Origin of the sequence: Herbinix hemicellulosilytica, assembly GCF_002904165.1 — a bacterium.
GTDB classification, from domain to species: Bacteria; Bacillota; Clostridia; order Lachnospirales; family Lachnospiraceae; genus Mobilitalea; species Mobilitalea hemicellulosilytica.
Window position 1 is genome coordinate 173,015 of the sequence record NZ_CVTD020000008.1, and the last position, 57,671, is coordinate 230,685.

Genomic DNA, 57,671 nt, shown 5'->3' on the forward strand with positions numbered 1-57,671 from the left:
CTTTACCGCATCCGGCGGGGCGAGAATGCAGGAAGGGATTTTCTCTCTTATGCAGATGGCCAAAGTAAGCGGTGCCGCATCAAGGCACAGCGAAGCGGGATTATTGTATATTACGGTACTTACTGATCCCACAACCGGCGGTGTTACCGCCAGTTTTGCCATGCTGGGGGATATTATACTGGCGGAACCGGGAGCCCTAATCGGTTTTGCGGGACCGAGAGTTATCGAGCAGACCATAGGGCAGAAGCTTCCCGAAGGTTTTCAGAGGTCGGAATTTTTACTTGAACACGGTTTTGTGGATATGATAGTGACAAGAGATAAGATGAGAGAAACTTTGGGAGCACTGCTAAAACTTCACTATAAAGAAAATCCCCGTTATTTTGCAAATCCGGCAGATAAACCGAGTAATATCATAGAAGAAAATACGGAAAATACTAATGATAATTCGGAAACTGACAAACCGTAGAATAATTTACAGATAAACCGGAAAATTTTATCCGGCAATAATAAGAATAATAAAATAAGTATAGAAATCTCAGGTATAATTGATAATGATGCCTGCGCACATGAATAATACAGAATTAAGACATGCAAATAGTTAGGAGGGGCGCAATGGAATTAACACCTTGGGAGAAAGTAAAATTGGCACGGATGCCGCTTCGGCCTACCGGACTTGATTATATCGAAAGGATATTTGACGGTTTCATTGAATTGCACGGTGACAGATTTTACGGTGAAGACCGGGCAATTGTAGGTGGAATAGCCTTTTTTAATGACATTCCGGTTACGGTTATAGCCCAGCAAAAAGGCCGAAATACAAAAGAGAATATAGCAAGAAATTTCTCCATGCCTCATCCCGAAGGATACAGAAAAGCCCTTCGCTTAATGAAGCAGGCAGAAAAATTCGGTCGCCCCATAATCTGCTTTATTGATACTCCCGGTGCCTTCTGCGGTATCGGTGCCGAAGAAAGGGGGCAGGGAGAAGCTATCGCTACCAATTTGGCTCAGATGATGATGCTTAATACCCCGATTATATCTGTAGTTATTTCCGAAGGAGGAAGCGGCGGTGCTTTGGCTATCGGAGTGGCCGATAGGGTATATATGCTGGAACATGCTATTTATTCAATTCTTTCTCCGGAAGGGTTTGCCAGCATATTATATAAAGACGCTTCCAAAGCCGAAACAGCCGCAAAGGATATGAAACTGACGGCACAGGACTTATACCGGTTCGGAATAATTGACGGGATTATACCCGAACCTCCGGGAGGGGCCCATAACGACTATGACTTTGTGGCAAATAAGGTAAAGGAAGTCATTAAAAAGGATATTGATGAACTTATGACTTTGTCTTGCGACGAAATGAGGGAAAGACGTTATAAGAAATTCAGGAACATATGATTCATAATAATATTATATATAAACGGTAATTAGAAAAAAATAATACTACAAATTATTAATTTAAATATAAATAAGGCAAGCCGAAACAGTATAAGCAGTTTGGTTTTGCCTTCAGTTTCGGTTTGTCTTAGTTATTGTAAAAATTCCTCCGTAAGGACATTTTAAATCCTGGGTCTTTACAGGTCTGACAAATTGAAATTCGTCAATCAGGCTTCCCAGTTTTTCTCCTTTTGATTTAATTAAAGCCACCACATGGGGTAGCCGACACTATCGACAGCTAGCAAGTCAATTTTTTCCTGTCTTCTTTTTTAATCACTTTTTATCCCCTTTCTGTTAATTAATTCCAAAATTGATTTTTGGGCTTGAATCTTTCCGTAGATTTTAATTGATTTTACGGTTGCTTCAAATAATTCAGGACTTATATCTTTATCAATAAGCAAAATCCCCATAACCATTATGTGAAGCTTTTTATTCGATTTCATTGCGTCTGAGAGTGCAGCCTTTCTTAATCTGTAAATGCCGATTCCGCCTTGTACCTGGCTTTCAGGTTCAAATGAATTTGCTTTGGTCTGTAGGTATAATCTTTCGATATCAGATTTGTGCATCTCAAGTTGGTTGCGTATAGCTGTTCTGATAAAATCACTTCTGTTTGTATAAATCATGTTTTCAACAAGCAAATCTATCTGTGCCAATTCCATTATTCCGATATTTATAGTAGCTTTTTCGGTTCTGTTATTGTCCATATATACCATCCTTTTTACTAATATTAAATTTTAATAAAAATACTCCAAAAACTATGCTAATATACTCTGATTGGAGTATATATAGAGTATAATTTAAATTACAATAATTGTCAATGAGAATTTACATTTAATGGAATCTACCTGAAGTTTAAAGTGAATTTCAAATAAGTTTTGATTTATATAAAAACCTCCTATGTTATCAGAATGAGAGTTATAAATCTCAAAGATAACATAGGAGGTTTTTACCTTATATATGTTATACATGATTAAGTTAAGTAGCAAAATATTTAATGAAAGTTCAAGCGCTTTTATAAATTGTGATTATCTTTAAACTCTTTGGGGGAAAGTCCTGTCACCTTTTTGAACAGGGTGGAAAAATATGAAAAGTTATCAAATCCTACAGCTTCTGCTATATCACTGATACTTTTATCACTTGTAAGAAGCAGTTCTTTTGCTCTTTCAATCCGATATTCATTTATATAGTTTTTAAGGGAGATACCAGTTTTCTTTTTATATACTTTTGCCAAGTATTCGGGAGTTAAGTAAAATTCGGCAGCAATTTGATTTCTGCCTATATCTTCATGATAATGTTCATGTATATATTGGTTTATTTTAGATATTAAGTTGGAGGATTTTTTTATTTCTTTTTCGTATTCAAATGTCTTCTCTAATAAATAGTTAACCCACCGAATCATATCGACGGTTGATTCTAAAGCCCTGTCCGATAATTTAATATAATAATCTTCATGAAACAGTTTCGTAGCCTGAATACCCTTTTGCATAAGGTCGGCAAAGACCACCTGTGTAATTTCCTGTTTTATAAGATAAAGCGAATATGTGTGCAGACGATTATTGAGGCTCAGTTCATTAAAAGTTTGCTTAAGGTAGTTTAGTATCAGGCTTTTGTTCATTTCTGTTACATAGCTTGCCAATTTGCTTATGTCAAGTATCTGAATCTCGTTTTTATCCGGTATTTTAATTTCATTCTCAAAAACGACGCAATTATTGACACCTATGTTATAGTACATTAACTGTTCAAGCTTTTGCCTGAATTGTGGAATCTCTGAAATTTTGCATTGGTTGCTTATGCAGCAGGTTATTACGGAAGAAAATTTGTCTTTGTAAGTATTGATCAGTTTATTGCATTTAAACTTCAGAGATTCACAATCGTTATCTTCGGATATTACAAAATAATGGACATAGTTATCGGTGGCATGAAATTTAACAACACTGTCATTTTCGCTTTTTCCGGAAATAATTTCAGAAATAGCATTCTCAATTACAAAATCAAATACACTTTTTTGATATTTTTCAATATCCTCTTCAATATTGCTTAGTTTTATATAGATAATCGTATATAAATGTTCGGTATTTATGCTTAAATGCCTTTCTTTAAGATCATTTATAATTTCGGTTTTGTCCTTATAATTACCTTCCAATAGCTGTTTCCAGAAATCTAATTTTACAAAACGCTGATTTTTTTCCAGCCATTTTCCGTATTCGCTGCTTCTTTGAAGATTTCTTTTTTCAGTTATTTTATTTACTATTTTCTGAAGGTTTAATTTCATTATATCCATGTTAAAAGGTTTAGTAAGATAAGCCGAAGCATTATACTGAATGGCATCGGCAGCATATGAAAAACTTTCGTGACAGGTTAAAAATAAAAACTCACAATCAAAATTTTTCTCTCTTACCCATTTTAACAAATCAAGGCCTGATTCCTGAGGCATCTCAATGTCGCTGATTATAATATCTATATTGTTTTGTGCAATTAATCTTTTTGCACCGGATACATTATAGGCGGTAAATACACCATCAATTCCCATATCGGACCATACTATATTATTTTTTATTACGTCTACAGTTGCAAAATCGTCATCTACTATTAATACATTCATCTATATATCATCCAATCTGACTTATAAATTATTCAATAAACTTGTTTTTGGTTTTTCTGGGAACATAAATTTTATTCAGACAACCGAACGGATTCAGGTTTTCAATTTTTATAAGTCCTTCTTTTTCGTACATTATTTCCATCATGCGTTTCATGCTCCATAATCCAACTCTGTTTCCTGTATCGTCGGGTTTTTTATTATTGTTCATATAATCAATTACTTCTTTAGGATAACCTTTCCCGTCATCTTCAATTTCTATTAACAGCATGTCCTCATTCTGGTATGTTTGCTTACTGACTTTAATCAAAATAGTTAAAGTATTGTCCAGTGATACGGCATGTTTAAATTCATTTTCGATAAAAGTGTGTATAATCATTTGCGGTATTTTCCATTCTTCCAACTCTTTGGGAAGGTCAATAAGGTAGAATACACTTCCCGGATATTTCAGTTCCTGCATCTCGAAGTAATTCTTTACATGATTTATTTCTTCCTTGACCGTTACAGTCCGAAGGCCTGCCCTAAACATATATCGGATATTTTTGGACAGAGAATTTATATATGTGTTGATATCTTCAAATTTTCCCTGACTGCTAAGGCTTGAAATTGTCGTTAAGGCATTTAAAAAGAAATGTGGCCTTATCTGTAGTTTAATACTTTTAAGTTCCATATCCTGAAGTTCAATTTTCTTTTCGTAACTTTGGATTTTTAAATTAACGATTTCATCTACCATTTGATTCGTAACTTCCTGCAGCATTTGAAATTCTCTTCTTCTGAAGTTGCCGCTTATACGGGTTTCATATTCCCCGTTTTTTATCCTTTCTATATCGTTTACAATATGCTGCATAGGTAATGCAATTTCTTTTTTTGTAAATTTTAATACATAAACCATAAACAGCATAGTAAGGCAGACTGCAGCAGCTACTATTATCATACCTATATTGGTTTGCTTAAGAATACTGCTTTTTTTGGCAATACTGTATATATATAGCTGACCGGGTACTATTTCTTTTTTTGCCTGATAATAGTTATCAGAGGATATACCGTTTATATTCTGACCGGGTGAAATTTCACCGGTTACAGAGCCCCAGACTCTTCCTATGATACCGTCTTTATTTACAAGAACAATAGAGTGATTGCCGTTTCCTTCTGCGGCATGATCGGCCAAAAAATTATTGATACTGACATATATGGCTATAGCCCGGCTGTCGGAAAGCAGCATCTTATATAAATACGTTTCATTATCCTTTTCAAGGAAATTCCATTCAAAGCTGTTGATTTCCTTTGTTTTAACAACATCACCGGTAAACTTTCGCAGGCTGTTCTTTTTGTTAAAATTAAATCCGGATTTAATGGCATCAAGGCATATATCGTAATTTGCATCATATATGACCAGTAAGTCAACATTTTCTTTTCCCTGCAGCAATTCCTGCATATAGTTATATAACGAAATCGATGCCAGTATACGCTCGTTGCTGTTGCTGCTTTTTATCTTTGCAAGATCAACATTTCTTGATGTTATATTCTTAAGCAATCCGTCCATTTCATTTATGCTGTTATAAGCTTCATTACTGTAAATGGCAAGAAAAGATTCTGATGAATCTTTAATTTCATTTTCCAGGATCTTGTATGATGAGAACAGAAAAATTCCCAATATGGTAAACAGCAAAACAGTTAAAATTATTAATAATCTGAATATGTCGTTTATAAAAGATTTTTTTTTCATCTGCCATCTGCTCCGAATTATAATATTTATCAATAGAGTATACCATAGTTCGACAATTCTTTCATGTATTATTATATTTTATAAAAAAAATAATATATCTTATAATTGAAAAAATAAACCTTAAATTTAAAAGATTGTAATATGCTTCGATGGTATGATGGTGTTACAAAGGAGGGAATAAATATATGAAAATATGGAAAAAAGGTTTGATTATTGCGTTATCACTAATTATGGTAATCGGATTGGCGGGATGTGGCAAATCTACTACCGGTGAAAAGGATAAGGATGGTTCTAAATCCGGAGAAAACAAAAGCTATGACAAGGTAGTATATGCATATGCAACATTTAATAATATCCCTACTTCCGAAGTACTGGACACGGTAGAAGAGGAAATAAACAAAATTACCAGGGAGAAAATCAATGTTGAGGTTGAATTATTACCTATAGCAATCTTTGATTATTCTTCCAGCGTAAGCCTTGCTCTGCAGGGTGGAGAACAGATTGATTTATTTCAATCTTTAGGTGATTTTAACAACAGTGTTTCCAGTGATATGGCATACGATATTACGGATATGATTGATGTTTATGCAAAAGAAACCAAAGAAATTTTAGGAGAGGATATACTGGCTGCATGTGTAAAAGACGGAAGACTGTATGGTATTCCTACTTACAAGCCTTATGCCTTGACTCCTATGGTGGTTTATAAACAGGAAATTGCGGACGAGCTGGGCATAGACATGAGCCAGGTAAAGAGTGTATTTGATCTGACCGATGTATTAAGGAAAGTAAAAGAGGCTTATCCTGATATGACACCTCTTGTGCCCGTACAAACAGGAACATCCGGAGTTAATATGACTATTCCGGAAGTTGATTATTTAACTGACGACTATTTCAGTCCTAAGGGTGTACTTATGGGCGATAGTATGACAGTTGTTGATTACTACGGTACAGAGGAGTTTGCGGAAATTTGCAGATTGGTAAGGACCTGGTACAATGAAGGCCTTATTTTGAAAGATGCAGCTACAACAACAAGTACATCCACAGAACTTATGTCTTCAGATAACAGCTTTTGCTATATAGCATCATACAGCTATCCGCCTGAGGATACCGCGGCATCTATCTCTGCCCAGGTAGGAAATATTCCTTTGGGAGCTGTTCAGATAGGAGAAGCTTATCTGGATACAACATCTATTAATGCTCTGACCTGGATGGTATCTTCAACATCCAAAGTACCTGAAGCAGCATTAAAATTCTTAAACCTGACATTTACCGATCCTGACGTTATTAACCTGATCATATACGGTATTGAGGGCAGAGATTACGTTATGGATGAAGAAGGATATGTATCTTATCCCGAAGGTCAGGATGCTTCAAGCGTTCCCTATACTGCACAGTTAAGTTGCGGAACTTTGGGTAACTTTTTCCTTATGCATCCGATGAAAGGAACAAAGAAAGAATCTCTTATCTGGGAAGAAGAACAGAACAAGCTGGCAAAGAAATCTCCGGCAATGGGCTTTACTTTTGACTCCAGTGAGGTTAAGACTGAATATACGGCTGTAAGCAACGTAATTCAGCAATATCTGCCGGGATTATTATGCGGCAGTGTCGACCCTGAAGTGGTTATTCCTGAATTCAGAAGTAAGTTGTCGGATGCAGGTCTTGATGCAATTATAGCAGCAAAACAAAAACAACTTGACGAATGGCTGAAGAATAAGTAATTGGAGACAGATAGATATGAAGAAAGTTGTAAGCAAAAAAAACAGGGGACTGACCAAAAGTGGTCCCCTACTTTTAATAGCATTACCGGGCATTGTATATCTCATTATTAACAATTATATACCGATGTTTGGAGTATTTTTGGCCTTTAAGGATTACAGCTATGTAAAAGGTATTTTTGGCAGTGACTGGAACGGTTTTGATAACTTTAAATATCTGTTCAGACAGGATGCTTTATTGATTGTAAGAAATACTATACTTTATAATCTGGCTTTTATAGTGATCGGAACTGTCTGTGCAATTTTGGTTGCAATACTAATGTGCGAACTGGGTGAAAGATTCAGGGTAAAGATATTCCAGTCGTCACTGCTTTTGCCTAATCTGCTTTCATGGGTTGTAATCGGGTTTATAGGATATGCATTTCTTAATGCCGACACAGGATTTATCAATAAAACAATTATAAGGCTTTTTGGGGGTAATGAAGTTGCCTGGTATACCACTCCAAAACCATGGCCATTTATATTGTTGTTGGTTTACCTGTGGAAAAACGTCGGCTACAGCAGCATTATATACATGGCTAGCATTGCCGGTATAGACAAAAGCATTTTTGAAGCGGCTAAAATTGACGGGGCAAAAAAGATAGAGCAAATAAGATATATAACAATTCCTATGCTTAAGCCCACTGTAGTCATTCTTACACTGATGGCAGTAGGAAGAATATTTTATTCAGACTTCGGCCTTTTCTATCAGGTACCGATGAACTCAGGTGCTTTGTATGATGTGACCCAAACCATAGATACTTATGTATATCACGGTTTGATGGAACTTAAAGACATAGGAATGGCTGCTGCAGCGGCTCTTTACCAGTCGGTAGTTGGATTTGTCTTGGTCGTTACAGCCAATGCCGTGGTAAGAAAAATCGACAGAGAAAATGCATTGTTTTAGTTTAGGAGGAAATTATGTTTAAACAGACAGACGAAAAACGATTCAGGATATTCTCCACGGTGTTTTTATGCTTACTTACCATTATTGCACTACTTCCAATAATTTTGATAGTTATTGCATCGTTTACTGATGAAAAATCTTTATTATCTTACGGATATTCATATTTTCCCAAAGCGTGGAGCTTTAATGCATATATTTATTTGATTAATCAAAGCAAATTGATTTTAAGGGCTTATGGAGTAACGGTTTTTGTAACGGCGGTAGGAACGGTAACAAGTGTATTGGTTACAACCATGCTGGCTTATCCGATGTCGCGAAAAAACTTTAAATACAGAAATCTGCTTTCATTCTTTGTTTTCTTTACCATGTTATTTAACGGTGGTATCGTATCCAGTTATATGATGTGGACCAATATATTTAAAATCAAAAACACCATTTGGGCATTAATAATACCTAATTACCTGGTTACAGGATTTAATGTATTCTTGGTAAGAAACTATTACTCAAACAATGTACCTGATGCCATAATTGAATCTGCCCAGATTGACGGCGCCACCGAGATGCGGATATTTTGGAAGATTATTATACCCTTATCCGTACCTACCATAGCCACAATAAGCCTCTTTACCGCCTTATGCTATTGGAATGACTGGCTGAACGGCTTGTATTATATTACTAAGTCTGAATTGTTTGGTATTCAAAATCTTCTTATTAAGATAATGAATAACGTGCAATTTTTAAAATCAGGTTCATCAAATTATCTTGGAGTAGGCAATATGAATTTGCCGGGCACTTCTGTCAGAATGGCGATGGCTGTTATCGGAATTTTGCCTATTGTGATAATATACCCGTTTGTTCAAAAATATTTTATTAAAGGTGTAATAGTAGGGGCTGTTAAAGGATAAAAAGCATTATAGGGGTTATATGAAAAAATCAAATATTGTTCATACAGACAGAAATAATCATACGTATAAATTATAAAGAATCCTTGGGACAGGTTCTTAACATGACCAGTAAGTATCTTTTGTTCGGATCAACTTTGCGAAATATCAGTGCAATAATATTACCGGATATTTTAGCACCACTATAAAATGATACTACGGGTGCTGTTAAGAGACCTGTCCTTTATAAAAGCAGCCTTACAACTAAAGTAATGAATTTATATTTTATATTAAGATCAATATCAAATGTTTGTAAATATTGATAGTCTTAGCAATAAAATGCCGCAAAGACTATGAATAAGACGGCAGATAATTTAAGAATACATATTTAGCAGTTGTTGGATGAACAGAAATATTCAAGGTATAGTCTGATAAAAATTTGGAGGGTATATATGAAGCTGGATGCTGAACATATCATGACACTGCATGTGGAGTGCAAAGACAGCCTGGAAGTTAAAAACGACGGGAGAGGTTATTTGAGAGTTATTCCTATAGTAGGCGGAAGTGTAGAAGGCAAAATAAACGGTGAAGTAGTCTGTGGCGGTGCGGACTGGAATACCTCATATGAATCAGGTATTGCCCATGTATGTGCAAAATATCTTATTAAAACAACTGACGGAGAGTATATAGATATACAAAATGAGGGCATAATTAAATTTGATTTGGAATCAAAAATTAAAACCACTCCCAGATTTAAGGCAGATATGAACGGGAAGTATAATTGGCTTAATTATGGTGTATATGTTGCCTCTTTAGATGCGGGAGAAAAAGTGGGGCAGGTAGTAATTACGGTTTACAAATTAGATTAGATTTAAAAACAGGGCGGTGAAAATATGAAATGGAAAATGGCCTGGAGTTACCAGCCCATAAACCACAATACGTGTATAGGTACAATCACAAATACAACATTAAGAGGGTTTTTTAAAAATAATTTAAATGGGAATAAGCTCAGAATAAGATTTTCAAATCCGTATTCTCCGGAATCTTTGATATTTGACCATGTAACAATAGGAAAAAGAATAAGCGGTGATATAGAAGGTTTCCATACTGTTAGATATAAGGGAAATGAACTTATAAAAATAGAACCGGGAGATGTTTTTACAAGTGATGAAATTGATATGGATATAAAGCCTGGTGAAGATATAGTTTTGTCCATATATATTAAGGATACAGCAAATATTTACTGTGTTTGTTCCACATGGTCGGCAAAAAGCTGGAACACAAAATACGGTATAGGCAAGGATTATACCCTGGACAAGTCTTTCCCCGAAACTGATAATTACGATATATATCCCGTACTTCAATATGATGTAAACAGGGCAAATCATATTTTCGGCATAAGTGCTATTGAGGTTTTGACAGACGATAATGTAAAAACCATGGCTCTCTTTGGGGATTCCATAACCCACATGTCTTACTACAGCGACGTTCTGACCGATAAAATTATAGAAAAATATCCAGGAAAAATTACAATAGTAAACCGAGGTATTGGGGGAAACAGGCTCCTTCATGATTATACCCGCTTGGCGGAGATACCAAGCGGCGGCACTATATTTGGCGGCCCCGGTATAGAGAGGTTTGAAAGAGATATATACAGGTGGGATGTACCGGATTATGTAGTGGTTTTAATTGGAATTAATGATTTTACCCATCCTTATTTCTTTAACCGTAATGATGAAATTATTACTTTGGAAGAATACAAGAAGGGACTGCTAAGACTAATTGACCTGGCTCATTCAAAAGGAAGCAAAATATATATAGGCACCGTGATACCATTCAAGAAAGACAAACTTGAATGGTTTGACGAGGTAGAAAGCCTGCGAAATGAAGCCAACGAGTGGATAAGAAAGCAAAAGGAAGCAGACGGGTATATAGATTTTGACCTGGCTGTAAGAGATGCCGATGATCCTGAAAAAATTGATGATACTTGCCATATTGGTGACGGAATACATCCCAACGAAGAAGGCGGAAAAAGAATGGCTTATGCCGTACCGCTCGAATTATTATTAAAGGAGGATTAATATGACTGTAAGAGAGGTTATAGATAAAATTATAGAAAAAACGGGAGCATGCCCTTTGCCTTTTGATAAAACCTGTGATCTTTTGATAACTGGAAATTACGATACAGAGGTTACGAAAATTGTAACAACTTTTATGGCTACCGTGGAGGTAATAAAAAAGGCAATTGAAATAGGAGCCAATATGATTATTACTCATGAACCGACATGGTTTACCGGCATTGATAAGACCGATTGGCTTCAAAACGATCCGGTATATATAAAGAAAAAGGAGCTTATAGACAAGCATAATATAGCCATATGGAGATTTCATGACCATATGCATATGGGAACAGAAGACGGAATATACAGGGGCTTTAACATGGAATTTGGATGGGAAAAGTACAGAATCAATAATCCCGATTCCATGAAGCATTTTGGAGTATGCTACCAGCTTCCCGAAACAACCTTGGAAGAACTTTGCAACTTTTTTAAAGAAAAACTGGATATGAAAGTTGTTCAGATTATAGGCGACCCGAAAATGAAAGTTGAAAGGGTAAGCGTTCTTGTTGGTGGCGGAAGTCTTGGGCTTGGAAGGGAAGAAATGCCCATGCAACTTATGAATGAAAACAACCTGGATCTTTTGATTTGCGGAGAAATTACCGAATGGACCACTTGCGCATATGTAAGGGATGCTGCCGAACTCGGTTTTAACAAAGGTATGCTTATTTTAGGCCATGAAAGAACCGAAGAGCCGGGAATGAAACATCTTGTATCCTGGCTTAAGGACATAGTAGGCGATACGGAAGTGCATTTTATAGATTCAAAGGAACCTTTTCAGTATTTATAAATGATTATTAATATGGAATAAATTTAATGTTCCATAATTTTATTGCCGTATCTTTGATTGTCCACTATAATTAAATTATATTTTAATATAGTGGAGGTAATTATGCCTAGTATACGGGATGTGGCCAAAGAGGCCGGAGTAGGTGTCGGAACGGTTTCAAGAGCTCTAAGCGGAAAAGGTTATGTGGCGCCGGAAACTAAGAAAAAAATTTTAGAGATAGCAAAAAAACTTGATTATAATCCCAATGAAATAGCTAAGAATTTAGCCAGTAAACGAACAGGAATAATCGGAATAGTCGTACCTGATATCGAGAATCCTTTTTGGGGAAAATTTCTTAAATATACTGAAATAGAATTATATAATAACGGGTTTAAGGCTTTGATATGCAATACAATCGGTGTAAGCAACAGGGAACAGGATTTTATTGATTTAATGAAACGAAAAGTAATAGACGGACTAATAGTTGCAGCCCATTCACTAAACAATGAAGCATATCAGGGCCTTAAGCGACCGGTTATCAGTTTTGAAAGAGATATGGGGCCTAATATCCCTCAAGTCTGCTCCAATCACAAACAAGGAGGCAGACTTGCTGCAGAAAAACTTTTAAAAGCCGGATGTAAGCAGGTTATTCAGCTGGGCGGTACCTATAATGGTTTTACTCCTGCAGATGAACGGCATTATGAATTTAAAAGAGTTATGGAAGCAGCAGGAGCCAGTGTAACAACAATAGGCATGACATGGGATATGGTCAGTTATGAACATTACCGCAGGACTATGGAAAATTATATGGAGTTATTCAGCAAAGTAGACGGTATATTTACGGCTGATATCGGGGCTTATTTTTGCCTGGCTTTTGCTAAAAAGAAAGGAATAAGGGTTCCTGAAGACTTAAAAATCATCGGATTTGACGGACTTGAAATAACAAGGATGTCAGACCCTCAAATAACAACTATAGTACAGGATATCCCTGCTATGGCACGAATTTGTGTGGAGTGTATGAGAGACATGCTTAATGGGCAAAAAGTAGAATCGAAATATATGGTAGATGTTAAGGTCCAGGAAGGTGGAACGGTTTAATGCGTTCTATAAATCTGAAATATTAATATATTAGTAACAGAGCAAAATAGTAATATAATTTGTTTAAAACATATAAAATTTATACACTTTTTTGTAATTGACAAAATGGATGGAAAATTATATATTTTAAATGGAAACGTTTCCACATACATATGATAAATTTTTCTGTTATCTAACATTGATATTTTGATTAATGAAGGTTTATAAACAAGACTGAGATAAAGCGGCACTTATAGACGGATGCTGCTTTTACGTTATTAACCAATAAGTCAGCGGATTATTCTCCTATGATTGCCAAATTGGTAAGGGGATAATTCCAATCTTAGTATTTTATTTATTTGAACAAGGATATATAATAGAAGGTGTAGTTTTAGGCCGTGTAAAAGGTTAATTAAATTGTGGAACAGATTAAAAAGAGTAAATAATGAATGGGGGTAGTATCTATGGCTATTTTCCAGGTAGATGTATATTCAAAATCATTAGCGAAAAGTACTTGTTTTCATATGGTAATACCTAATGATGTTCCTCCAATGATGATTGAGGGTAATGAAAACTATAACAGGAAGATGAAAACATTGTTCTTACTCCACGGTTATTCGGGGGCGAGTAAGGATTGGTTACTCGGAAGTTCCGTTCAGGAGCTGGCTATTAAGTATAATATGGCTGTAGTTATGCCATCAGGTGACAACAGCTTTTATTTGGACGGAAAAGGAACAGGAAGAGCCTATGGAACATATGTAGGGCAAGAATTGGTCGATTATGTCAGAAAGACATTTAATTTGGCCATGAACAGAGAGGATACCTTTATAGGCGGTCTTTCTATGGGAGGATTTGGAGCTATCCGTACTGGCTTATATTATCATGAAACCTTCGGTAAAATTGTGGGTCTTTCTTCGGCGTTAATTATCCATAATGTGAAGAACAAAAAAGAAGGTTTTAAGGACCCCATAGCAGATTATGATTATTACACTTTGGTATTCGGAAACCTGGATAAATTGGAAAACAGCGTAAATAATCCCGAATACCTGATTAAGAAGCTAAAAGAAGAAAACAAGCAAATACCTAAAATATATATGGCTTGCGGAACTGAGGATTTTCTGATTGAGGAAAACAGGGCATTTTTCAAATTTTTAAAGGATGAAAATATTGATGTAGAATATGTTGAAAGTCCCGGAGCTCATAACTGGGATTTCTGGAATGCTTATCTTGAGCCTTCCATCAAGTGGTTGTTGAGTAATTAGACCGCTCTTAATTTTCTACATGCCAATGTTTTAAACAGTAAAGTTAAGGACATTATATACTAAGGAACATAAATCAGGAGGGCTTATACATGAATTTTAAAGACAATGAAACCGGCAGGCTAAACAGGGTTATTGACCTGGAATCAATACTTGAAAATTTATCCGGTATATATAATATCGATGACACAGAAAATATACCGAAAGGTGATATGCCCGGAGATAAAATAAAAATAGGCGAAAGTCATATAAAAAAGGCTCAGATAATTCTCCCGAGGCTTCTTAAAATGCTTGTTCCCATTTTAAACGAGAATCCCAATAAAAGAGCGGTTGTTGCGGTTTGCGGAGGCTCCGGGGTAGGTAAATCGGAAATAGCATCTTTACTGTCTTACTATCTGAATAAATTGAATATAGGAAGCTACACCTTATCCGGTGACAACTATCCCCACAGAATACCCAAATATAATGATGCGGAAAGGCTTCGCGTATTCAGGCAGTGGGGGCTAAAAGGGCTTATAGCCGGAGGAGAATACATTGGCGACAGACCGCAGATTCTTATGGAACTGCAAAAGGAAAACCAGGATTCCAATCCCGAACTTGTAAATAAATATCCGTGGTTAGCCATATATCAGAGGTCCGGAAGAAGCGGTCTTAAGAATTATCTTGGAACATCGAATGAAATTAATTTTGATGAAATTTCTGGTATTATTTCCCAATTTAAAAACGGTGCTGATTCAATATATTTAAGAAGAATGGGCAGGGAAGAATCCGAGTTATGGTATGAAGCAGTCGATTTCATGGATAAAAATGTAATAATAATTGAGTGGACTCACAGCAACAATGACAATCTGCTCGGAGTTGATATTCCTATTCTACTAAACAGTACTCCTCAGGAAACTCTTGAACACAGAAGGGCAAGAAACAGGGACGGAGCGGTTGACAGCCCGTTTACTATGATGGTACTTGAAATTGAGCAAAAATTGCTGATATCACAGGCTGCAAAAGCTAAGCTTATTGTGTCAAAAAGCGGGGACATATTGTCTTATGAGGAGTTTATCAATGTAATGGTAAAACAGCAGTAAAATGAAATTCGAATAAAGCCTGCCTGATATGCTAAGTTTAGGTAGACTGTATCGGCAGGCTATATTAACAGGCAGGATACGGCTATAAAAAATACTGCCTGTTGGCATAACGATATAAAAAGTATATGACTAATTTACGTTTGATAAATTTTATACAATATAGTAAAAAGGAACGGGAATAACTATGACTAAGCAAGGATTATTACAAAATGCCGGTCCCATGTTCAATGCTTATCCTGACAGCATAGGAGGAACATTGAATGATTGTGTAGAACTTCTTAAGCTGCCGGAGTTTGAAAATGCATTTAGGGCATTTTATATTTTGCCAAGCCTTTTCAATACAGATCTTGACAGGGGTTTTTCGGTAATTGATTATGAGTTGAATGAGGCATATGCCTCCAATGAAGATTTAAAAAATTTAAAACAGTTGAATATAGAGCTTAAGCTGGATTTCATTTTAAACCATTGTTCTGTACTTTCAAAACAGTTTCAGGATATTATAAAAAACGGGGAAAAATCAAAATACACGGATTTCTTCATCAACTGGAACAAGTTTTGGGACGGGTACGGAGAAATGACAGAAGAAGGATATATCCGCCCTTATGACGAATATATCAAAAATATGTTTTTCAGAAAACCCGGACTTCCGATTTTGATGGTAAGGATGCCTGACGGCAGGGAAGTACCCTATTGGAACACTTTTTATCAGGAAGTAAAATATAATAAAATCACAAGTTATGAACTCATAAAAAACCTGAATATCCAGTATGTAACTGCTGAAAGAATAGCAAATCTGGTAAACAGTGCCCTGGATGAAGGAAAGAAACCGATTGAAATTGATTTTACAGGCTTTGAAAAATACAAAGATGAGGTAATAGATTTACTTGAAGCAAACAGGCATTATCTAGGCCAGATGGACCTTAATATAAAGTCGCCACTGGTATGGGAGTTCTATGATGATACCTTAAAAAAATTAAAAGAGTACGGAGCGTCGATAATTAGGCTTGATGCATTTGCATATGCTCCAAAAGAACCGGGAGAAAAGAACTTTTTAAATGAACCGGGAACATGGGAGCTGCTTGAACGGGTAAGAGAATTGGCTGATAAATATCAATTAACGCTTTTACCTGAGATACATTCAAGATACGAAGAAAAAGTTCATGAAAAATTAGCCGAAAAAGGTTATCTTACTTATGATTTCTTTTTGCCGGGATTAATTATTGATGCATTGGAGCGGCACAATAATAAGTATTTAGTTAAATGGTTTTATGATATTATTGAAAAGAATATAAAAACCGTAAATATGCTGGGGTGTCATGACGGAATTCCCCTGCTGGACTTAAAGGGCCTGATTCCTGATGATGAAATTGACCAATTAATCAGTACGATTGTATCAAGAGGCGGAATGGTAAAAGACCTGCACGGTAAGAAAAATATATATTATCAGGTTAATTCTACGTATTTCAGCGCCCTTGGAGAAGACGAAAGAAAACTTCTTTTGGCCAGAGCCATTCAAATTTTCACTCCCGGTATACCCCAGGTATGGTATCTTGATTTATTTGCAGGAAGAAATGACTATGAGGCGGTTAAAACGGCAGGACCGGGAGGGCATAAGGAAATTAACCGTACCAATTTGACTATGGATCAGGTAAAAGACGGTCTTAAGACAGATGTTGTAAGACAGCAGTTAGAATTACTAAGATTCAGAAATACTTTTCCTGCATTTGGCTTTAATGCCAAATTGCAAGTTATAGAATCAGAACCGCATATATTGAAACTCAGGTGGGAAAAAGACTCCTGCAGTGCAACACTCACAGCCAATTTGAAGGATTATTCCTTTGAAATATCGGGTGTAGATGAAAATAATAATATTATAAATTTTAATTCAAATAACAATAATTGGTAGGTTGTTATTACGAAATGAAAACACATAGTGAAGATACGTTGTAATTTATACGCGTAGCACACTATGTGTTTTTTTAAGCATTTATCCGTTTTTGGGGTTGTCTTTATTCATACCATACGGCCGATTTCATATTGCTATCAACTACGGTAAAAAACTAATAATTACAGAATATAAAGTTTGAAAAACAGCATATTTAAATTTATTTTTATATTAAACCGAAATTAAATTGATAATGGCATTAGATATAATTATTTCATATTAACATACTTTAAAATTTACCTTTATATGTGAATAATAATAGACATTGATTATTGTATAGCACAGAATTAAAATAATTTTAAGTTTATAATTTCTATAATAAATAGAGTAGGATTAGGCAGATGCTAGGGATATTAGTGGTATATATAATAAAGGAGGAATATGTGTGAAATTCTCAAACGGTTGCTGGCTGAACAAACAAGGCACGGAGGTATTTTCGCCTGCGGAAGTATATTTTATTAATAACGAAGAACGAAAGCCTATAAAAACCACGGGGGAGTTTACCTGCAAAGAAATAAGAATATGTGCTCCCACCCATAAAATCAGGCACAGGGGAGACACCCTGGGGGGTGTAAATCTGACAATCCGCATTTCTTCACCATATCCGGAGATTCTTCGTATCAGGACAGATCATTACCTCGGGGTCAAGGATAAAACTCCGAAATTTGAACTGAATATTGAAGATAACAGTAGTCTTACGGTTGACAACAAAAAAGATTTCCTGGTGATAAAAAGCGGCAGCCTAAAGGTTAAAATAAACAAGGCAGACTGGAAGATGGAGTTTTTCAGGGGCGATAAAAAAATAACCGAAAGCGGATGGAAGGACCTGGCTTATATAAAAACCGACTGGAAAGGGCTGGCTTATGATGACGGTGGATTTGATAATACTTACATGAGGGAAAGACTTTCTTTGTCGGTGGGGGAACTGGTCTACGGTTTCGGGGAGAGGTTTACGCCGTTTGTTAAGAACGGCCAATCGATTGATATATGGAACGAAGACGGCGGTACATCAACCGAACAGGCTTATAAAAACGTTCCTTTTTATATATCAAGTAAAGGTTATGGGGTTTTTGTAAACCATCCGGAAAGAGTATCTTTTGAAGTGGGTTCTGAGATGGTAAAGAAAGTCCAGTTTTCAGTGCCCGGAGAGTCCCTGGACTATTTCATTATAAACGGACCGTCCATGAAAGAAGTCCTGGCAAGATATACTGACCTTACGGGTAAACCGGCCCTGCCTCCTGCGTGGACTTTCGGACTTTGGCTGTCAACTTCGTTTACTACCAATTATGACGAAGAAACGGTTACCGGTTTTGTGGACGGCATGTTTGAAAGAGGCATTCCTTTTAACGTTTTCCACTTTGACTGTTTCTGGATGAAGGAATTTCATTGGTCTGACTTAACCTGGGACAGCGACGTTTTTCCCGATCCTGCTGGTATGATAAGACGCCTTAAAGAAAAGGGGCTTAAAATATGCGTCTGGATTAACAGCTACATAGGCCAGGAATCGGCTTTATTTGCCGAAGGAGTAGAGAAGGGTTACTTTATTAAAAGACCGAACGGTGACGTATGGCAATGGGATATGTGGCAGCCCGGTATGGCTATAGTTGACTTTACCAATCCGGAAGCCTGCAGATGGTTTGCTTCCAAGCTGGAACAATTGCTGGATATGGGAGTAGATTGCTTTAAGACCGATTTCGGCGAAAGGATTCCGACAGATGTGGTATATTATGACGGATCAGATCCGCTAAAGATGCACAATTATTATAGCTACCTTTACAATAAAGTTGTCTTTGAGCTTTTGGAACGGAAGAAGGGAAAAGGAGAAGCCGTATTGTTTGCAAGAAGTGCCACTGCAGGAGGTCATAAGTTCCCTGTTCACTGGGGAGGAGACTGCTGGTCCGATTATGAATCAATGGCGGAAAGCCTGCGGGGCGGCCTGTCTTTGGCTATGTCAGGTTTCGGCTTCTGGAGTCATGATATAGGCGGCTTTGAGAGTACATCCACACCGGATGTATATAAGCGCTGGGCAGCATTCGGGCTTTTGTCTACCCACTCCCGCCTTCACGGAAGCTGGTCTTATAGGGTTCCCTGGGCCTATGACGAAGAAGCGGTGGATGTAGTCCGTTTCTTTACCAGGTTAAAATGTTCCCTTATGCCTTATCTGTTTAAGCAGGCTATTGATACTTCAAAAACCGGAATTCCGGTTATGAGAAGCATGGTTATGGAATTTGAAGACGACCCGACCTGTGCCTATCTTGACAGGCAGTATATGTTAGGGGATGCATTACTGGTTGCACCGATTTTTAACGAAGAAGGAACAGCCCTCTATTACCTGCCCGAGGGCAGATGGACGGATTATCTGACCGGAGAGATCAAGATGGGAGGCAGATGGGTTAAAGAACACCATGGATATTTGAGCATACCTCTGCTTGTAAGGGAAGGAAGCATTATTGCGGTTGGCTCTAATTTCAATAATGCTGTTTATGATTATTCCGACGGAGTTATACTTAAAGTTTATGAGTTAAAGGATAATGTGCCTGCACATACCGAAGTTTATACAGATAAGGGCTATCCGACCGTAAAAGCCGAAATAATAAGAAAATCAGATAAAATTTTAATAAACGTAGAATCCAACAAAAAATATACCGTACGGCTGATAAATGTAAAAGGTATAGTTTCTGTTGATAACGGACTTTTTGAAGAAGACGGCAATGATACCGTAATAATTCCAAAGGGAGCAGGGCAGATAGTATGCTCATTCTAACCGTTTATTTTCCTGTCAGGCCATATTGTTGTATAAGATATTACAAAAGATTTATAAATAATATAGTTTAAAACATTTTATAGAATCCCTGAGGTTATTATAATATTGGTACAGGAATTAACTATAATTTTTATTATGGAGAAAGGTAAGGTATATGAGGAGAGTAGACGAAAGAAAAATCAATGATATTTTATCAAAACTGACCCTTGAAGAAAAAATTGCCATGATTCACGGGGACGGTCTTTTTGAAACCAAAGGAGTACCAAGACTTGATATTCCTCCTTTAAGGACTTCTGACGGTCCTATGGGAGTACGGAAGGAATTTGCAAGAGACTGTTGGATAAATATCTGTTCAACCGACGATTATGTATCTTATCTTCCCAGTAACAGCGCCCTGGCTTCCACATGGAACAGGGAACTTGCCTATAAAACGGGACAAGTTCTGGGGGCTGAGGCCAGAGGCAGGGGAAAAGATGTTATTCTGGCACCGGGAATTAATATAAAAAGAAGCCCTTTATGCGGAAGAAATTTCGAATACATGAGTGAAGACCCCAGACTGGTGGAAGAAATGGTGGTTCCTTTAATACAGGGAATTCAGGAAAATGACGTTGCTGCCTGCGTAAAACATTTTGCGGCCAATAATCAGGAAACCAACCGCCTGTCGGTGGATACTTATATGGATGAAAGAACCTTAAGAGAAATATATCTTCCCGGATTTAAAGCAGCCATATTTAAAGGAGAAAGCTATACCATCATGGGAGCTTACAACCGCTTATACGGGGAGTTCTGTTCTCACAGCAAATATCTTCTTACTAAAATTCTCAGGGAAGAATGGGGTTATGACGGAGCGGTAATATCCGACTGGGGTGCCGTCCATGATACAAAAGAAGCGGCAGAATCGGATCTGGATGTAGAAATGTCGATCGGGCCGGACTTTGATAACTACTATATGGCAAATCCTTTGCTTGAAGCGGTAAGAAACGGTGAAATCAAAGAAGAATATATTGATAAAAAGGTACGCAATATTTTAAGGACTATGTTCAGGCTTAAGATGTTGGGAGAAGAAAGAAAAGACCGCAAAGCAGGAACTTATAATGCGCCAGAACACCGGGAAATGATTCTTAAATGTGCCGAAGAGTCGATAATTCTACTTAAAAATGAGGAAAATATTTTGCCTCTTGATAAATCTAAGGTAAAAACCCTTGCCGTTATAGGGCAGAATGCGGAGCGTTTGCATGCCGGCGGCGGCGGAAGTGCTGAAATTAAAGCCCTGTATGAAATTTCACCTTTACTGGGTTTAAAAATGCATCTGGGAGGAAATGCGGAAATTAAGTATGCCAAGGGTTATTATGTTCCACCAAAAGAAGAAAAGAAGTTAAACTGGCAGCAGGACAGCCTTGATATAAACAAGGAAGATGAAGCCTTAAGGTCGGGACATAACGACGAAGAAACTGTAAGACTGCAGGAAGAGCTGCTTAAAGAAGCCGTCGAACTGGCAAAAGAAAACGAAAATGTAATAATATTTGCAGGTCTTGACCATGAATATGATGTGGAAGGAAAAGACCGGGATGATTTGAAACTGCCTTACGGACAGGACAGGCTTATTAAGGAAGTACTTAAGGTAAACCCTAACGCAATTGTGGTTGTCATAGCCGGATCTCCGGTGGAAATGAGAACCTGGGCGGACGATGCCAAGACAATCCTTTGGAGTTATTATGCCGGAATGGAAGGCGGAAGAGCCTTGGCTAAGGTTATATTCGGCGATGTTAATCCTTCCGGGAAGCTTGCCGAGTCATTTCCCAGAAAACTTACAGACTGCCCTGCCCACAGCTTGGGTGAATTCGGGGATTACGAAAAGATTACCTATAACGAGGGTGTATTTGTCGGATACAGATATTATGACACCCATAATATCGATGTGGAATTTCCGTTTGGACACGGCCTGTCGTACACTACATTTGAGTACAGTAACTTAAAGGTCAGTGTGGATGAAACAGGTAGTGATGATGTAACCGTTAAAATCCAACTGGATGTTAAAAATACCGGAAAAGTTGCCGGAGCCGAAACAGTCCAGGTTTATGTGGCAGACCCCGTATCTAAAGTGGAAAGACCCGTACACGAATTAAAGGGATTTGAAAAAGTTCATCTTAAACCCATGGAAATTAAGACAGTTACAATATGCCTTCATAAGGATTCTTTTGGCTTTTATGATGTAAACGAACATTGCTTTGTTGCAGAACCTGGAGAGTTTGAGATTCAGGTCGGCGCATCTTCAAGGGATATAAGGATGAAAGAAAAAATAAGCCTTTCAAGAAAGTATATGTATTCATAATTAATTACTCAGGATTTATTTATAATTAACTAACAAAGAAATAAATTCCAACCAGAAAGTAAAGAAGATACTTATACTTAACATATACACCGCCCAGGTTGGCGAACATCTGACGGTAAATTTATCGGTTGATGTTTGTAAATCTCGGCGGTGTTTTATTATGTCTTACACAATTTTGAACCGGTACCTGTTACCAAACTCTTTCTTGAATAATTAAATAGTGTTATAATATTCACAGCAGGGAACAATATAAGCAGTATAAATATTCACCAAAGTTTCTTAGGTCGGTAATAACACCGAACAGGAGGATTTTATGGCTATAAACAAAGCCATGAAAATGGCATTAAAAGCCTTATCCTATACCGATTTGGATATAAAAAAGAATTATAAATTCCATCGGCAACTTAAAACTGCCACTCATCCATTTTTAAAAACCCGGTATAAGATATGGGATCATAAAATTGAAAAAGATAATCATGAAATTCCTGTGAGGCTGTTTTTTCCGAAAAAATACCGGGAAGGTAAGCCAAAACGTATATTGATTTTTTTTCACGGAGGAGGATGGGTGACAGGAAATATAGACAGTTACAGTAATGTCTGTGCCAATATGGCAGATCAAACCGGGGCGGTCGTGGTTTCGGTCGATTATCGTCTGGCACCGGAACACCGCTTCCCAAGCGGACTTGAAGATTGCTATACGGCTACCCGGGAAATTTTTAAAAATGCAGATTATTTTAGTACGGATAAAGAAAATATTATACTAATCGGAGACAGTGCCGGTGGAAATCTGGCTGCGGCGGTATCGCTTCTTGCAAGAGACAGGGGAGAATTTAAGATATCAAAGCAAATTCTTATATATCCTGCAACCCATAACGACCACAGCGACGAAACAGGTTTCCCTTCCATACGGAAGTTCGGCAGGGATTATCTGCTTACTTCCAAAAGAATCAGGGATTACATGGATTTGTATATAAGTTCCGAAAATGATTTGAAAAATCCGTATCTGGCCCCGCTTTTGGCAGAGGATTTATCAAACCAGCCAGATACTTTAATTATAACGGCTGAATATGATCCTTTGCGGGATGAAGGGGAGGCTTACGGGGAAAAACTGCGTAAACACGGAAATAAAGTTTATATATACCGTATGAAAAACGCACTTCACGGATTTATATCTCTTCCGAAACATTTTGTCCATGTAAAGAGAACTTATGAGATTATCAATAAATTTCTGGACAACGAATTATTTATTCAATAAATTACAGATAAAATAATTTTCATATTATTTATTAAAAGGGGAAGTTTTGATATGACCGCAAAAAAGCCTGTAGAGTGGTCAAAACTTGATAATGCAGCTAAAATATTTCCTCCTACAAGTAACGAAAAAGATACTAAGGTATTTCGTTTTGTCTGCGAGCTTAAGGGTGAAATAGATCCTGATATTCTTCAGGAAGCTTTAGATAAGACCATGCCTCTTTTTCCTTTCTATAAAACTGTCTTAAGGAGAGGCTTTTTTTGGTATTATTTTGAAAATACGGATCTAACGCCAAAGGTTTCGGAGGAATACAAACTTCCATGCAGCAGGCTTTATTATCCGAACAGAAGGAATTTGCTTTTTGAGGTTACTTATTATAAAAACAGAATTAATCTGGAAGTGTTTCATGCTCTTACGGACGGAACCGGGGCACTGGCATTTTTAAAAACCTTGCTTTATTTTTATATTACCGTCCGTTATAAAGATGATTTTAAAAAAGGGCTTCCGGTTTTGGATTACGATGCGTCTCTTACGCAAAAGATGGACGACAGTTTTCTAAAGCATTATACCAGCAATCGCATACCTAAAAAAGTAAAAATCACCAAAGCATACCGGATACAGGGAAGAAGGTACATGGATAACCGGATTAAGGTTATCGAAGGTGTAATGCCTGTTAAGGATGTCCTAAATCTAGCCCATAAATACGACACTACTCTTACGGTATATCTTACGGCCCTTTTTATCAAAGCTATTTATGAAGAAATGCCTGCAAGAAGCAGAAAATATCCTGTTATACTGTCTGTTCCGGTAAACTTGCGGACATATTTTCCGTCTGTTACGGCCAGGAATTTTTTTGCCACTATCAATGTCAGTTACAATTTCAGTACCTTAGGTGACAGTTTAGATGATATAATAAATGAGGTAAAAGAATGCTTTAAGCGGGAACTTACACAGGAAAAACTGCAGGAACATATGAACAAGCTGTCGGCTCTTGAACACAATGCCTTTATGAGAATGGTTCCTTTGGCGATTAAAGATATAGTACTTAAGTTTGCGAATTGGCTTAATGACAGGCAGATTACAGCGACTCTATCAAATATCGGTAAAATAACCGTAAGCCCGCAGCTTGCACCGTATATTAAGATGTTTAACTGCTTTACCAGTGCTAAAAGGCCTCAGATAGCCTTGTGTTCATTTGGAGATAATCTGGTAATCAGTTTTTCATCTCCTTTTAGTGGAACGGACATCCAGAAGAATTTTTTCAGGTTTCTTACCCTTGAAAATGTGCCTGTTGTCATTTCCACAAATATAAGGGAGTTATAAAGTCCGAGTTTGGAGGAAAGTTATGCAGTACTGCAACCATTGCAAGGTAAAGGTAAAAGGTGCCCACAGCATCTGTCCCTTATGCTCAGGTATATTGGAAGGAAAGGGAGATTATAAGGAAGATGTGTTTCCCTTTATACCTACCATATATCAGGAGTTTAACCTTTTTATAAGAGTCCTGGTATTGATATCAATTATAGCGGTTGTAGCAAGTTTTTCCGTTAATATAATATTTACCAAAGAATCCCGATGGTCGCTGTTAGTAGCGGCGGGAATTGCGTGCATGTGGATTAGCCTTTTCTTTATAATCAGGAAGAAAAACAATATAGGTAAGACAATTTTATGGCAGGTAGGTATAATCAGCATACTGTCGGTCATATGGGATAAGTCCATGGGTTTTATAGGGTGGTCCATTGACTATGTAATACCTGCTGTTTGCGTCCTGGCTATGATAGTAATGGCTATCGGGGCAAAGATACTTAAAATCGGTGTCAGGGACTTAATAGTTTATCTTTTAATTGACGCCGTATTCGGCTTTATTCCGCTTATCTTTATAATATTTGGCTGGCTTAAGGTTATATATCCTTCCGTTATCTGCGTAGCGGCAAGTATAATTTCGCTTTCTGCCCTGATTTTATTTGAAGGGGATAACATGAAAAACGAGTTAAAAAAAAGAATGCATATTTAATAGGATATATTGGCTTAGTTCAAGTAGGATACGAAAGCTGATATTATAAATAAAGAATAAGGATGGTATGTTGATATGAGTACATTTGCTTTAAAAATTATTGCTGTTGTAACTATGCTTATTGATCATGCGGCTGTTGTTTTTATTCCAAGTAACACAATGCTGTACCTAATATGCAGAATAATAGGGCGGCTGGCTTTCCCTATATTTGCTTTTTTGCTGGTAGAAGGTTTCTTCCATACGAGAAATGTAAAAAAATATCTGGCAAGACTAGGGGTATTTGCCTTAATTTCAGAAGTTCCCTTTGATCTGGCATTTTATAATAAATATATGCATTGGGATCATCAAAATATATTCTTTACTTTGTTTCTGGGATTAATGGCAATATATCTGATTAATTTTGTAGAAAAGAAATATGTTGCCAAACCGGTATTTGTGAATATAGCAAATGCTTTAATAACAGTAGTCTTTTGTTTTACTGCAGCTTTAATAAAAGCGGATTACAGAGCAATAGGTATTCTGCTTATAGTGGCATTTTACCTGTTTAGGGGAAACAAACCCCTGCTTATTATATCCATGATTATTATAAGCGGAAGTTTGATACAGGCTTTCTATACTCTTTCTTTAATACCAATTTTCTTATATAACGGAAAAAAGGGCAGAAACATAAAATATTTCTTTTATGTATTCTACCCCGCTCATTTGCTTATATTGTATTTAATAAAACTCATAGTTTAAATATCATCGCTGTAATTATCTTTTTCGGGCATATAGTCATACTGGTCGTGGTCATGTCGAATATCTTCTTTAGTGTTGTCGGGTTTTTCCGGGAAATACATTCGGTTATCCAATTCGGCCACACTCTGAAAGGATGGGAAACGATAGTAGGTGGGTTTTTTGCTCGGCTCAAAAAGCATCTGCAATCCTCCTCACTTTTAAAACACGGTTGACTTAATGCTATTGTTTGTAATAAATAAGATTATATACAAGGAAATTCATTGAATAAAATAAAAAAGAGGGCAGGTCCGAAATTAAGATATGATTGCATTAAAGATTGAGGAAGTAAAACCTTTTATGGCAAAACTTCTTACAAACACCTTATTTGACGATTTTATTTTGAAAGAAATGGAAGTTCAGACCTTTACCAGTTTTCATATTTCCGGTAAATTTTATGAAAGTTTTTTTTCAAAAGAGGAGTTGGAGGAAAGGGGTAACAGTAATGTATTATGGAAAGATACAAGGGCTATCGCTTTTTCAATAATTCGCGGAAGCAAAACCCCTCTTTCCATGAAAATAGTTTTCCAGCTTCCTGAAAATTTATCCGAAGATTTGATAAACAGCCTGGGAGGAAAAATCCGTTCGGAAGACGTAGGCGGCTTATTTATCAATATCCGTTTTGAAAAAAATGAGCTTAATATTATAACCGGAACAGCCATTAAGACTTTCACCATGGATAAGACTCTGGACAGGGAATGGGATGACTGGGTAAAAAAATTTTTAAGTGAGCAAGGTATCTGTTTTTTGGAGCAATGATATATAAAAACTATTGTTAGCACTCTCGAATAGAGAGTGCTAAAAATTTCTTGACATTTTAAATTTTGCATATTAATATAACTGATATAGACCAACAATAGGAAAGGGGATATGTATGAGTACAGAAAGAGGCAGCTTGTCTATCAGTTCCGAAAATATATTTCCTATTATAAAAAAATGGCTATATTCGGATCGGGATATTTTTGTTCGTGAACTTGTATCTAACGGAGCTGATGCTATTACAAAACTTAAAAAACTTGAATTAGTTGGAGAAGCGGAAATTCCGGAAGGTACTCAATATAAAATTACGGTAACGGTAAACCCCGAAGAGAAATCGATTTGTTTTTCAGATAACGGAATAGGTATGACCGCAGATGAAGTCAGGGAATATATCAATCAGATTGCATATTCGGGGGCAAGAAAATTTATTGAAAAATACAAGGACAAGGCCAGCGAAGACCAAATTATCGGACATTTCGGACTTGGCTTTTATTCTGCATTTATGGTGGCCGATAAGGTTACGATTAATACCTTATCCTGGCAAAAGGATGCTGCTCCGGTTTACTGGGAATCCGAGGGCGGTCTTGAATATGAAATGAGAGAAGGCACCAGAACCGAGCGAGGTACGGATGTTACCCTTTATCTTAACGAAGACAGCTATGAATTTTGCAATGAATACAGAGTCAGGGAAGTTTTAAATAAATATTGTTCTTTCATGCCTGTTGAAATATATTTGAAAAATGCCAACGAACAGGAAAAAAAGGATTCCGACAAATCAAAGGATGAAAAGAAAGAGGACAAGGAGTTAAAGCCGATAAATAATACCAATCCTCTTTGGACAAAACATCCCAATGACTGTACTGAAGAGGAATACAAGGAGTTTTACAGGGAAGTATTTTACGACTTTAAAGAACCTCTTTTCTGGATTCATCTTAACATGGACTACCCGTTTAATTTGAAGGGTATATTATATTTCCCCAAGATAAATACGGAATATGATTCAATAGAGGGAGTCATAAAGTTATACAACAACCAGGTATTTGTCGCTGATAATATTAAGGAAGTTATACCCGAATTTTTGATGCTTCTTAAAGGAGTATTGGATTGTCCGGATTTACCTCTTAACGTATCCAGAAGTGCCCTGCAAAATGACGGTTTTGTAAAGAAGATTTCAGATTATATTTCCAAGAAGGTAGCAGATAAACTTTCAGGCATGTATAAGGTGGAAAGGGAAAATTACGAGAAGTTCTGGGACGATATCAGCCCCTTCATCAAGTTCGGATGCCTTAAAGATGAAAAATTCTTTGATAGAATGAAAGACTTCATTTTGTTTAAAAATCTTGAGGGCAAATATATTACCCTGGAAGATTATATTGAAAAATCAAAACCGAAAGCAGACGATGCGGACAATAAAGACGATAAAGCGGCAGATGAAAAAGCAAATAAAGATGATATGGCAACTGCTGATAAAAAAGATTCGTCCGGAGCCGATACCGGGGATGAAGCAAAGAAAGACAGTGACAACAAGAAAGAGGATAAGGCAGATAAAAAAGACAAAGCCAAAGATGATGAAAAGGTTATCGTATATTATGTGACGGATGAAAAGCAGCAGAGTCAGTATATCAATATGTTCAAAGAAGCAGGACAGGAAGCGGTAATTCTTCGCCATAATATAGATCAGCCGTTTATTACCCATATGGAATACAGAAATCAGAAAATAAAATTCCAGCGGATTGATGCAGGCCTTTCCGACAGCTTCCGTGATGAAGTGGAAAAGAAGGACGAAAAGATATTAAAGAAGAATACCGAGGCTATGACCAAGCTGTTCCGCAAGATTTTAGGCAAGGATAAGCTGGAAGTCAAAGTGGAAAAACTTAAAAATGACAAGATATCCTCAGTTATTACAATGTCGGAGGAAAACCGCAGATTCCAGGACATGATGAGAATGTACAATATAGGAGGCAATGACAAGAATCTGTTTGACGACGGCGAAACCCTTATTCTTAATGCCAACCATAAACTTGTTCAGTACATTATTAATAACGAAGATTCGGAACATACTCCTATGATATGCGAACAGCTGTATGATCTGGCCTACCTAAGTCACAGGCCGTTAGAACCTGAGGCTATGACAAAGTTCATTCAAAGAAGCAATGAAATAATGATGCTGCTTGCAAAATGTTAAATTAATTTAAAAGTTATTATATTAAATCAAGCACCTAAACTCTTGTAATAAAAGTTGTTTGGGTGCTTTTTGTTTTGGTTTTTTAATAATTATAATGTTATATTCGAAATTAAAGGTTTTGTGGCATAAATAAATCTTTGAATAATCGGAACATTTGTAAAAAATAATATAAATCGAAAATACCTCTTGAATTATTAAACCATATACTATATCATATAGTAATAAATACTACATTTGGAAGATAGAAGAAAATAAGATATGGTTGAAGATATTTTATTATGTGATATTATGGTTTGGTAATTTATGAATGGAGGAAAAGTATGAAATATAAAATTTTAGTAGACGCCGGTACTGATTTACCGAAATCCTTTATAGAAGATCCGAGTTATAAAATAATACCCGTAACTTTAACGGTTGGTGATAAAGTATTTGCAGACGGTGTTAATTTTGATCAAAAAGAATTTCTTAAGGCGATGAAAGAAAGTGAAACAAGTCCCAAATCCGCATGCCCTTCCCCGGAAGATTTTATGAAAGAATTTAACCACGAAGGCGATACCTATGTAGTTACCGTATCGTCCGGTTTAAGCGGATCATATAATAGTGCCGTACTGGCAAAAAACTTATACCTTGAGGAGAATCCCGATAAGAATATTGAAGTAATTGATTCACGAAGTGCTTCAGTAGGTCAGGCATTAATTGCCATGAAGATAAAGGAACTGATACAACAAGGGCATTTATTTAATGATATTGTGGAAAAGGTTAAGGTATTTCGCTCGGAAATGAAGACCAAATTTGTCCTTGAAAACCTTGATAATTTGCGAAAGAGCGGAAGACTAAGCAACCTTAAAGCTCTTATTGCCAATGCATTAAATATAAAACCTATTATGGGAGGAACTCCGGAAGGGAACATTTGCAAGCTGGATCAGGCAAGAGGTATTACCAAGGCCTTAAAAACCATGGCGGAAATAATTGAAAAAGATGTAATCAGACCTCAGGAAAGAATTCTGGCAATTGCCCACTGCAATTGCATCGAGAGAGCCCTCTTTGTTAAAGATGAGATTTTAAAAAGAGTTCCTTTTAAAGACAGCTTTATTGTAGATACAGCAGGTGTAAGTACCATGTATGCCAACGAAGGCGGAATAATTGTTGCATATTAATGTTTGATTTAATATAGGGGCTTAAAAATAAAACCATAGAAAAAGGTTGATAAAAACCTTCTTTCTATGGTTTTTTATTGCCTATTTATGTATTATACTTTTTATTAACTTAAATTAATGATTTCCCTGCGAAACTGTGCGGGAGTCATATTATGCTTTTTTACAAATATCTTATAAAAATAGCCTTTGTTTTGATAACCGACTTTGGCAGCTATATCGTCTATGTTATACTGGGTATTAAGCAGGAGTTTTTCCGCTTCTTTAAGGCGAAGGTTTTGAACGTATTCTATATAAGTCATGCCGGTTTTGGATTTTATTAACCGGTTAAAATAGTCCTCGTTAAAATGAAATCGGTCAGTCAGTTGCTTTATTGAAATGTCCCTTATATTTTGCTTTATAAAGGAAGTTATTTCTTCAAATAAAAGCCAATTCATCTTTTTTTGCATTTCGCTGGATAAGGAAATATCATAGTCAGTGCTCAGCAAACGGAAAATACGCATCAGAAGCCCATGGCAAATGTAACCTGAAGCTTTGTCATAGTTTATTAATTCCTGCAGCAATTTAAACAAATATTCTTCCATCTTTAGGCTAGATTTGTTTATAGGTTTGAAATGCAGGTATTGCCATAGATTCTTTTGCTTAAGCAAAGCAGTCTGAAGGAATGAAATTATACGTTTGTCTGCAACCTGGTCTGATATGATATATTCAAACATTTCATTGGCAATTCCGATAAAGAGTATACAGGCAGGCTCGCTGTCAAGATAATCCTGATGAAGGCAGTTCTTGTCAACAAGACATAACTCCCCCTGTTTGAAAATTATATCTTTATCCATGATCCGCTGCCGGAATGAGCCTGAAACTATGTATGCCAGTTCCAGGTATTCATGGGTATGCATTTGGGTTCTTGTTCCTTCCTTAAATTTGCAGCTGTAGGAAAAGGAAACATTTGCAGGTCTGATAGTACCGTAAAGACGGTTATTATTTCGGATAACCCAACACAAGGCAAAAACTTTTTCATCCTGAGACAGGGGATAAGTTTTAATGTCTTTGACATGAAGGGAATATTCCGGACACACAATACGGGAGCCAATAGGGCTTGCCTCTGAAACCTTATTCGGATCGTTGCAGGATATTTCTTCGCACAGTTGCTGCAGTGTCATGGCAATTCTCCTTAATTTAAAAGGCATTTATTACGATTATTATTCGTGATATTTAATCCTGCCGAAATTAAATATATACTATCTAATGTTATGTTAAGCAAATTAAGTATAACGCAATTATAAATCTTATTCAATATATTAATGATCGGATTAGGTAACTTTTTTTATTAAAGAGCGGTATTAAGAAACTGATAATTATTCAATATTTTTATATGATTGTATTAGATAAAATTTAAAAGGGAAGGATTAAAAAGGAGGTATAGTATGAAAAACTATGTATTTTGGTTTGCAACAGGTTCACAGGATTTATATGGCGAAGAATGTCTGGCACGGGTAGCACAGCACTCAAAAATAATGGTAGAGAAAATGAACGAATCCGGTCTACTGCCGTTTAAACTGGAATGGAAACCCACTTTGATTGACAGCGTATCCATCCGCAGACTCTTTAATGAGGCCAATGCCGATGAAAATTGTGCGGGTGTTATTACATGGATGCATACTTTTTCTCCGGCTAAATCATGGATTTTGGGTTTACAGGAATACAGAAAGCCCCTTCTTCATTTGCATACACAGTTTAATGAGGAACTTCCATATGACACCATAGATATGGATTTTATGAATGAAAATCAATCGGCCCACGGTGACAGGGAGTACGGGCATATTGTAACCCGTATGGGTATAGAACGTAAGATTGTTGTCGGCCATTGGAGCAATGAAAATGTACTAAAACGAATTGCAGGCTGGATGAGAACGGCTGTAGGAGTTGTGGAAAGCAGCCACATAAGAGTTTTGCGTGTTGCAGATAATATGAGAAATGTTGCCGTCACCGAAGGGGACAAGGTAGAAGCCCAGATTAAATTCGGCTGGGAGATTGATACTTATCCCATTAACGAAATTGTCGAATATGTAGAAGATGTTCCTGCCGCTGATATTGAAGCCCTTGTAGAGGAGTACTACAGCAAATATGACATTCTCCTTGAAGGAAGGGACGAAAAGGAATTTCGCAGGCATGTAGCAGTTCAGGCAGGTATTGAGCTGGGGTTTGAAAAATTCTTAAAAGAAAAGAATTATCATGCCATTGTAACCCATTTCGGAGATTTGGGCGGCCTTAAGCAGCTTCCTGGACTGGCTATACAAAGGCTTATGGAAAAAGGATACGGTTTCGGTGCAGAAGGAGACTGGAAGACCGCTGCTTTGGTAAGGCTTATGAAAGTTATGACAATGGACATGAAGGATGCCAAAGGTACGTCATTCATGGAAGACTATACCTACAACCTGGTTCCCGGCAAAGAAGGTATTCTTCAGGCTCATATGCTTGAGATTTGTCCTTCCATAGCCGACGGGCGTATTGGAATTAAGGTAAGCCCGCTGCTTATGGGTAACAGGGAAGATCCTGCAAGACTGGTGTTTACATCAAAGACCGGACCCGGTATAGCCGTTTCCATGATTGATCTTGGTAATCGCTTCCGTCTGATTATCAATGAAGTCGAGTGTAAAAAGACAGAAAAGCCTATGCCCAAACTTCCGGTAGCCACAGCTTTCTGGACTCCTATGCCTAATCTTGAAACAGGGGCTGAAGCATGGATCCTGGCAGGCGGTGCCCATCATACGTCATTTACTTATGACCTGACTGCAGACCAGATGGCTGACTGGGCAGCAGCTATGGGTATTGAGGCAGTAGTTATTGACAAAAACACCTCCATCAGAAATCTTAAAAATGAGCTGTTGTGGAATTCCGTAGTATATCGCTAAACAGACCCTGAGAAATCTGACTATAATGCCGGTCTATAGTTTATAGATCGGCATCAGGTTTATAAAAAATGTTATAATAAATAAAGCCGTATGCTATAACGGAATGCAAATACCGAAATATAAAGGCTGAATTACAATGCTCAAATGCTTATATTAAAAAGCATATAACAAGATGAAATTATTAAGGTATAAGAATGAATTAGAATAGTTGATGATTTTTCATATTAAGAAGAACGGAGGGATCCGATGGATAGTAATATTTTAAATATAAGAAAGGAAGCAATTTTAAACGGAAAGACCTCATTGGGAATAGAACTGGGTTCAACCAGAATAAAAGCCGTTTTAATGGATGAAAGTTATACATCGATAGCAATCGGTAAATATGACTGGGAGAATAGGTATGTCGATAACATATGGACCTATACTCTGGATGATATATGGCAGGGTATACAAGGCAGTTATCGTGATTTGGCAAAGGATGTGAAGGAACAATACGGCGTAACTCTCACTACCATAGGGGCTATCGGCATCAGTGCCATGATGCACGGCTATATGGCTTTCAATAAGGACGGAGAACTTTTGGTTCCTTTCCGCACATGGAGGAATACAATTACCGGACCTGCTTCCGATAAACTGACAGAACTGTTTCAATACAATATCCCTCAAAGATGGAGTATTGCCCATTTATACCAGGCTATTTTAAACAAAGAAGAACATGTTTCCGAAATAGATTATCTTATAACTTTGGACGGATATGTACATTGGAAACTGACAGGGGAGAAAGTTACCGGTATCGGTGATGCTTCCGGTATGTTTCCTGTGGATATAAAAACCAAAGACTATAACGAACGGATGATAAAACAGTTTGACGAACTGATTGCACCGGAAGGATTTCCCTGGAAGATACGGGATATTCTGCCAAAGGTACTGGTAGCGGGCGAACTTGCCGGAAGGCTTACGGAGGAAGGAGCAAGGCTTCTTGATCCGGAGGGTAACCTTAAGCCCGGTATACCGTTCTGTCCTCCCGAAGGAGATGCCGGAACCGGAATGGTTGCAACCAACAGTGTAGCCCAAAGGACTTGTAATGTATCCGCAGGAACCAGCGTTTTTGCCATGGCAGTACTGGAAAACGAACTAAAGAAAGTGCATAAGGAAATAGACCTTGTTACCACACCGGCCGGTGATCTGGTAGCCATGGTACACTGCAACAACTGTACCTCGGACTTAAATGCCTGGGTAAATTTATTCGGTGAATTTGCAAAGGCTTTCGGTGTCGAAGCCGATCCTTCAAAGTTATTTTCCGTACTGTATAACAAAGCCCTTGAAGGGGACGCTGACTGCGGCGGTCTGCTTTCATACGGATATATTTCCGGTGAGCATATTACCCATTTTGAAGAGGGTAGACCGTTGTTTGTAAGAAAACCTGATGCCAGATTTAACTTGGCAAACTTTATGAGAGTGCATCTTTACACTGCCTTGGGAGCGCTTAAGACCGGCATGGATATCCTCTTTAAGGAAGAAAAGGTGGCTATAGACGAGGTACTAGGTCACGGTGGATTATTTAAAACCGAAGGGGTTGGCCAAAGAATACTTGCCGCTGCCATAGATACTCCGGTTACGGTAATGGAAACAGCCGGTGAAGGCGGAGCTTGGGGTATGGCAATACTTGCCGATTATATGCTACGCAAAAACGAAAATGAGTCATTGGACACTTATTTAAGACAAAAAGTTTTTGCCGATATGAAAGGAAAAACCGTTAAACCTGATCCAAAAGATGTGGAAGGGTTTAATAAATTCATGGAATATTATACCGGCGGACTTGCTATTGAAAGAGCAGCAGTAGATGTACTAAAATAAAATTTAGATATAAAAATATTTAAATAGTATTATACAACAGTAAAATTAAATTACAGAAAAGAGGTAAGCTATGTTAGAAAGGCTTAAAAAAGAAGTATACGAAGCCAATATGGAACTTCCGAAACGTGGCTTGGTTACTTATACATGGGGTAATGTAAGCGGAATTGACAGAAATGAAGGACTTTTTGTAATAAAACCAAGCGGAGTACCGTATGAGGAACTTAAACCTGAAGACATGGTAGTCATAGATTTAAATGGAAACAAGGTGGAAGGAAAATATAATCCTTCCTCAGATACTCCGACTCATCTGGAGCTATATTTGGCTTTTCCGGAGATCGGAGGGGTTGTCCATACTCATTCTCCCGCAGCAACAGCCTGGGCGCAGGCGGGAAGGTCTTTGCCTTGCTACGGAACTACCCATGCGGATTACTTCTACGGAGAAATCCCCTGCACCAGAAGCCTTACTAAAGAAGAGGTTGAAGCCGCTTACGAGAAAAATACCGGTTTGGTAATTATAGAGACTTTCCGTAATATTAACCCTCTGCATGTTCCCGGGGTTCTTGTAAAAAATCACGGCCCCTTTACCTGGGGAAAGGATGCAGCCAATGCGGTATATAACAGCGTAGTTTTAGAAGAAGTAGCGAAGATGAATCTGATGACAGAAATACTGAATGCCAATATGCAGCCGGCACCCCAGTATATACAAGACAAGCATTTCTTAAGAAAACACGGCCCCAATGCTTATTATGGGCAAAAAAGAGATTAGACTGATGATTTAAGACTTATTATTCCTACAAGATAATTGATAAAATCCTCCTTAAACAGTTAAGTAAAATTAAAGCCTGCTTAAGGAGGATTCTTTTTTGCTTTGGTTTTATGTGTTTCTTCCGTTTGGTTTATCCATTTTAAAGTTTATTTTCATATTATATTAAAATTGAGATTATATGCATTAGAGAAGTGCACATCATGTAATCAACGGTATTCATGTTACATTAAACTTAAAGGTTTTCCAAAATATTAAATTATATAATTTTTAAAATCTTAGTTGACATTTTAAGAGTTTTGTTAGATAATATGTATTGCGGTTTGATTGGGAAACCGCAATAATTTCGAGGCGTGGCTCAGTTTGGTAGAGCGCTGCGTTCGGGACGCAGAGGCCGTGGGTTCGAGTCCCGTCGCCTCGATTAAAAAAAGGAAACCTTGATGAGGTTTCCTTTTTTTGTTAGAAATTGCTTCATCAGCTAAATTTATTTTATAATTTTGCAAAAGCCCTTTTTGATTAATTTTATTTTTATGAGATTTTTAAATACATTAAAATTGTAAGGTATAAGATTATTTTGATAATGGTTTCATTTTGTTATAAATATGTATTTTACCAGAATTCTTCGTAGCTTTTCTTTATTAAAGTTTCAAAATCATATTCCTCAACTATATCATCCGGCGTCAGGATATTATGCATTAAGGCTTCGTCTTTATATATAGTAGGCATCATGGCGTAAAATTCACTGTCACGATAGTTATAACGGTAAATAAATATAATATTCTTTTCATATAAAATTTTTAGAATATTATATATTTCATATTCCATTATTGAACGGAAAGTATCCTGGTTTGTAACATAATATCTTATTTCAATATGCTTAAATTGGGCTCCATGATGTATGGTATTGTCTAAATTGGATCTTGCATAACTTTCGATATTTTCCTGGATTTCTTCTTCTGCCCGTTTTATGTAAAGGTCATTTTCATCCATTTCAATACTTAGAATATCATTTAAGGTAATATGTTCGTCCGGTACATTGCATAAGGCAAAGTCGAAATTGTCACCGACAGTAAGAAGAGTAACCTTTCTTTTATTGAGCTTAATAGTGTTTAACAGAGGGGACATATCCTTATCATTGGACATTATAATGAATTCGTCTATGTTATTATTGATATACATATCATTTAACGCATCAATTGTAATCTGCAGGTCTGCATAGTTTTTGCCTCTGTTTGAAGTATGGATTGTGCTTACGCCATATTCCTGCAATTTGGTCTGATGGCGGGACTCCATCAGATCCTTGTTATCAAAGTTGCAATATGCTGTTATCTTTACAATTCTTAAATTTTTGCTTTTGCACCATTTGCTAAGCTTTTCAAAAAAACCCAGCCGCAGCAGGTTTTTGTACTGATACAATAGTGTTTTATACACATTTTCGTAATCAATATAAATTGCTACGTTATATAATTTATTATCCATAAGTGACTCCTTTTGATTTGTTTATAATTATTATACATCATTAATCGACAATGTTACATAAGGAATATATTTGAATCGGACAAGAAAATCATGTAGGAAAGAAAAAGCAGCTACGGTAAATTGTATGAAATTAAAGCTTATATATCAGATATTGAAAAAGCAAAGATATATAATTTATACTTGAAAATTTAATAAGTTTATATTAGAATTGTTGTGTTGAGTTGAGAATAAGTGTATAACTTGTTTTTGTAATTAATTATTATGCTTCCCTAGCTCAGTCGGTAGAGCAACGCACTCGTAATGCGTAGGTCGTGGGTTCGAGTCCCATGGGGAGCTTAAAGAAAAAGCCTTGCAAATCAATGGTTTGCGAGGCTTTAATTATTTTAATTATTGAATAGCAATTTCTTAAAGGGTAAACAAATGCTTTATTTGTAAAGATATATTATCTCTTTTCCCCCATAAAGCACAGCCCTATTGCTCCGGGGCCGGAATGGGAGCCTATGCTGGGACTGATGGTATTTATTACGATCTGCTTATGAGGCAGCTTTTCTTTAATCAGGTTTGCCAGATATTCGGCATCTTCCGGGGCGTCTCCGTGGGCTATGCATATTATATCTTGGTCGTCTTTATATTTGCCCATGCTTTCAAGCATATCATTTAAAATGGTATTAAGAGATTTTTTTCTGCCCCTTGCCGTTGTATAGGGAACCAATTGACCTTCTTCATTAATTCTAAGAATAGGTTTTATACTCATCACAGAACCGATAATAGCGGTGGTTTTTGATATTCTGCCGCCACGCTGCAGGTGGAAAAGGTCGTCTACGGTAAACCTTACGCAGAAGTCCATCTTATGTTCTTCCAGCCATGAAGCTATTTCATCTATGGTTTTGCCTTCTTCCTTCATCTGTACGGCTTTCATTACAAACATACCTTCCCCAAGAGAGGCATTCAAAGTATCTATCACTATAATTTTTGCTTCGGGATATTCCTCGCATATTTCTCTGGCACCGGCCATAACATTGCTGCAGCCTCCGCTTAAAGCCGATGAAAAGCTTATATGTAAGATATCAAGACCTTGATTTATATAACTTAAAAATGTTTTTCTGATTACTTCCGGATTACTGGCCATGGTAGTAGGCATATGGCCTTCTCTCATTTTATTGTAGAATTCTTTTGGTGTAAGATTAAGTTCATCACCGTAAGTAATATCACCCAAAGCATAATAATGGGGAATAATACCGATATTTTTTTCTTTTATGTAGTCTATAGGCAGGTCGCAGTTAGAGTCGGCGGTAATTACAAACTCTTTCATTCTTACCCTCCTAATATCCTTTTTACGGTTTCAAAACTTTACAACTTCATTGTACTAAATAAAACTAAGATAGGCAATAAATTTTTATAAGGTATTTATATTTTGTTTATAAATATTTTATTTGCGTAAATAACGAGTAAAAAAATTATATTAAATTACGGTAATAAGTAAAAACTTATCTTTATTGCTTGCTTTGGCTGAATGATAATATATATTTAAATGACATAAGACTATGGGATATTTATATAGGAGCTTAAAAGTTTTCTATAATGAAAAAATTATAAATAATTAAGGGTTACCGTATTATAAAATGATCTGCAGTAGGCAGCATATAATACAGTAACCCTTCTTTATAGCCGATCCGATTCATAAAATAATAAGTACATTTCTTTTATTAACTATAAAATTATCGTGAATATTTCTTTTCAAAATAGGTCAGTAACTTATACAAACCCGTAGCAATGATACATAAAATTACGATGCTCATGATAACCCAGTTCAGTTTAAAAACCTGGCTTCCGTAGATGATTAAGTAACCTAATCCGGCTTTTGCAGCTAAAAATTCCCCTATTATTACTCCTACCAGTGATAAACCTATGTTAACTTTCATAAGGCTTATCATGGAAGGAATATTGGCCGGAAGTACAACCTTTATAAGCACATCTTTTTTATTCCCGCCGAGAGTATAGATAAGTTTTATTTTATCTTCTTCGACTGTTTTAAAGTCGGTATACATGGTTATTATCGATCCGAAAAGAGCTACCGATATGGCGGCGATTATGATGGTCTTCATATTATTTCCCAACCATACGATAAATACGGGAGCTAAGGCTGATTTGGGAAGGCTGTTTAAAACAATCAAATAAGGCTCCAAAACTTTTGATATGCTATCGTTCCACCATAGGATGATTGCTACGGCAAGTCCGATAATATTGACCAGGGCAAAACTGATAATGGTTTCAAGCAAAGTTATGCCTATATGATAGAATAAAACCCCGTCGACAGCCATTTCGAATATGGTTTTTATTATCCTTGAGGGGCTGGAAAAGATAAACGGATCTACTATACCGATATAAGTGCCAACTTCCCAGAAAGCAATAAAGCCTATCAGCAATATAATCTGAAAAAAACGGATCCTGCGCTTTTTAATTAAATGTTTCCTTAAAAATTCTTTCTGGGCTGCGGAAACGGTTATGCTTTCGCTTTCTACTTTTTTAGTTTTTCTGTTCATCGCAAGTTAGCTCCTTCCATATTAAATTGAAGTAATCTTTGAATTCCGGAGCGCTTCTTGCGGTAAACGGGGTCCGGTCAGGCACTGAAAGCTTGATTTCAAAAATATTTTTCACTGTTCCTGGCCTTTTTGACAATACAACAACCCGGTCCGACATGCTTATAGCTTCCGATATATCATGAGTTATCATAATCGCTGTCTTTTTTTCCTTACGGATAATACCCCAGATATCATCGGCTACCTCAAGTCTTGTCTGGTAATCGAGAGCCGAAAAAGGTTCATCTAAAAGTAAAATATCCGGCTCCAGCAAAAGGGTGCGAATCAGGGCTGCCCGTTGGCGCATTCCACCGGATAATTCGGAAGGATATGAATTTTTAAAAGTTATTAGACCGTAAGTATTTAACATATCATTGATTTGAATATAGCTGTTTTCGGTAAGCTTATTTTGAATTTCTAAACCAAGGGTAACATTTTTAAGGGTATTGCGCCAATCAAGAAGGTGATCCTTTTGAAGCATATACCCGATGTTTTTGCCGGAAGACTTAATGTCTTTGCCGTTTATATATATTGAACCGCTGCTTGGCGTAAGCAAGCCGGCGATAAGAGAGAGCAAAGTGGATTTTCCGCATCCGCTGGGGCCGACAACACATAAAAATTCGCCGTCATATACACTGAAAGAAACATCAAACAGTGCCTGCGTTTCCCCTTCAAGGCTGTGGTAGGTGTAACTTAAATGATCTATTTTAAGCAGTTCGCTCATATTATGCCTCCCATTTTATCTATACTGTATTATATGAAGGCTTAAATGATACGTTACATAGCTTAAATTTATAGATGATTGCAGGAAGATTAGTCTTATTGACTTTGATATATGCTAATAATATAATGATTTTGTCAATACATGAAAATAGCAGCAAATTTGGAAGGGAACGGTGAATATTAATGGATTTAAAAACCCCTCTTTATGATTGCCATGTGCGGGCGGAAGGGAAAATAGTTCCTTTTGCCGGGTATTTACTGCCTGTTCAATATAAAACGGGAGTTATTGCAGAGCATATGGCGGTAAGAAAGGCAGCGGGCCTGTTTGACGTATCCCATATGGGGGAAGTTATTCTTGAAGGAAACGACGCATTAGGAAATGTTCAGAAATTGGTAACCAATGACTGTGCCAATATGGCAGACGGACAGGTAAGATACAGCCCCATGTGTAACGAAGAGGGAGGCGTGGTTGATGATTTGCTGGTTTATCGGATAAATCAGAATAAATTTATGCTGGTTATCAACGCCGCAAACCGTCATAAGGACATTATCTGGATAAATAAGCATCTTTTCGGTAACGTAAAACTTACTGACATTTCGGACGAAACGGCAATGATTGCCCTTCAGGGGCCATTGTCTAAGGCTATACTGACTAAACTTGTAAATGAAGAAAACTTGCCTTCGAAATATTATACATTCCGGGAAAATGTAAATATTGCAGGAATTAACTGCCTTGTTTCCAAAACCGGATATACCGGTGAGGAAGGTTATGAGCTTTGCTTAAAAAATGAAAATGCTCCAGAACTTTGGGAAATGCTCCTTAATGCAGGAAAAGAAGAAGGTTTAATCCCCTGCGGGCTAGGTGCAAGGGATACCTTAAGGCTTGAAGCAGCCATGCCCCTGTACGGTCATGAAATGGATGACAGCACATCTCCTTTGGAAACAGGCCTGGGATTTGCGGTTAAGATGAATAAGGAAGATTTTATAGGAAAGAGGGGTATTATAGAAAGAGGAGAACCTAAGAATACCAGAATAGGATTAAAAATAACGGGTCGAGGTATCGCCAGGGAGAATTGCCCGGTATACTACGGTGATATATTAATAGGAAGAACCACATCAGGGACCCATTCACCCTTCTTCGGTTATCCTATAGCTATGGCTATTGTTGACAAGGCTTATGCAGGGATAGGGACCGAGTTGTCGGTAGAAGTAAGAGGGAAAAAAATATCGGCAGAAGTTGTACCGCTCCCGTTTTATAAAAGACAGTAAATTACCGCATAAAGCCATATATAAAAGAAATATAAATATTGGCAATATAAAATTAAAAAGTAAATATTAATTAATAAAACCTGAAATAAATAAAGGAACATATGCAATCAAAAAATATACTATGTAATAAATATAAAGCGTGTAATTAAGGAGGACATATTATGAGTAAAGAATATTTCTATACCAAGACCCACGAATGGATTCAGTTTTTGGATGAAACAACAGCCAGGATTGGCATTTCAGACTATGCACAAAGCGAACTGGGAGATCTGGTTTTTGTCAATCTTCCCGAAGAAGGAGACAGTGTTGAAGCCGGCGAACCTTTTGCGGAGGTAGAGTCTGTAAAAGCTGTATCAAATGTTTACAGCCCGGTAACAGGTACCGTAAAAGCCATCAATGAAGCACTCCTTGACCAGCCTGAACTTATCAATTCCGATGCTTTGGATGCATGGTTTATAGAAGTTGAAAATATCAGCGATAAAGTTAAACTCCTGACGGAAGATGAATACAACAACTTAATTGAAGAGTAATATAAAGTTTAAAGTATATTTGGCAAATAACTGCACGAAGGCAAATTTATGTTTCTGACCATATTATTACCACAAACTTTAGTCGCTTGTGCATAGCCAATATAAATAATGCCTTTATTTGGAGGGAAACAGATGGGTACCTATGTTCCGAACACAAAAGAAGAACAACAAGCTATGCTTAAGGCAATAGGCCTTAATAACATGGATGAGTTATTTGACGTTATTCCTAAAGAGGTTAGAATCAAAGCTCCTTTGGACATCCCGGGTGGAATGTCTGAGATGGAAGTGGCCCGAAAGATTAAAAACATAGCCGGAAAAAACAAGGTTTTTCAGACTGTATTCAGAGGTTGCGGGGCTTATCGGCATTATATACCGGCTATTGTAAAACAGGTAACTTCGAAAGAAGAATTTATAACAGCATATACTCCTTATCAGGCGGAAATAAGTCAGGGGATCTTGCAGTCTATATTCGAATATCAGACTATGATATGTGAACTGACCGGTATGGATGTTTCCAATGCCTCGGTATATGACGGTGCAACCGCAGCCGCAGAGGCTGTTATAATGAGCAAAGAAAGAAACAGAAAAAAGGCACTGGTATCGGCAACGGTTAATCCCATGGTTATTGAAACGATAGCAACATATCTTGACGGAACCGATATGGAGCTTGAGCTAGTTCCTGCAAAAGATGGACTTACAGATTTGGAAGTTTTAAAGGAAAAGTTAAGTGATGATACAGCCTGCGTCCTGATACAGCAGCCCAACTTTTACGGACTTCTGGAGGACGGGGATGCTGTCGGAAAGCTTCTTTCAGGCACTGATATAAAATATATTATGAGCTGTAACCCTATATCATTGGGAATATTAAAGACCCCTGCCGAATATGGGGCCGATATTGCGGTGGGAGAAGGACAGCCCCTGGGAATTAGCTTGTCCTTTGGCGGACCATATCTTGGATTTATGGCCACTACCAATAAACTGATGAGAAGGCTTCCTGGGAGAATTGTGGGCGAAACCAAGGATTCTCAGGGAAGAAGAGCTTACGTCCTTACTTTGCAGGCAAGGGAACAGCATATCAGGAGGGAGAAAGCTTCCAGCAACATTTGCTCCAATCAGGCTCTCTGTGCCATGACTGCGGCCGTATATCTGGCTGCAATGGGAAAAGAAGGCCTTAAGAAAGCTGCTGTCTTATCCATGTCGAAGGCTCACTATCTGGCAAAACGCCTGTGTGAAATTGACGGATATAATCTGGTATACCGGGGAGAATTCTTTAACGAATTTGTAACTACGGTTAATACCGATGCGGATAAAATATTAAAAGTTCTTGAGGACCACGGAATATTGGGCGGTTATCCTCTAAGCAGCAATCAGATTTTATGGTGTGCCACCGAGGTTAACACAAAAGAAGAAATTGATATGCTGATTGAAATCCTTAAGGAGGTGGCATAAGATGAAGCTTATATTTGAAAAAGGAAATATAAACCGAGGCCTTAATTTGCTTCCGGAATGTGATGTACCCCTTGTTTCCTTAAAAGAAGAATACGAGCGTAAAAAAGAACTTAACCTGCCCCAGGTTTCCGAAACCGAAATAAGCAGGCACTATACCGAATTGGCAAAGAGAACATACGGTGTAAATAACGGGTTTTATCCTTTAGGATCCTGCACCATGAAATATAATCCGAAGATAAATGACGAAATGGCTAAACTTCCTGAATTTACGGAAATTCATCCTTTACAGCCGCTAGATACCGTACAGGGCTGCCTGGAAGTTTATAAACTTGCGGAAAAATACCTTTGCGAAATAACCGGAATGGATCGCATTGATTTTCAGCCGGCAGCAGGAGCCCACGGAGAATTTACCGGATTAAAACTTATATGGGCTTATCATAAAGACAGGAATGATACGGGAAGAACTAAAATAATAGTTCCCGATTCGGCCCACGGAACCAATCCCGCCAGTGCGGCCATGGCCGGATTTACGGTTGTAAACGTGCCTTCTACACCCGAAGGAATGGTGGATATAGAGGTTTTAAAAACCGTTGTCGGTGATGATACGGCAGGCTTCATGCTTACAAATCCCAATACAGTAGGTATATTTGAAGAGCATATACTTGAAATCACAAATATTATTCATGAAGCCGGAGGGCTCTGCTATTATGACGGTGCTAATCTTAATGCCATAATGGGTATAACAAGGCCGGGAGATATGGGATTTGACGTAGTTCACTTAAATCTTCACAAGACATTTTCCACCCCTCACGGCGGAGGAGGACCCGGAAGCGGCCCGGTAGGATGCAAAGAATTTCTGGCAAAATATCTTCCGTCACCAAAAATATTTGAAAAAGACGGCCTTTTAGTCTTTGATAAAAAGGATGAAAAAAGCATAGGCAGAGTAAAAGAATTTTACGGAAACTTTCTTGTTGTCGTACGGGCTTTAACCTATATGATGACCTTGGGTGCTGAAGGGTTAAAAGAAGCGTCGGAAAATGCCGTATTAAATGCCAATTATATGATGCATAAGCTTAAAGATATTTTTAGCATACCATTTGGCAAAGGCCGCTGTATGCACGAATTTGTTATATCATTGGCAGATTTAAAGAAAGATACGTCAGTTTCAGCCCTTGACTTTGCAAAAACGCTTCTTGACTACGGTATCCATCCGCCGACTATGTATTTCCCGCTGATTGTTCAGGAAGCTCTTATGGTTGAGCCTACGGAAACGGAAACCAGAGAAACATTGGATGAAGTTATAGAAATATTCAGGGAAATATACACCAGAGCGCATCAAAATCCGGATGAGCTTCACAACAGTCCGATAAAAACACCTATAGGCCGTCCGGACGAAGTTGCTGCAGCAAGAAATCCGCTTGTACGGCATACATTTTCTTAAAATAGTGATAAGCTGCTTCAAGTTATAATTGCGCTTGGAGCGGCTTTTTTATCAAGTCGGTTTGTGCTTTTGATTGCAATTAGTATTTATATAGAATAATAATTTTACAATTAAATAAGAAAGAGGGGATAGTTATTAGAAAGCTAAAATACTGTATTACTTATGAAACCGATCCTTATAAAAATATTGCCCTGGAAGAATATCTTTTACATAATGTATCCGAGGATGAATGCATCCTTTATCTGTGGCAGAACGAAAAAACCGTTGTTATAGGAAGAAACCAAAATCCTTGGAATGAATGCAGGTTTAAGGAATTAAGCGAAGCCGGAGGGAAAATGGTGCGGCGCTTATCCGGAGGCGGGGCTGTGTACCATGACTTAGGTAATCTTAATTTTACATTCCTTTTGACAAAAAATAATTATGACGTTGACAGGCAGTTAAATGTGATAATCAAGGCTGTAAATAATTTAGGAATACCAGCAGAAAAGTCAGGGAGAAACGACATAACCGTAGACGGCAAAAAATTTTCCGGCAATGCCTTTTATACAACGGGAAATAAATGCTATCATCACGGAACTATTTTGGTGGATGTGGATATGCCCTCCTTATCTAAGTATTTAAACGTATCCAAAACAAAGCTTCAGTCAAAAGGAGTGGATTCGGTAAGATCCAGGGTAACTAATCTTAAAGATTATAATCCGGAACTTACTATCGAAAGACTTAAGGAAGAGCTCATAAAAGCTTTCGGTGAGGTATACGGATTAGAACCGGAAAGAATGGATATAGATAACCTGCCGCAGGAGGAGCTTAAAAAGAGAACTGAGAAATTCGCATCCTGGGAATGGAATTTCGGAAGAAAAATAGAATTTAGCGATGTCCTGCAAAAAAGATTTGCATGGGGAGATATATTGCTTCAGATGACTGTCAACGGCGGTATTATAAAAGACTGCGGGGCTTATTCAGATTCTCTTGATACGGAGCTTTTCGAAGAGATTCCCAAAGTCTTAATTGAGTGCAAGTTTACCTCGGAAGATATGGAAAAAGCATTAAGAAGCCTTAATGTGGATGATAGCAAAAAACAGATGCTAGAAGATATAATTCTTCTTATCAGGGAAGAAGTTTAAGGCATAAACAGATATAATAATTAGCGGGTCAATTTATAAAAAACAGATATAATAAAATCTATACTTAAATTCATAAGAATTAACTGGATTTTGAAAAGATTTAATTAAATATGTAGTTTATAAAAAGATAGATAAACTAGCAGATGTAAAAAGTAGTTATATAATTATTGACATATTTAGCCTAATAAAAATTATGAATGGCATATCAGGAGGATATATTTAATGGGTGAAAGGTATGACTTAATCGTAATTGGGGCTGGTCCGGGAGGTTACGTGGCTGCCATAAAGGCCGCTAAGCTTGGGAAGAAAACTGCCCTTATCGAAAAAAGAGAAATAGGGGGTACCTGTCTTAACCGCGGATGCATTCCTACAAAGACTTTAATGCACAGCACCCATTTTCTTTATGAAGCCGAAAAGATGAAGAATGCTGGAATTGCTTTTGAGGGACTAAGCATTGATTATGAAAAGCTTATGGCAAGGAAGGATGAAGTAGTAGCAGGCCTTCGTAAAGGAATTGAAGGGCTTCTTAAGGCTAACGGGGTGAATGTATACCGAGGAACCGCAAGAATTATTGATAAAACTACGGTAAAGGTTAAGGGGACGGATGATGAAACGGACTTGCAGGCAGAAAATATCTTAATTGCCACCGGTTCGGTACCTGTAAAGCCTGCTATTGAAGGGGCTGACCTTAAAAATGTGGTGACCAGTGACGAACTGCTGTCCGGACAGGTGAAACCCGAAAAGAAGCTGCTCATTATAGGCGGCGGGGTTATAGGTGTGGAAATAGCTACAATTTATAGTGAACTGGGTTGTGAAGTGGAAATCATAGAACTGATGGACAGAATCCTTCCGGGAATGGATAAGGAAATATCCCAAAGCATAGCCCTGGGATTAAAGAAAAGAAATATTAAAATCCATACCGGAGCCAAAGTGGTTAAAATTTCGGAAAACGGCTCATACGGACTTGTGTGTGAGTATATAGAAAAGGAAAATACGAAAACTACGGAAGCTCAGACTATTTTGATGGCAGCAGGGAGAAAGCCGAATACGGAAGGCTTGTTTGAAGTGGTTAAACCTAAGATGGACGGAGCTTATATAAAGGTTAATAATAATTTTGAGACAAGCATCCCAGGAGTATATGCCATAGGGGATGTGATTAGGGGTAAGCAACTGGCCCATGCTGCTTCCGCCCAGGCAGTAGCTGCGGTGGAAATAATCTGCGGTTATAAACCTTCCATAGATTTGGATGTAATTCCTTCATGCGTCTATACAAACCCCGAAGTGGCTACAGTGGGCCTTGATGAAGCTGAAGCAGCGGCTTTGGGATACAATGTTAAAATAGGAAAATATCCCATGCTAGGAAACGGTAAAACCCTGCTTTCCATGGGTGAAAGAGGGTTTATCAAACTGGTATGTGATGCAGATTCGGGAAGAATTTTGGGAGCCCAGCTTCTTTGTGACAGAGCCACCGATATGGTTGGGGAACTGGCTTTAGCCATATCCAAAAAGCTGACCTACAAAGATTTGGCATCTTTAATACGGCCCCATCCGACTTATGAAGAAGCCATAACTGAAGCTGCGGAAGATATCGAGGGCATGGCAATCCATCTCATGCCGAGAAAGTAAAGAATATATATTACGAATTATGCTTTAATATATAGCCCTTGGCTCATATGCTAAGGGCTTTTATTATGTAATTATTATCAAGAAATGTGGTAAAAATTATAATTACAATTCCCTGTTTCTGAACGCTTGTTCGAAAATATATTGACTAATATTGTGTGATTTGCTATAATGAATCAGAACAAATGTTTGGAAATGACGGAGGGTTATTATGGTTATACAGGAAGGTATGTCTATCCAAAGGAAATTAGAGATTTTATCTATGGCTGCCAGATACGATGTCGCCTGCACTTCCAGCGGAGTTGACCGGAAAGGAAACAATACCGGCATCGGCAACAGCCTGGCCTGCGGAATCTGCCATACCTTTTCTGCTGACGGAAGATGCATATCCCTTCTTAAGATTCTTTTTACCAATGAATGTATCTTTGACTGCAAATATTGTATAAACCGCTCTTCCAATGACATAGTCCGGGCATCTTTTACTCCCAGGGAAGTCTGTGAACTTACCATGGAGTTTTACAGGAGAAACTATATAGAAGGGTTATTTTTAAGCTCAGGTATAAAAATTAGTCCCAATCATACCATGGAACAGATATATGAAACCCTCAGGATGTTAAGGGATGAATATAATTTTAACGGATATATCCATTGCAAGATAATTCCCGGAACGGACCCCGTTTTGGTCGAAGCTATCGGATGGTATGCGGACAGGCTTAGCTGCAATTTGGAATTGCCTACGGCTGAAAGCCTGAAAAAACTGGCACCGCACAAGAACAGGAAAAACATACTTAAGCCTATGAGGCAAATTCAGCTTAGACGGGACAGACATAATGAGTATCTGGGTATTGATGATGCGGCAAGAAATAGATTGCTTACGGACAGCAGAATTAATATTGACGAAACGGACGGACCGGTTGCCGCAAATATAATAGTTCCCTTTGGAAGAACTCTACCTGCTAAAAAAAGATTCGCTCCTGCCGGGCAAAGTACGCAGCTTATTATCGGCGCTACCGAAGAAAGCGATTATCAGATAATGACAGTATCCGAGGCTTTATATAAGAATTTCGGGCTAAAGAGGGTATTTTATTCGGCCTTTGTTAATGTCAATCAGGATGAGAGCCTTCCTTCCACCCTAGACGGGCCTCCTTTGCTTCGGGAGCACCGGTTATATCAGGCAGATTGGCTGCTTCGCTTTTACGGATTTAAAACCGATGAGCTTTTGGATAATAACAAGCCCAATTTTAATCTGCTTCTTGATCCAAAGTGCGACTGGGCATTAAGGCATCTGGAACTGTTTCCTGTGGAGGTTAATAAAGCAGATTATCAGACCCTACTTAGAGTTCCGGGAATAGGTGTAAATTCAGCCAGAAGGATAATTGCAGCCAGAAAACATGCTGTATTGGATTTTAATGACTTGAAAAAAATGGGAATAGTATTAAAGCGGGCTATTTATTTTATTACCTGTAACGGCAGGATGATGTACCCTATTAAAATTGACGAAGATTTTATTACAAGACAGTTACTTGCCTCAAATGAACGAATGCCGTTTGGTATAGATAAGGATATTACTTACAGACAGCTTTCTCTGTTTGATGATGTAAATTTTCAGCCTGATATGCATGATCAAATAAAAATATTATCCCAAGCATAAAATTATATTCACGAGGTATGCTATGAATACGAAAAAAATCTTTCAGTGTAAAAACAGCATGGACGGTATTTTCACAGCCATTTATGAAGCCTGGAGTTCGGGATACGGCCATGATAATGTGATGATTGAAGAGTTATGCGAAAAAAACGATTATTCGAATATGCAACTGTTTTCGGAATATATTACGGTTAATACAGATATGGAAAAGGCCCTTAAGGTATCCCGGTCTATAAAACAGAAGATTTCCGAAGAAGCTTTTGAAATAGTTTGCAGGGTAGCCTTATCGGATTACAGGCAAAAGGGGGATTTAATCTACAGATTTTTGATTTTGGGATTTCGCAGCGGCAGGGATATTGTAAACCATATAAGCAATGATGTGGTAAATCAAATGCTTAAAATTAACCGTAATGTAGGCAATGAGGTTCATCATTTTCTGGGTTTTTTAAGATTTTCACAACTGGAAAACAATATATTGTTTTCTGTTATCCATCCAAAAAACAATATAATTTCGCTACTAGCTCCTCATTTTGCGGACAGGCTTCCGCAGGAAAAATTTATTATTTTTGACGGAGGGCGTAATATCTGTGCTCTTCATTTACCCGGAAGGCCGTGGATAATTTCGGATATTCCCGAAGCCAATCCGGATATGGTTTATAAATTGAAAAATTATGACAATTATAAGGATTTATGGAAAATATTTTTTGAAAATATAGCAATAAAGGAAAGGATTAATCTGAAACTTCAGAGGAATAATTTACCCTTAAGATACAGAAAAGATATGACTGAATTTCAGTCTTAAGTTAAAGGATTCCAACTGTTAAAGATAATGACTAAAGCATAACTGCATAAATAATTGATATCCGTGGGATACTAAGCTAGTAAAATGAATTATTTTATTATTTAGGAGGAGTATACCCATGAAAAGAAAATTAAGCATATTTATGGTATTATGCTGTGTCATTATCTTTGCTTTCACAGCATGTACGGGTAATGAAGGAGATAAGACTCCGAATACAAATGATAAGAATAACGGAACAACCAACGAAACCGATGACAAAACCAACGGTGTTAACGATGCAACCGAAGGTGACTTAATCGACGGTATTGATAACGGTACAACCGGTGGTACAACAGGCGGATCAACCGGTGGAACAACCGGCAATACCGGTACGACAGGAAACAACGGAACGACAGGTAATACCGGCACAAACGGAAATAACGGAACGACAGGCAATACCGGAACAACCGGAAATAACGGAACAACAGGCACTAACGGTACGACCGGTAACAACGGAACAACAGGCAACGGAACTACACCGTAATTACAGCTAAATCAGTGACAATGAAAATATATACTGGTTAGTAAAATTATAAAGAAAAAATAACATCATTAATGTAAATGAATAATTAAACGGATACCATGTTTGGTTAAGGCTTAACATGGTATCCGTATTATTTATAATTTGATGCACAGTTTTTGCAAATTCCTGTGATTTGTAGCTGATGGTCTTTTATTATAAATCCTTCGGCTTCTATGCTGTTTTCCAGTTCTTTTAAGGGGCAATCCGGTAGATTATAAACTTTTTTACAGTCTTCGCATATGATGAAATGAGTATGGTTATTTTTGTCCTTTTTGAAACTGTAAAATATTTCATTATCATTTAAATAGTATTTTTCAATCATGTTTTGATTTAGCATTGCATCAATATTTCGGTAAATAGTTGATTTGGCGATTTTTGGAATTTCGCAGACTGTTTTGCTGTATATTTCATTTATTGAAAGAGGGCGGTCTGCTTCTTTCAGTATAGACAATATTAGTTGCTTTTGCTTAGTATTTCTTCCGTTTGACATATTTTCACCGTCCCGGACTTATTATACATATGCTAGTATATAACTTTTTTTATACGGATTCAATACCTCAGGTTTTTAAATCTTATAATCTCATTTTTATTGGCATTTAAGGGAATACAAATATGATATATTAGAAATACTAAGATTATGAGTAAAATTAAAACCTTTCTGACAAATTTTTGCATCTGCGGATTATGCGGATGGTGTCTGGAGTGTTTTTGGACAGGCATAAATTCTATAAAGAATTGGAAAAAGAATGACAGGACTTTACTTTGCCGTACGTCCATATGGATGTTTCCAATATATGGGCTTGCTGCGTTTTTATCGCCTATTTGCTGTAAATTGAAAAACAGGAGTGCTCTGGTACGAGGAGGTGTATATGCCATATTGATTTATATTACGGAATACACTACCGGTGTATTACTTAAAAAATACAGAGCGTGTCCCTGGGATTACAGCAAATCGAAATATCATATTAACGGAGTAATACGATTTGACTATGCACCGATTTGGTTTCTAACCGGTTTATTATTTGAAAGAATTTTATGCAGAGATTTATATAAAACCAAAAAGGACAGTAATTCCTGTAATTAGCTTTTATTTTATGTTATTTTGCTTATAGGCTGATTTTGTGCCAAAATCTTAGAATTGAATTTAAAATTTAGTTTTTAACAGTTAGAAATCATATGCTAAAATTTAAAATTAAATAATAAATAAGAAATATGTAAGGAGAGTTATGGGTAAGGATCTTACATTTGAAGAAATTACAAATCATTTGATGAATGACGAATTACCGTCCGTATACTTTAACAGCCTTGACAAGGAATTGGAAACTTATCCTTTAAACATGCTTGCAAAACTTAAAAATGTTGAACAATCCGAAAAATATCATCCGGAAGGGAATGTATGGAATCATACCATGATGGTTGTTGATGAAGCGGCAAAGATTAGGGATAAATGCAATGATGCCAGAGCAGTTATGTGGGCTGCTCTTCTTCATGATATAGGAAAACCTGATACGACCAAAGTAAGAAAAGGGAGGATTACATCCTACGACCACGACGTAGTGGGTGCAAGGCTTGCCGAAAAGTTTCTGGAATTTTATACGGAGGATACAGACTTTATTAAAAAGGTTAGCTTAATGGTCAAATACCATATGCATATGCTATATGTTTTAAAAGGCCTTCCTTTTGGCGATCCTGCTCGTTTGGTGAAAGAAGCAGATATTCATGATATTGCCCTATTATGCAGATGCGACAGGCTGGGACGGTCAGGAGCAGATAAAATTGAGGAAGAAAAAAATTATAAAAATTTTTTGGAAAAATTAAATAACTATAAAGTTCAAGCATAAGAAATCCTAAAAAATACCGGCGGAGATTAATTCAGGCGGATATGCCCGTTTAAGTAATAATTGCCGGTATTTTTTTATTAAGAATTTTATTAACATATACAAAGTAAAATTATTTCTGATATTTTATGTAAGGATTATCATATACTGAATACTGTCAATATAAAACATGTAAAATTAAGTAGAAATTATATTTAATGTGAAAAATTGACTAGATTTTTTAAGATATCTATCCTATAATATAAAACATATATTTAACGGTATTAAAATAACAGAGGGGTGCAATATATGTCTAAAGACTATACATATGTAATTACCAGAAAAGAGAAGCTTGCCGAATCCATTTATCTGATGGATATTAAAGCACCCAGAGTGGCAGCCCATTGCTATCCGGGTCAATTTGTAATTCTTAAAATTGACGAAAAAGGTGAACGGATACCGTTGACCATATGTGATTATGACAGGGATAACGGTATCGTAACTATTGTGTTTCAGGCTCTCGGGCATTCAACAAAACTAATGGCCGAGTATGAGGTGGGAGAAGCTTTCAGAGATTTTACCGGCCCTTTGGGCAAAAAGTCCGAACTTATAGATATGCCCAGGGAGGAATTGAGCAAAAAGAAAGTACTGTTTGTGGCCGGAGGAGTAGGGGCTGCGCCTGTGTATCCTCAGGTAAAATGGATGAAAGAAAACGGCTATGAACCTGATTGCATAATAGGTGCAAGAAGCAAAGATTTTGTCATACTCGAAGATCAAATAAGACAGTATGCCAACAATCTGTACATAACAACTGATGACGGATCCTATGGAATGAAAGGAAACGTCAATGACGCTATCAGACATCTTGTGCAGGAAAAGGGCAAGCACTATGATATAGTTGTAGCTATCGGCCCTATGATTATGATGAAATTTGTATCTTTGCTTACTAAAGAATTAAATATTAAGACTATCGTCAGCATGAATCCTATTATGGTGGACGGTACAGGCATGTGCGGAGCATGCAGGCTGACGGTAGGCAATGAGATAAAATTTGCCTGTGTTGACGGGCCGGAATTTGACGGCCATTTGGTTAATTTTGATGAGGCTATGAAGCGGCTCTCTATGTATAAAACAAAAGAAGGCAAAAAGATTCTCCGTGAAAAAGAAGGAGAAACGCATCATCACAAAGATTGTCAAATACATAAAGAATAATACATAGTATGAGCTTATATTAAAGGGTTTACTTGATTCTAAGCTAAAAATCGGGAGGATATAGATATAATGGATAAATTAAAAAGAGTACCTATAAAAGAACAGGACCCAAGCGTCAGAGTTAATAATTTTGACGAAGTATGCCTCGGTTATACATTAGATGAAGCAAAAGAGGAAGCTTCCCGCTGTATTCAGTGTAAAAATCCCAGATGCGTGGAAGGGTGTCCGGTATCTATTAATATTCCTGGTTTTATAAATGAAATTGTAAAAGGCGATATAGAAGAGGCCTTTAACGTTATAAGCAAATATTCTGCTTTACCTGCCATTTGCGGCAGAGTTTGCCCTCAGGAAACCCAGTGTGAAGAGCGCTGCATTAGAGGAATAAAAGGAGAAGCGGTGGCAATAGGTAAATTGGAAAGATTCGTTGCCGATTGGGCCAGGGAAAATAATATAGCGCCGAAACCTCCTAAAGAAAAGAATGGTATAAAAGTGGCTGTTATAGGTTCCGGCCCGGCGGGGCTTACTTGTGCAAAGGATTTGGCAGAACTGGGGTATGATGTTACTGTCTTTGAGGCCCTTCATGAACCGGGCGGGGTACTGGTATACGGTATTCCGGAATTCAGGCTTCCTAAAGAGGAAGTAGTTAAACCTGAGATTGAAAATCTAAGGGCTTTAGGGGTAAAAATAGAAACCAACGTAATTATAGGAAAATCGGTAACCATAGATGAGCTTATGGAAGAAGAAGGCTTTGAAGCTGTATTTATAGGTTCCGGTGCAGGTCTGCCTAATTTTATGGGTATACCCGGAGAAAATGCCAACGGTGTTTTTTCTGCCAACGAGTATCTGACCAGGAGTAATCTTATGAAAGCTTTTGACAGCAACTATGATACTCCGATTATTACAGGCAAAAAGGTGGCAGTTGTGGGTGGCGGAAATGTGGCAATGGATGCCGCAAGAACAGCTTTGAGGCTTGGGGCGGATGTGACGATTGTCTACAGAAGAAGCGAGAAAGAGCTTCCAGCAAGAGTAGAGGAAGTCCATCATGCCAAAGAAGAAGGCATACATTTTATGTTTTTAACTAATCCCAAAGAGATTTTGGTTGATGAAAACGGTTGGGTAAAAGGAATGAGATGTGTTAAAATGGAACTGGGAGAAGAGGATCAATCAGGCAGAAGAAGGCCTGTGGAAGTTGAAAATTCCGATTTTATAATAGAAGTAGATACGGTTATTATGTCATTGGGAACAAGGCCTAATCCGCTAATTTCATCAACTACACATGGGCTTGAGACTAACAGGCGCGGTTGCATTATAGTGGACGAGGAAACAGGACAAACATCAAGAGAAGGGGTGTTTGCCGGCGGTGATGCCGTAACAGGTTCTGCTACGGTTATTCAGGCTATGGGAGCCGGTAAAAAGGCTGCCAAGGCTATTCATGAATACCTGCTGGCCAAAAAACGATAAGATAAAGATTAGGGGATGTTTATGAGCAAATTTATGTCCAATAACATGCTTTTATTTATGATTTTGGTATCTTCGTCAGTTATATTGATGTTTTTGGTCTTATCATTAATTAATATATTTAAATTAAAAAAGAAGTTAACAGCATCTAAACAGGAGAATGAAAAAATAAATGAGGAATATAAGAAGTTAAAGTTAATGCATAAAGATACTTTAGCTTCTTATTATGCCCTGAATACCCGTTATGAAGAGCTGTATAAGACCAATGAAAACATAAAAAAACTGGCTTATACCGATTATTTGACTGAACTCCCCAATCGGACTGCACTTGTAGAAATGCTTGATAATATTTTGCTGACTTTGCGCAAGGAAGAATTTATCGGTATAATGGACATTGACATTGATAATTTCAAAATTATAAATGATACTTTAGGACATTCCTATGGAGATGAATTGCTTATAGATGTTACCCACCGCATAAAACAGGTCCTTGATGAGAATGATTACCTGGCCCGTTTTGGCGGGGACGAATTTGTGATTTTAACCCAAAACCTAAAAGATATGGCTTCATATGAGGAAAAAATAAGAAAAATCAGAAACGTATTTTCATATCCTTTTGTACTGTCCACAAAAGAATATTTTATAACGGTAAGTATCGGTGTGGCTTTTGCTCCTAAAGATGGCAAAACATCCCAGGCTTTAATTAAAAATGTGGATTCAGCCATGTATATGGCTAAGGCTAACGGAAAAAATACTTACACATATTTTGAAGATTCTTATAACCAGATGCTTACCGACAAAATTGAGCTTCAGTCTGAACTGCGCCGGGCTATTGAAAACGAAGAGTTTGTATTGTTTTATCAGGCGCAAATGGATATCTCGAAGAAAAAATTAGTGGGTTTTGAAGCCTTGATAAGATGGAACCATCCGATTAAAGGCTTGCTTAATCCTGTCGATTTTATTTATCTTGCCGAAGAATCGGGCTTAATTATTCCTATAGGCAAATGGGCATTAAAGTGTGCATGTAAGCAGCTTAAAGAATGGTCTGATATGGGATATACCGATATTACGATGTCAGTTAATCTGTCGGCAAGACAGTTTAGAGACGAAAATTTTGTACAAACGATTCTTGAGATTATTGAAGAAACGGGTATTGATCCAAGCAGGCTCGAGCTGGAAATAACAGAATCTATTGCACTTGATAATTTGGAATACACAATTGAAGTTATCAAGGAACTTAATAAAATAGGTGTTAAGTTTTCTTTAGACGATTTTGGTACAGGCTATTCTGCCATGAGCTATTTAAAACGGCTTCCGATAAGCAACGTAAAAATAGATAAGAGCTTTTTGGATACAGTCTTGGAGGATACAACCGATCAAAAAATCATTCAGGCTATAATCAATTTGGCGTATAATCTTGATCTTCAGGTTATAGCAGAAGGTGTAGAGCAACTGGAACATGAGCAGTTGCTTCAAAGATTAAACTGCAATATGGCGCAGGGATATTTATACAGTAAACCTGTGCCTAAGGAGAAAGCCGAAGACCTGTTAAACAGTTCTGATTTAATGAAATAGTTATACATAAAAGTTATATACTTATAATCGGTGGTCAGAATGAAAGAGCGGCGGCAATATA

48 protein-coding genes, 2 tRNA genes and 1 pseudogene (2 of these 51 running past the window's edge) are annotated in these 57,671 nt (G+C 37.3%); 40 read left to right on the forward strand and 11 right to left on the reverse strand.

Going from position 1 to position 57,671, the window contains the following annotated elements:
- Window positions 1-1,398 (forward strand): annotated as a pseudogene (locus HHT355_RS14000) (acetyl-CoA carboxylase carboxyltransferase subunit alpha) (it extends 506 nt beyond the left edge of the window).
- A 111-nt stretch (window positions 1,399-1,509) separates the two neighbouring features.
- Here HHT355_RS14000 and HHT355_RS13560 read toward each other — a convergent pair.
- The 4 genes from HHT355_RS13560 to HHT355_RS01835 all read right to left on the reverse strand — a co-directional run bounded on the left by HHT355_RS13560 (window position 1,510) and on the right by HHT355_RS01835 (window position 5,762).
- Window positions 1,510-1,650: a hypothetical protein gene (locus HHT355_RS13560; protein WP_158245861.1), complete on the reverse strand. Its 141-nt coding sequence runs from the start codon at window positions 1,648-1,650 to the stop codon at window positions 1,510-1,512.
- Between the two features lie 56 nt (window positions 1,651-1,706).
- Window positions 1,707-2,141: a CopG family transcriptional regulator gene (locus tag HHT355_RS01825; protein ID WP_103201749.1), complete on the reverse strand. Its 435-nt coding sequence runs from the start codon at window positions 2,139-2,141 to the stop codon at window positions 1,707-1,709.
- A 308-nt stretch (window positions 2,142-2,449) separates the two neighbouring features.
- On the reverse strand, window positions 2,450-4,039 hold the full coding sequence (locus HHT355_RS01830; RefSeq protein ID WP_103201750.1) for a response regulator transcription factor: 1,590 nt from the start codon (window positions 4,037-4,039) through the stop codon (window positions 2,450-2,452).
- A 28-nt stretch (window positions 4,040-4,067) separates the two neighbouring features.
- Window positions 4,068-5,762: a sensor histidine kinase gene (locus HHT355_RS01835; RefSeq protein ID WP_103201751.1), complete on the reverse strand. Its 1,695-nt coding sequence runs from the start codon at window positions 5,760-5,762 to the stop codon at window positions 4,068-4,070.
- Window positions 5,763-5,947: 185 nt separating this feature from the next.
- On the opposite strand from HHT355_RS01835, the gene HHT355_RS01840 reads away from it, so the two are divergent.
- The 16 genes from HHT355_RS01840 (at window position 5,948) to HHT355_RS01920 (ending at window position 26,650) form a co-directional block, all read left to right on the forward strand.
- Window positions 5,948-7,480 carry an ABC transporter substrate-binding protein gene (locus HHT355_RS01840; RefSeq protein WP_103201752.1) on the forward strand — a complete coding sequence of 511 codons (1,533 nt, stop codon included), beginning with the start codon at window positions 5,948-5,950 and terminating at the stop codon, window positions 7,478-7,480.
- A 16-nt stretch (window positions 7,481-7,496) separates the two neighbouring features.
- Entirely contained in the window at window positions 7,497-8,423 is a 927-nt protein-coding gene (locus tag HHT355_RS01845; protein ID WP_103201753.1) for an ABC transporter permease, read from the forward strand.
- 14 nt (window positions 8,424-8,437) lie between these two features.
- Window positions 8,438-9,328 (forward strand): carbohydrate ABC transporter permease, encoded by an 891-nt coding sequence (locus HHT355_RS01850; protein WP_103201754.1) that lies wholly within the window; start codon window positions 8,438-8,440, stop codon window positions 9,326-9,328.
- Window positions 9,329-9,756: 428 nt separating this feature from the next.
- Window positions 9,757-10,173 (forward strand): DUF3237 domain-containing protein, encoded by a 417-nt coding sequence (locus HHT355_RS01855; RefSeq protein ID WP_103201755.1) that lies wholly within the window; start codon window positions 9,757-9,759, stop codon window positions 10,171-10,173.
- A gap of 24 nt (window positions 10,174-10,197) precedes the next feature.
- Window positions 10,198-11,385, forward strand: a complete 1,188-nt coding sequence (locus HHT355_RS01860; protein WP_103201756.1) for a GDSL-type esterase/lipase family protein — start codon at window positions 10,198-10,200, stop codon at window positions 11,383-11,385.
- Between the two features lies 1 nt (window position 11,386).
- A complete protein-coding gene (locus HHT355_RS01865; RefSeq protein WP_103201757.1) occupies window positions 11,387-12,211 on the forward strand; it encodes a Nif3-like dinuclear metal center hexameric protein in 825 nt (274 codons plus the stop codon).
- A 102-nt stretch (window positions 12,212-12,313) separates the two neighbouring features.
- Window positions 12,314-13,288 carry a LacI family DNA-binding transcriptional regulator gene (locus tag HHT355_RS01870; protein WP_103201758.1) on the forward strand — a complete coding sequence of 325 codons (975 nt, stop codon included), beginning with the start codon at window positions 12,314-12,316 and terminating at the stop codon, window positions 13,286-13,288.
- Between the two features lie 443 nt (window positions 13,289-13,731).
- Window positions 13,732-14,529, forward strand: coding sequence for an alpha/beta hydrolase (locus tag HHT355_RS01880; protein ID WP_103201759.1), 798 nt, complete (start codon window positions 13,732-13,734; stop codon window positions 14,527-14,529).
- Between the two features lie 89 nt (window positions 14,530-14,618).
- Window positions 14,619-15,608: an adenylyl-sulfate kinase gene (locus HHT355_RS01885; RefSeq protein WP_242967493.1), complete on the forward strand. Its 990-nt coding sequence runs from the start codon at window positions 14,619-14,621 to the stop codon at window positions 15,606-15,608.
- A 184-nt stretch (window positions 15,609-15,792) separates the two neighbouring features.
- Window positions 15,793-17,514, forward strand: coding sequence for an alpha-amylase family glycosyl hydrolase (locus tag HHT355_RS01890; protein ID WP_103201760.1), 1,722 nt, complete (start codon window positions 15,793-15,795; stop codon window positions 17,512-17,514).
- A 424-nt stretch (window positions 17,515-17,938) separates the two neighbouring features.
- Entirely contained in the window at window positions 17,939-20,317 is a 2,379-nt protein-coding gene (yicI, locus tag HHT355_RS01895) for an alpha-xylosidase (RefSeq protein ID WP_103201761.1), read from the forward strand.
- 154 nt (window positions 20,318-20,471) lie between these two features.
- Window positions 20,472-22,649, forward strand: coding sequence for a beta-glucosidase (locus HHT355_RS01900; protein ID WP_103201762.1), 2,178 nt, complete (start codon window positions 20,472-20,474; stop codon window positions 22,647-22,649).
- Window positions 22,650-22,962: 313 nt separating this feature from the next.
- Entirely contained in the window at window positions 22,963-23,904 is a 942-nt protein-coding gene (locus HHT355_RS01905) for an alpha/beta hydrolase (protein ID WP_103201763.1), read from the forward strand.
- A 51-nt stretch (window positions 23,905-23,955) separates the two neighbouring features.
- On the forward strand, window positions 23,956-25,224 hold the full coding sequence (locus HHT355_RS01910) for a condensation domain-containing protein (protein ID WP_103201764.1): 1,269 nt from the start codon (window positions 23,956-23,958) through the stop codon (window positions 25,222-25,224).
- A gap of 22 nt (window positions 25,225-25,246) precedes the next feature.
- The gene (locus tag HHT355_RS01915; RefSeq protein WP_103201765.1) at window positions 25,247-25,912 is read left to right on the forward strand and encodes a DUF6320 domain-containing protein; all 666 of its coding nucleotides are present in this window, start codon (window positions 25,247-25,249) and stop codon (window positions 25,910-25,912) included.
- 75 nt (window positions 25,913-25,987) lie between these two features.
- A complete protein-coding gene (locus HHT355_RS01920; RefSeq protein ID WP_103201766.1) occupies window positions 25,988-26,650 on the forward strand; it encodes a TraX family protein in 663 nt (220 codons plus the stop codon).
- Here the strand turns inward: HHT355_RS01920 and HHT355_RS01925 are convergent.
- Window positions 26,647-26,829, reverse strand: coding sequence for a hypothetical protein (locus HHT355_RS01925; protein WP_103201767.1), 183 nt, complete (start codon window positions 26,827-26,829; stop codon window positions 26,647-26,649). The genes HHT355_RS01920 and HHT355_RS01925 overlap by 4 nt on opposite strands.
- Before the next feature lie 121 nt (window positions 26,830-26,950).
- Here HHT355_RS01925 and HHT355_RS01930 point away from each other — a divergent pair, with 121 nt between their 5' ends.
- The 3 genes from HHT355_RS01930 (at window position 26,951) to HHT355_RS01940 (ending at window position 30,787) form a co-directional block, all read left to right on the forward strand.
- Entirely contained in the window at window positions 26,951-27,445 is a 495-nt protein-coding gene (locus HHT355_RS01930) for a DUF5721 family protein (RefSeq protein ID WP_103201768.1), read from the forward strand.
- 115 nt (window positions 27,446-27,560) lie between these two features.
- Window positions 27,561-29,630 carry a molecular chaperone HtpG gene (htpG, locus tag HHT355_RS01935; RefSeq protein ID WP_103201769.1) on the forward strand — a complete coding sequence of 690 codons (2,070 nt, stop codon included), beginning with the start codon at window positions 27,561-27,563 and terminating at the stop codon, window positions 29,628-29,630.
- 320 nt (window positions 29,631-29,950) lie between these two features.
- Window positions 29,951-30,787 carry a DegV family protein gene (locus tag HHT355_RS01940; RefSeq protein ID WP_103201770.1) on the forward strand — a complete coding sequence of 279 codons (837 nt, stop codon included), beginning with the start codon at window positions 29,951-29,953 and terminating at the stop codon, window positions 30,785-30,787.
- Window positions 30,788-30,891: 104 nt separating this feature from the next.
- Here HHT355_RS01940 and HHT355_RS01945 read toward each other — a convergent pair whose 3' ends face one another.
- Window positions 30,892-31,947 (reverse strand): AraC family transcriptional regulator, encoded by a 1,056-nt coding sequence (locus HHT355_RS01945; RefSeq protein ID WP_103201771.1) that lies wholly within the window; start codon window positions 31,945-31,947, stop codon window positions 30,892-30,894.
- Window positions 31,948-32,211: 264 nt separating this feature from the next.
- Between HHT355_RS01945 and araA the strand changes: the two genes are divergently transcribed.
- From araA to HHT355_RS01965, 4 genes are all read left to right on the forward strand, one after another.
- Window positions 32,212-33,699 (forward strand): L-arabinose isomerase, encoded by a 1,488-nt coding sequence (gene araA, locus HHT355_RS01950; protein WP_103201772.1) that lies wholly within the window; start codon window positions 32,212-32,214, stop codon window positions 33,697-33,699.
- A gap of 246 nt (window positions 33,700-33,945) precedes the next feature.
- Entirely contained in the window at window positions 33,946-35,556 is a 1,611-nt protein-coding gene (locus tag HHT355_RS01955; RefSeq protein WP_103201773.1) for a xylulokinase, read from the forward strand.
- A gap of 70 nt (window positions 35,557-35,626) precedes the next feature.
- A complete protein-coding gene (locus tag HHT355_RS01960; protein WP_103201774.1) occupies window positions 35,627-36,322 on the forward strand; it encodes an L-ribulose-5-phosphate 4-epimerase in 696 nt (231 codons plus the stop codon).
- Between the two features lie 344 nt (window positions 36,323-36,666).
- A tRNA-Pro gene (locus HHT355_RS01965) sits at window positions 36,667-36,740 on the forward strand.
- A gap of 188 nt (window positions 36,741-36,928) precedes the next feature.
- Here HHT355_RS01965 and HHT355_RS01970 read toward each other — a convergent pair.
- On the reverse strand, window positions 36,929-37,798 hold the full coding sequence (locus HHT355_RS01970; RefSeq protein WP_103201775.1) for an NYN domain-containing protein: 870 nt from the start codon (window positions 37,796-37,798) through the stop codon (window positions 36,929-36,931).
- A gap of 263 nt (window positions 37,799-38,061) precedes the next feature.
- On the opposite strand from HHT355_RS01970, the gene HHT355_RS01975 reads away from it, so the two are divergent.
- Window positions 38,062-38,134, forward strand: a tRNA-Thr gene (locus HHT355_RS01975).
- A gap of 106 nt (window positions 38,135-38,240) precedes the next feature.
- Here HHT355_RS01975 and HHT355_RS01980 read toward each other — a convergent pair.
- The 3 genes from HHT355_RS01980 to HHT355_RS01990 form a co-directional block, all read right to left on the reverse strand.
- Window positions 38,241-39,110: a DegV family protein gene (locus HHT355_RS01980; RefSeq protein WP_103201776.1), complete on the reverse strand. Its 870-nt coding sequence runs from the start codon at window positions 39,108-39,110 to the stop codon at window positions 38,241-38,243.
- Window positions 39,111-39,516: 406 nt separating this feature from the next.
- The gene (locus HHT355_RS01985; protein WP_103201777.1) at window positions 39,517-40,341 is read right to left on the reverse strand and encodes an ABC transporter permease; all 825 of its coding nucleotides are present in this window, start codon (window positions 40,339-40,341) and stop codon (window positions 39,517-39,519) included.
- Entirely contained in the window at window positions 40,325-41,101 is a 777-nt protein-coding gene (locus HHT355_RS01990; protein ID WP_103201778.1) for an ABC transporter ATP-binding protein, read from the reverse strand. The genes HHT355_RS01985 and HHT355_RS01990 overlap by 17 nt, the downstream gene beginning before the upstream one ends.
- Window positions 41,102-41,283: 182 nt before the next feature.
- Between HHT355_RS01990 and gcvT the strand changes: the two genes are divergently transcribed.
- The 9 genes from gcvT to HHT355_RS13565 all read left to right on the forward strand — a co-directional run bounded on the left by gcvT (window position 41,284) and on the right by HHT355_RS13565 (window position 51,509).
- Window positions 41,284-42,369: a glycine cleavage system aminomethyltransferase GcvT gene (gene gcvT / locus HHT355_RS01995; protein WP_103201779.1), complete on the forward strand. Its 1,086-nt coding sequence runs from the start codon at window positions 41,284-41,286 to the stop codon at window positions 42,367-42,369.
- 161 nt (window positions 42,370-42,530) lie between these two features.
- Window positions 42,531-42,899 carry a glycine cleavage system protein GcvH gene (gene gcvH, locus HHT355_RS02000; RefSeq protein WP_103201780.1) on the forward strand — a complete coding sequence of 123 codons (369 nt, stop codon included), beginning with the start codon at window positions 42,531-42,533 and terminating at the stop codon, window positions 42,897-42,899.
- A 132-nt stretch (window positions 42,900-43,031) separates the two neighbouring features.
- Window positions 43,032-44,348, forward strand: a complete 1,317-nt coding sequence (gene gcvPA / locus HHT355_RS02005; protein ID WP_103201781.1) for an aminomethyl-transferring glycine dehydrogenase subunit GcvPA — start codon at window positions 43,032-43,034, stop codon at window positions 44,346-44,348.
- A gap of 1 nt (window position 44,349) precedes the next feature.
- The gene (gene gcvPB, locus HHT355_RS02010) at window positions 44,350-45,789 is read left to right on the forward strand and encodes an aminomethyl-transferring glycine dehydrogenase subunit GcvPB (RefSeq protein ID WP_103201782.1); all 1,440 of its coding nucleotides are present in this window, start codon (window positions 44,350-44,352) and stop codon (window positions 45,787-45,789) included.
- A 128-nt stretch (window positions 45,790-45,917) separates the two neighbouring features.
- Entirely contained in the window at window positions 45,918-46,913 is a 996-nt protein-coding gene (locus HHT355_RS02015) for a lipoate--protein ligase (RefSeq protein WP_103201783.1), read from the forward strand.
- 222 nt (window positions 46,914-47,135) lie between these two features.
- On the forward strand, window positions 47,136-48,539 hold the full coding sequence (gene lpdA / locus HHT355_RS02020; RefSeq protein ID WP_103201784.1) for a dihydrolipoyl dehydrogenase: 1,404 nt from the start codon (window positions 47,136-47,138) through the stop codon (window positions 48,537-48,539).
- Window positions 48,540-48,747: 208 nt separating this feature from the next.
- Complete coding sequence (locus tag HHT355_RS02025) at window positions 48,748-50,187, forward strand: putative DNA modification/repair radical SAM protein (protein ID WP_103201785.1); 1,440 nt, start codon at window positions 48,748-48,750, stop codon at window positions 50,185-50,187.
- A gap of 22 nt (window positions 50,188-50,209) precedes the next feature.
- A complete protein-coding gene (locus tag HHT355_RS02030; protein ID WP_103201786.1) occupies window positions 50,210-50,986 on the forward strand; it encodes a TIGR03915 family putative DNA repair protein in 777 nt (258 codons plus the stop codon).
- Window positions 50,987-51,104: 118 nt separating this feature from the next.
- Window positions 51,105-51,509 (forward strand): hypothetical protein, encoded by a 405-nt coding sequence (locus HHT355_RS13565; RefSeq protein WP_199179140.1) that lies wholly within the window; start codon window positions 51,105-51,107, stop codon window positions 51,507-51,509.
- Between the two features lie 130 nt (window positions 51,510-51,639).
- Here HHT355_RS13565 and HHT355_RS02040 read toward each other — a convergent pair whose 3' ends face one another.
- Window positions 51,640-52,038: a Fur family transcriptional regulator gene (locus HHT355_RS02040; RefSeq protein WP_103201787.1), complete on the reverse strand. Its 399-nt coding sequence runs from the start codon at window positions 52,036-52,038 to the stop codon at window positions 51,640-51,642.
- Between the two features lie 147 nt (window positions 52,039-52,185).
- Between HHT355_RS02040 and HHT355_RS02045 the strand changes: the two genes are divergently transcribed.
- The 6 genes from HHT355_RS02045 to HHT355_RS02070 all read left to right on the forward strand — a co-directional run.
- A complete protein-coding gene (locus tag HHT355_RS02045; protein ID WP_103201788.1) occupies window positions 52,186-52,632 on the forward strand; it encodes a putative ABC transporter permease in 447 nt (148 codons plus the stop codon).
- 142 nt (window positions 52,633-52,774) lie between these two features.
- A complete protein-coding gene (locus HHT355_RS02050; RefSeq protein ID WP_103201789.1) occupies window positions 52,775-53,389 on the forward strand; it encodes an HDIG domain-containing metalloprotein in 615 nt (204 codons plus the stop codon).
- Between the two features lie 285 nt (window positions 53,390-53,674).
- Complete coding sequence (locus HHT355_RS02055) at window positions 53,675-54,577, forward strand: sulfide/dihydroorotate dehydrogenase-like FAD/NAD-binding protein (protein ID WP_103201790.1); 903 nt, start codon at window positions 53,675-53,677, stop codon at window positions 54,575-54,577.
- 69 nt (window positions 54,578-54,646) lie between these two features.
- A complete protein-coding gene (gene gltA, locus HHT355_RS02060) occupies window positions 54,647-56,038 on the forward strand; it encodes an NADPH-dependent glutamate synthase (RefSeq protein ID WP_103201791.1) in 1,392 nt (463 codons plus the stop codon).
- Window positions 56,039-56,059: 21 nt separating this feature from the next.
- Window positions 56,060-57,610 carry a putative bifunctional diguanylate cyclase/phosphodiesterase gene (locus tag HHT355_RS02065; protein WP_158245862.1) on the forward strand — a complete coding sequence of 517 codons (1,551 nt, stop codon included), beginning with the start codon at window positions 56,060-56,062 and terminating at the stop codon, window positions 57,608-57,610.
- 39 nt (window positions 57,611-57,649) lie between these two features.
- Window positions 57,650-57,671, forward strand: partial view of a lysoplasmalogenase family protein gene (locus HHT355_RS02070; RefSeq protein WP_103201793.1) — the 5' end (the start) only. Its footprint extends 689 nt past the window's final position; only the first 22 of its 711 coding nucleotides appear in the window; it begins with the start codon at window positions 57,650-57,652; its stop codon lies beyond the right edge, outside the window.

Excerpts from the sequence above, each read along its gene's own strand:
- HHT355_RS02030 (WP_103201786.1), top strand. The coding sequence starts at position 50,210 with ATGAATACGAAAAAAATCTTTCAGTGTAAAAACAGCATGGACGGTATT.
- HHT355_RS01830 (WP_103201750.1), bottom strand. The coding sequence starts at position 4,039 with ATGAATGTATTAATAGTAGATGACGATTTTGCAACTGTAGACGTAATA.
- HHT355_RS01955 (WP_103201773.1), top strand. The coding sequence starts at position 33,946 with ATGGATAGTAATATTTTAAATATAAGAAAGGAAGCAATTTTAAACGGA.
- HHT355_RS01985 (WP_103201777.1), bottom strand. The coding sequence starts at position 40,341 with ATGAACAGAAAAACTAAAAAAGTAGAAAGCGAAAGCATAACCGTTTCC.
- HHT355_RS01925 (WP_103201767.1), bottom strand. The coding sequence starts at position 26,829 with ATGCTTTTTGAGCCGAGCAAAAAACCCACCTACTATCGTTTCCCATCC.
- HHT355_RS01860 (WP_103201756.1), top strand. The coding sequence starts at position 10,198 with ATGAAATGGAAAATGGCCTGGAGTTACCAGCCCATAAACCACAATACG.
- HHT355_RS01940 (WP_103201770.1), top strand. The coding sequence starts at position 29,951 with ATGAAATATAAAATTTTAGTAGACGCCGGTACTGATTTACCGAAATCC.
- araA (WP_103201772.1), top strand. The coding sequence starts at position 32,212 with ATGAAAAACTATGTATTTTGGTTTGCAACAGGTTCACAGGATTTATAT.
- HHT355_RS02045 (WP_103201788.1), top strand. The coding sequence starts at position 52,186 with ATGAGTAAAATTAAAACCTTTCTGACAAATTTTTGCATCTGCGGATTA.
- HHT355_RS01880 (WP_103201759.1), top strand. The coding sequence starts at position 13,732 with ATGGCTATTTTCCAGGTAGATGTATATTCAAAATCATTAGCGAAAAGT.
- gltA (WP_103201791.1), top strand. The coding sequence starts at position 54,647 with ATGGATAAATTAAAAAGAGTACCTATAAAAGAACAGGACCCAAGCGTC.
- gcvH (WP_103201780.1), top strand. The coding sequence starts at position 42,531 with ATGAGTAAAGAATATTTCTATACCAAGACCCACGAATGGATTCAGTTT.
- HHT355_RS02065 (WP_158245862.1), top strand. The coding sequence starts at position 56,060 with ATGAGCAAATTTATGTCCAATAACATGCTTTTATTTATGATTTTGGTA.
- HHT355_RS02025 (WP_103201785.1), top strand. The coding sequence starts at position 48,748 with ATGGTTATACAGGAAGGTATGTCTATCCAAAGGAAATTAGAGATTTTA.
- HHT355_RS01980 (WP_103201776.1), bottom strand. The coding sequence starts at position 39,110 with ATGAAAGAGTTTGTAATTACCGCCGACTCTAACTGCGACCTGCCTATA.
- HHT355_RS01825 (WP_103201749.1), bottom strand. The coding sequence starts at position 2,141 with ATGGACAATAACAGAACCGAAAAAGCTACTATAAATATCGGAATAATG.
- HHT355_RS01920 (WP_103201766.1), top strand. The coding sequence starts at position 25,988 with ATGAGTACATTTGCTTTAAAAATTATTGCTGTTGTAACTATGCTTATT.
- HHT355_RS01870 (WP_103201758.1), top strand. The coding sequence starts at position 12,314 with ATGCCTAGTATACGGGATGTGGCCAAAGAGGCCGGAGTAGGTGTCGGA.
- HHT355_RS01850 (WP_103201754.1), top strand. The coding sequence starts at position 8,438 with ATGTTTAAACAGACAGACGAAAAACGATTCAGGATATTCTCCACGGTG.
- HHT355_RS01890 (WP_103201760.1), top strand. The coding sequence starts at position 15,793 with ATGACTAAGCAAGGATTATTACAAAATGCCGGTCCCATGTTCAATGCT.
- HHT355_RS01915 (WP_103201765.1), top strand. The coding sequence starts at position 25,247 with ATGCAGTACTGCAACCATTGCAAGGTAAAGGTAAAAGGTGCCCACAGC.
- HHT355_RS01865 (WP_103201757.1), top strand. The coding sequence starts at position 11,387 with ATGACTGTAAGAGAGGTTATAGATAAAATTATAGAAAAAACGGGAGCA.
- HHT355_RS01900 (WP_103201762.1), top strand. The coding sequence starts at position 20,472 with ATGAGGAGAGTAGACGAAAGAAAAATCAATGATATTTTATCAAAACTG.
- HHT355_RS01840 (WP_103201752.1), top strand. The coding sequence starts at position 5,948 with ATGAAAATATGGAAAAAAGGTTTGATTATTGCGTTATCACTAATTATG.
- HHT355_RS01845 (WP_103201753.1), top strand. The coding sequence starts at position 7,497 with ATGAAGAAAGTTGTAAGCAAAAAAAACAGGGGACTGACCAAAAGTGGT.
- HHT355_RS01855 (WP_103201755.1), top strand. The coding sequence starts at position 9,757 with ATGAAGCTGGATGCTGAACATATCATGACACTGCATGTGGAGTGCAAA.
- HHT355_RS01930 (WP_103201768.1), top strand. The coding sequence starts at position 26,951 with ATGATTGCATTAAAGATTGAGGAAGTAAAACCTTTTATGGCAAAACTT.
- HHT355_RS01970 (WP_103201775.1), bottom strand. The coding sequence starts at position 37,798 with ATGGATAATAAATTATATAACGTAGCAATTTATATTGATTACGAAAAT.
- HHT355_RS01835 (WP_103201751.1), bottom strand. The coding sequence starts at position 5,762 with ATGAAAAAAAAATCTTTTATAAACGACATATTCAGATTATTAATAATT.
- HHT355_RS01910 (WP_103201764.1), top strand. The coding sequence starts at position 23,956 with ATGACCGCAAAAAAGCCTGTAGAGTGGTCAAAACTTGATAATGCAGCT.
- htpG (WP_103201769.1), top strand. The coding sequence starts at position 27,561 with ATGAGTACAGAAAGAGGCAGCTTGTCTATCAGTTCCGAAAATATATTT.
- HHT355_RS01885 (WP_242967493.1), top strand. The coding sequence starts at position 14,619 with ATGAATTTTAAAGACAATGAAACCGGCAGGCTAAACAGGGTTATTGAC.
- gcvPA (WP_103201781.1), top strand. The coding sequence starts at position 43,032 with ATGGGTACCTATGTTCCGAACACAAAAGAAGAACAACAAGCTATGCTT.
- HHT355_RS13565 (WP_199179140.1), top strand. The coding sequence starts at position 51,105 with ATGAAAAGAAAATTAAGCATATTTATGGTATTATGCTGTGTCATTATC.
- HHT355_RS02050 (WP_103201789.1), top strand. The coding sequence starts at position 52,775 with ATGGGTAAGGATCTTACATTTGAAGAAATTACAAATCATTTGATGAAT.
- HHT355_RS01990 (WP_103201778.1), bottom strand. The coding sequence starts at position 41,101 with ATGAGCGAACTGCTTAAAATAGATCATTTAAGTTACACCTACCACAGC.
- HHT355_RS01905 (WP_103201763.1), top strand. The coding sequence starts at position 22,963 with ATGGCTATAAACAAAGCCATGAAAATGGCATTAAAAGCCTTATCCTAT.
- gcvPB (WP_103201782.1), top strand. The coding sequence starts at position 44,350 with ATGAAGCTTATATTTGAAAAAGGAAATATAAACCGAGGCCTTAATTTG.
- gcvT (WP_103201779.1), top strand. The coding sequence starts at position 41,284 with ATGGATTTAAAAACCCCTCTTTATGATTGCCATGTGCGGGCGGAAGGG.
- HHT355_RS02040 (WP_103201787.1), bottom strand. The coding sequence starts at position 52,038 with ATGTCAAACGGAAGAAATACTAAGCAAAAGCAACTAATATTGTCTATA.
- HHT355_RS02055 (WP_103201790.1), top strand. The coding sequence starts at position 53,675 with ATGTCTAAAGACTATACATATGTAATTACCAGAAAAGAGAAGCTTGCC.
- HHT355_RS01960 (WP_103201774.1), top strand. The coding sequence starts at position 35,627 with ATGTTAGAAAGGCTTAAAAAAGAAGTATACGAAGCCAATATGGAACTT.
- lpdA (WP_103201784.1), top strand. The coding sequence starts at position 47,136 with ATGGGTGAAAGGTATGACTTAATCGTAATTGGGGCTGGTCCGGGAGGT.
- HHT355_RS01945 (WP_103201771.1), bottom strand. The coding sequence starts at position 31,947 with ATGACACTGCAGCAACTGTGCGAAGAAATATCCTGCAACGATCCGAAT.